This is a genomic window from Kitasatospora sp. NPDC052896, assembly GCF_044547075.1.
In the GTDB taxonomy this organism is placed as follows: Bacteria; Actinomycetota; Actinomycetes; order Streptomycetales; family Streptomycetaceae; genus Kitasatospora.
In genome coordinates this window covers 92809-143618 of the sequence record NZ_JBITZU010000012.1, presented here as the reverse complement: position 1 = coordinate 143618, position 50810 = coordinate 92809, and the positions used below count along the sequence as shown (strand labels likewise).

The 50810-nt window shown below is 72.6% G+C and carries 43 protein-coding genes, 2 tRNA genes and 1 pseudogene; 22 read left to right on the top strand and 24 right to left on the bottom strand.

Annotation, left to right across the window (positions count from 1 at the left end; all coding sequences use genetic code 11):
- Positions 1–344: 344 nt before the first annotated feature.
- The 3 genes from ACIGXM_RS23645 (at position 345) to ACIGXM_RS23635 (ending at position 4483) form a co-directional block, all read left to right on the top strand.
- A tRNA-Lys gene (locus ACIGXM_RS23645) sits at positions 345–418 on the top strand.
- Positions 419–709: 291 nt separating this feature from the next.
- The gene (locus tag ACIGXM_RS23640) at positions 710–2035 is read left to right on the top strand and encodes a sensor histidine kinase (protein ID WP_396563970.1); all 1326 of its coding nucleotides are present in this window, start codon (positions 710–712) and stop codon (positions 2033–2035) included.
- A 267-nt stretch (positions 2036–2302) separates the two neighbouring features.
- Entirely contained in the window at positions 2303–4483 is a 2181-nt protein-coding gene (locus ACIGXM_RS23635; RefSeq protein WP_396563968.1) for a transglycosylase domain-containing protein, read from the top strand.
- 73 nt (positions 4484–4556) lie between these two features.
- Here the strand turns inward: ACIGXM_RS23635 and ACIGXM_RS23630 are convergent, their stop codons facing one another.
- Positions 4557–5072, bottom strand: a complete 516-nt coding sequence (locus ACIGXM_RS23630; protein ID WP_396563966.1) for a hypothetical protein — start codon at positions 5070–5072, stop codon at positions 4557–4559.
- A 9-nt stretch (positions 5073–5081) separates the two neighbouring features.
- Here ACIGXM_RS23630 and ACIGXM_RS23625 point away from each other — a divergent pair, with 9 nt between their 5' ends.
- On the top strand, positions 5082–6095 hold the full coding sequence (locus ACIGXM_RS23625; protein WP_396563964.1) for an EamA family transporter: 1014 nt from the start codon (positions 5082–5084) through the stop codon (positions 6093–6095).
- A 73-nt stretch (positions 6096–6168) separates the two neighbouring features.
- Here the strand turns inward: ACIGXM_RS23625 and ACIGXM_RS23620 are convergent, their stop codons facing one another.
- Positions 6169–6507 carry a chorismate mutase gene (locus ACIGXM_RS23620; RefSeq protein WP_396563962.1) on the bottom strand — a complete coding sequence of 113 codons (339 nt, stop codon included), beginning with the start codon at positions 6505–6507 and terminating at the stop codon, positions 6169–6171.
- Between the two features lie 294 nt (positions 6508–6801).
- Here ACIGXM_RS23620 and ACIGXM_RS23615 point away from each other — a divergent pair, with 294 nt between their 5' ends.
- From ACIGXM_RS23615 to ACIGXM_RS23605, 3 genes are all read left to right on the top strand, one after another.
- A complete protein-coding gene (locus ACIGXM_RS23615) occupies positions 6802–7584 on the top strand; it encodes a VOC family protein (protein WP_396563960.1) in 783 nt (260 codons plus the stop codon).
- A 191-nt stretch (positions 7585–7775) separates the two neighbouring features.
- A complete protein-coding gene (locus ACIGXM_RS23610; protein ID WP_396563959.1) occupies positions 7776–8201 on the top strand; it encodes an OsmC family protein in 426 nt (141 codons plus the stop codon).
- Positions 8202–8675: 474 nt separating this feature from the next.
- On the top strand, positions 8676–10787 hold the full coding sequence (locus ACIGXM_RS23605; RefSeq protein ID WP_396563957.1) for a putative bifunctional diguanylate cyclase/phosphodiesterase: 2112 nt from the start codon (positions 8676–8678) through the stop codon (positions 10785–10787).
- A 54-nt stretch (positions 10788–10841) separates the two neighbouring features.
- On the opposite strand, the gene ACIGXM_RS23600 is transcribed toward ACIGXM_RS23605, so the two are convergent.
- Complete coding sequence (locus tag ACIGXM_RS23600) at positions 10842–11918, bottom strand: LLM class flavin-dependent oxidoreductase (protein WP_396563955.1); 1077 nt, start codon at positions 11916–11918, stop codon at positions 10842–10844.
- 178 nt (positions 11919–12096) lie between these two features.
- On the opposite strand from ACIGXM_RS23600, the gene ACIGXM_RS23595 reads away from it, so the two are divergent.
- The 4 genes from ACIGXM_RS23595 to ACIGXM_RS23580 all read left to right on the top strand — a co-directional run bounded on the left by ACIGXM_RS23595 (position 12097) and on the right by ACIGXM_RS23580 (position 16650).
- Complete coding sequence (locus ACIGXM_RS23595) at positions 12097–13413, top strand: multidrug effflux MFS transporter (protein WP_396563953.1); 1317 nt, start codon at positions 12097–12099, stop codon at positions 13411–13413.
- A 341-nt stretch (positions 13414–13754) separates the two neighbouring features.
- Complete coding sequence (locus ACIGXM_RS23590) at positions 13755–14354, top strand: DedA family protein (RefSeq protein ID WP_396563951.1); 600 nt, start codon at positions 13755–13757, stop codon at positions 14352–14354.
- A gap of 274 nt (positions 14355–14628) precedes the next feature.
- Complete coding sequence (locus ACIGXM_RS23585) at positions 14629–15924, top strand: hypothetical protein (RefSeq protein ID WP_396563950.1); 1296 nt, start codon at positions 14629–14631, stop codon at positions 15922–15924.
- 216 nt (positions 15925–16140) lie between these two features.
- Positions 16141–16650: a copper chaperone PCu(A)C gene (locus tag ACIGXM_RS23580; protein ID WP_396563948.1), complete on the top strand. Its 510-nt coding sequence runs from the start codon at positions 16141–16143 to the stop codon at positions 16648–16650.
- Positions 16651–16722: 72 nt separating this feature from the next.
- On the opposite strand, the gene ACIGXM_RS23575 is transcribed toward ACIGXM_RS23580, so the two are convergent.
- From ACIGXM_RS23575 to ACIGXM_RS23560, 4 genes are all read right to left on the bottom strand, one after another.
- A complete protein-coding gene (locus tag ACIGXM_RS23575; protein WP_396564044.1) occupies positions 16723–17430 on the bottom strand; it encodes a uracil-DNA glycosylase in 708 nt (235 codons plus the stop codon).
- 131 nt (positions 17431–17561) lie between these two features.
- Positions 17562–18341: an HAD-IIA family hydrolase gene (locus tag ACIGXM_RS23570; RefSeq protein ID WP_396563946.1), complete on the bottom strand. Its 780-nt coding sequence runs from the start codon at positions 18339–18341 to the stop codon at positions 17562–17564.
- A 627-nt stretch (positions 18342–18968) separates the two neighbouring features.
- A complete protein-coding gene (locus tag ACIGXM_RS23565) occupies positions 18969–19409 on the bottom strand; it encodes a hypothetical protein (RefSeq protein WP_396563944.1) in 441 nt (146 codons plus the stop codon).
- A gap of 9 nt (positions 19410–19418) precedes the next feature.
- Positions 19419–20162, bottom strand: coding sequence for a hypothetical protein (locus ACIGXM_RS23560; RefSeq protein WP_396563942.1), 744 nt, complete (start codon positions 20160–20162; stop codon positions 19419–19421).
- A gap of 137 nt (positions 20163–20299) precedes the next feature.
- On the opposite strand from ACIGXM_RS23560, the gene ACIGXM_RS23555 reads away from it, so the two are divergent.
- Genes ACIGXM_RS23555 through ACIGXM_RS23545 form a run of 3 tightly spaced genes read left to right on the top strand, consistent with a single transcriptional unit; the run spans position 20300 to position 23886 of the window.
- The gene (locus tag ACIGXM_RS23555) at positions 20300–21202 is read left to right on the top strand and encodes a Crp/Fnr family transcriptional regulator (protein WP_396563940.1); all 903 of its coding nucleotides are present in this window, start codon (positions 20300–20302) and stop codon (positions 21200–21202) included.
- A gap of 26 nt (positions 21203–21228) precedes the next feature.
- Positions 21229–23598 (top strand): AAA family ATPase, encoded by a 2370-nt coding sequence (locus tag ACIGXM_RS23550; protein ID WP_396563939.1) that lies wholly within the window; start codon positions 21229–21231, stop codon positions 23596–23598.
- Between the two features lie 21 nt (positions 23599–23619).
- A complete protein-coding gene (locus tag ACIGXM_RS23545) occupies positions 23620–23886 on the top strand; it encodes a hypothetical protein (protein WP_396563937.1) in 267 nt (88 codons plus the stop codon).
- Positions 23887–24393: 507 nt separating this feature from the next.
- Here the strand turns inward: ACIGXM_RS23545 and ACIGXM_RS23540 are convergent.
- A pseudogene (locus ACIGXM_RS23540) lies at positions 24394–24771 on the bottom strand (TIGR01457 family HAD-type hydrolase); the annotation flags it as partial.
- Between the two features lie 188 nt (positions 24772–24959).
- On the opposite strand from ACIGXM_RS23540, the gene ACIGXM_RS23535 reads away from it, so the two are divergent.
- From ACIGXM_RS23535 to ACIGXM_RS23525, 3 genes are all read left to right on the top strand, one after another.
- Positions 24960–26027, top strand: coding sequence for a Gfo/Idh/MocA family oxidoreductase (locus tag ACIGXM_RS23535; protein WP_396563935.1), 1068 nt, complete (start codon positions 24960–24962; stop codon positions 26025–26027).
- Positions 26028–26098: 71 nt separating this feature from the next.
- On the top strand, positions 26099–26395 hold the full coding sequence (locus ACIGXM_RS23530) for a DUF6412 domain-containing protein (RefSeq protein ID WP_396563933.1): 297 nt from the start codon (positions 26099–26101) through the stop codon (positions 26393–26395).
- 85 nt (positions 26396–26480) lie between these two features.
- The gene (locus tag ACIGXM_RS23525) at positions 26481–27173 is read left to right on the top strand and encodes a YidC/Oxa1 family membrane protein insertase (protein WP_396563931.1); all 693 of its coding nucleotides are present in this window, start codon (positions 26481–26483) and stop codon (positions 27171–27173) included.
- Here ACIGXM_RS23525 and ACIGXM_RS23520 read toward each other — a convergent pair.
- From ACIGXM_RS23520 to ACIGXM_RS23500, 5 genes are all read right to left on the bottom strand, one after another.
- Entirely contained in the window at positions 27146–28177 is a 1032-nt protein-coding gene (locus ACIGXM_RS23520) for an adenosine deaminase (RefSeq protein ID WP_396563929.1), read from the bottom strand. The two genes, ACIGXM_RS23525 and ACIGXM_RS23520, sit on opposite strands and share 28 nt — an antisense overlap.
- A 51-nt stretch (positions 28178–28228) precedes the next feature.
- The gene (locus ACIGXM_RS23515) at positions 28229–29596 is read right to left on the bottom strand and encodes a DUF445 domain-containing protein (RefSeq protein WP_396563927.1); all 1368 of its coding nucleotides are present in this window, start codon (positions 29594–29596) and stop codon (positions 28229–28231) included.
- 62 nt (positions 29597–29658) lie between these two features.
- Entirely contained in the window at positions 29659–30615 is a 957-nt protein-coding gene (locus ACIGXM_RS23510) for an ATP-binding cassette domain-containing protein (protein WP_396563925.1), read from the bottom strand.
- Positions 30616–30644: 29 nt separating this feature from the next.
- Complete coding sequence (locus ACIGXM_RS23505) at positions 30645–31472, bottom strand: ABC transporter permease (protein ID WP_396563923.1); 828 nt, start codon at positions 31470–31472, stop codon at positions 30645–30647.
- Complete coding sequence (locus ACIGXM_RS23500) at positions 31465–32277, bottom strand: ABC transporter permease (protein ID WP_396563921.1); 813 nt, start codon at positions 32275–32277, stop codon at positions 31465–31467. Before ACIGXM_RS23500 ends, ACIGXM_RS23505 begins: the two co-directional genes overlap by 8 nt.
- Before the next feature lie 296 nt (positions 32278–32573).
- Between ACIGXM_RS23500 and ACIGXM_RS23495 the strand changes: the two genes are divergently transcribed.
- On the top strand, positions 32574–34835 hold the full coding sequence (locus ACIGXM_RS23495) for a transglycosylase domain-containing protein (RefSeq protein ID WP_396563919.1): 2262 nt from the start codon (positions 32574–32576) through the stop codon (positions 34833–34835).
- 111 nt (positions 34836–34946) lie between these two features.
- On the opposite strand, the gene ACIGXM_RS23490 is transcribed toward ACIGXM_RS23495, so the two are convergent.
- Complete coding sequence (locus ACIGXM_RS23490) at positions 34947–35498, bottom strand: hypothetical protein (protein ID WP_396563918.1); 552 nt, start codon at positions 35496–35498, stop codon at positions 34947–34949.
- A gap of 511 nt (positions 35499–36009) precedes the next feature.
- Between ACIGXM_RS23490 and ACIGXM_RS23485 the strand changes: the two genes are divergently transcribed.
- Positions 36010–37623: a sialate O-acetylesterase gene (locus ACIGXM_RS23485; RefSeq protein WP_396563916.1), complete on the top strand. Its 1614-nt coding sequence runs from the start codon at positions 36010–36012 to the stop codon at positions 37621–37623.
- A 102-nt stretch (positions 37624–37725) separates the two neighbouring features.
- Positions 37726–38268: a DUF3515 domain-containing protein gene (locus tag ACIGXM_RS23480; protein WP_396563914.1), complete on the top strand. Its 543-nt coding sequence runs from the start codon at positions 37726–37728 to the stop codon at positions 38266–38268.
- A 109-nt stretch (positions 38269–38377) separates the two neighbouring features.
- Here ACIGXM_RS23480 and ACIGXM_RS23475 read toward each other — a convergent pair whose 3' ends face one another.
- The 4 genes from ACIGXM_RS23475 to ACIGXM_RS23460 all read right to left on the bottom strand — a co-directional run bounded on the left by ACIGXM_RS23475 (position 38378) and on the right by ACIGXM_RS23460 (position 43943).
- The gene (locus ACIGXM_RS23475; protein ID WP_396563913.1) at positions 38378–40786 is read right to left on the bottom strand and encodes an ATP-binding cassette domain-containing protein; all 2409 of its coding nucleotides are present in this window, start codon (positions 40784–40786) and stop codon (positions 38378–38380) included.
- A gap of 1153 nt (positions 40787–41939) precedes the next feature.
- Positions 41940–42803, bottom strand: coding sequence for a hypothetical protein (locus ACIGXM_RS23470; RefSeq protein ID WP_396563911.1), 864 nt, complete (start codon positions 42801–42803; stop codon positions 41940–41942).
- Between the two features lie 339 nt (positions 42804–43142).
- Positions 43143–43445, bottom strand: coding sequence for a GroES family chaperonin (locus ACIGXM_RS23465; RefSeq protein WP_396564042.1), 303 nt, complete (start codon positions 43443–43445; stop codon positions 43143–43145).
- Between the two features lie 159 nt (positions 43446–43604).
- On the bottom strand, positions 43605–43943 hold the full coding sequence (locus ACIGXM_RS23460; RefSeq protein WP_396563909.1) for a DUF3618 domain-containing protein: 339 nt from the start codon (positions 43941–43943) through the stop codon (positions 43605–43607).
- A 144-nt stretch (positions 43944–44087) separates the two neighbouring features.
- Between ACIGXM_RS23460 and bcp the strand changes: the two genes are divergently transcribed.
- The gene (bcp, locus tag ACIGXM_RS23455; protein WP_396563907.1) at positions 44088–44564 is read left to right on the top strand and encodes a thioredoxin-dependent thiol peroxidase; all 477 of its coding nucleotides are present in this window, start codon (positions 44088–44090) and stop codon (positions 44562–44564) included.
- A 46-nt stretch (positions 44565–44610) separates the two neighbouring features.
- Here the strand turns inward: bcp and ACIGXM_RS23450 are convergent, their stop codons facing one another.
- Genes ACIGXM_RS23450 through ACIGXM_RS23440 form a run of 3 tightly spaced genes read right to left on the bottom strand, consistent with a single transcriptional unit; the run spans position 44611 to position 48249 of the window.
- Positions 44611–45636, bottom strand: coding sequence for an ABC transporter permease (locus ACIGXM_RS23450; RefSeq protein ID WP_396563905.1), 1026 nt, complete (start codon positions 45634–45636; stop codon positions 44611–44613).
- Positions 45633–47186 carry a sugar ABC transporter ATP-binding protein gene (locus tag ACIGXM_RS23445; protein WP_396563903.1) on the bottom strand — a complete coding sequence of 518 codons (1554 nt, stop codon included), beginning with the start codon at positions 47184–47186 and terminating at the stop codon, positions 45633–45635. Before ACIGXM_RS23445 ends, ACIGXM_RS23450 begins: the two co-directional genes overlap by 4 nt.
- Before the next feature lie 7 nt (positions 47187–47193).
- Positions 47194–48249 carry a substrate-binding domain-containing protein gene (locus ACIGXM_RS23440; protein ID WP_396563901.1) on the bottom strand — a complete coding sequence of 352 codons (1056 nt, stop codon included), beginning with the start codon at positions 48247–48249 and terminating at the stop codon, positions 47194–47196.
- A gap of 261 nt (positions 48250–48510) precedes the next feature.
- Here ACIGXM_RS23440 and ACIGXM_RS23435 point away from each other — a divergent pair.
- Positions 48511–48597, top strand: a tRNA-Leu gene (locus tag ACIGXM_RS23435).
- A 70-nt stretch (positions 48598–48667) separates the two neighbouring features.
- On the opposite strand, the gene rdgB is transcribed toward ACIGXM_RS23435, so the two are convergent.
- From rdgB to rph, 3 genes are all read right to left on the bottom strand, one after another.
- Complete coding sequence (rdgB, locus tag ACIGXM_RS23430) at positions 48668–49279, bottom strand: RdgB/HAM1 family non-canonical purine NTP pyrophosphatase (RefSeq protein WP_396563899.1); 612 nt, start codon at positions 49277–49279, stop codon at positions 48668–48670.
- A 35-nt stretch (positions 49280–49314) separates the two neighbouring features.
- Positions 49315–49704, bottom strand: coding sequence for a hypothetical protein (locus tag ACIGXM_RS23425; RefSeq protein WP_396563897.1), 390 nt, complete (start codon positions 49702–49704; stop codon positions 49315–49317).
- A gap of 195 nt (positions 49705–49899) precedes the next feature.
- Positions 49900–50625: a ribonuclease PH gene (gene rph, locus ACIGXM_RS23420; RefSeq protein WP_396563895.1), complete on the bottom strand. Its 726-nt coding sequence runs from the start codon at positions 50623–50625 to the stop codon at positions 49900–49902.
- Positions 50626–50810: the final 185 nt, after the last annotated feature.

Sequence of the window (50810 nt, the reverse complement as noted above, 5' to 3'; positions counted from 1 at the left end):
GGGCGGGTTTGGTGGGGGGCGGGGGGTTAGGTGGGCGGCGTACCGGGGGGCGGGGGGTCGTGGGGGCCTTTTTGTGAGCGGTGCTCTTCTTCGCGGGCAGTCGTCGCGAAGAAGAGCACCGCTCGAGAAGAAGAGCACCGCTCACACTCCGGATCGCCGATCAGAGCAGCGAGCGCGCCGCTCTCGACAGAGATGGCCGATCACCATGCGGAGCACTGCTCCCGCCAGAGATCGCCGATCACTGCACAGAGCACTGCTCTCGAAAGAGGTCGGCGCTCACCCCGCCCGCGCGGTCCGATTCGGCGTATCGCCACTGATCAGGTAGTGTTCTCCGCGTTGAACAAGCGCCGCTAGCTCAGTTGGTTAGAGCAGCTGACTCTTAATCAGCGGGTCCGGGGTTCGAGTCCCTGGCGGCGCACAACAGCGAAGGGCGCCCCTCCTCCGGGAGGGGCGCCCTTCGTCGTACCCCCACTCCGCCGGCCGCGGCCGCCGCCTGCTCCACCTGTGGCCAAGCTCACCCCAGCCCGCCCCCGCGAGCCCAGCAGGACGCGCCCACGCCGCCACACGCCCTACCGGCCAGTACCTCCGCGCTCCCATGCCCCGGCGGCTTCCATCGTCCACGACCCGAGCCCTTCGCCCCTCCGGTCACCCCCTCCCCTTGGGGTACCGTCGCCGCGGGGATGCGCGAGGAATCGGACGGAGTGGCAGCGTGGCCGTGGAGACTGGCTCGCCGCTGGGCGCGGCGAGCAGACCGGGACCGTTCGGCCGGGCCTGGCGGCTGGTCCGCCGTGCGTGGCAGCCGCGCAGGCGGTGGCACGCCTGGGTGGTGGACCTGTTCCTGGTGCTCATCGCCGCCGCCGACGCACTGCTCAACTTCCCACCACCGCGCGACTGGCACTTCGTGGTGTCACTGGTCGCGGCGGTGGTCCTGGTGGTCCGCCGCCGGTTCCCGCTGACCGTGCTCCTCCTCACGCTGCCCGGCCTCTACGCCGGCCACGCGATGATCGCGGCCGTGATCGGCGCGTTCACGGTCGCCCGGAGCGTGCGGGCGACCTGGCCCAAGGCGCTCGCCGCCGTCACCGTGACCCTCGGCAGCTTCCTGCCCTGGCCGATCAGCGCCCTCTCCCACTTCTCGCTCAGCGACCTGCTCCAGCAGCTGATCTACGCGATCATGCTCGGCGCCGGCCCGGTGATGCTCGGCCTGCTCGCCCAGACCCGCAGGGACCTCTCCGACCGGGTCGCCGAACTCGCCGTGTTGCGCGACCACGAGCGGGCGCTCTACGCCAAGACCGTGATAGCCGAGGAACGTGCCCGGATCGCCCGGGAGATGCACGACGTGGTCTCGCACCAGGCCGGGCTGATCGCCGTCCAGGCCGGGGCGCTCCAGGTCACCACCAAGGACCCGGCGGTCAAGGAGGTCGCGACCACCCTGCGCCGGCTCGCGGTGGCCACCCTGGAGGAGCTGCGCAGCATGATCCTGGTGCTGCGGGCCGCCGGGGCCGGCCCGACCGAACTCGTCCCACAACCCCGACTGGCCGACCTGCCGCGCCTGGTGGCCGCCTCCGAGGTGGACGCCGAGCTGGTGGTCGAGGGGCCGACCGGCCGTGCCCTGCCCGAACCCGTCGAGCGGGCGGCGTACCGGACGGTCCAGGAGGCGCTCACCAACGTCCGCAAGCACGCGCCCGGCGCGGCGACCGCCGTGACCGTGCAGATCGGCACCGACTTCCTCCGCGTCTGCGTACGCAACGCCGCGCCGTCCGCTACCTCGGCGACGCCGGAGCTCCCCGGTGGACGGCACGGGCTGGTGGGCCTGCGCGAACGGGCGTCCCTGCTCGGCGGGACGATCAGCGCCGAGGCCGTCACGGACGGCGGCTTCGCGGTGCGCCTCTGGCTCCCGCTCCCCCGAGTGTCACAGGCGGAGCCGGGGTCCGAGCCGATGCCGGAGCCGGGGTCACAGCCGGGGCCGGGGCCGGAGTACGACCGGGCCACCGGCACGCTCCCTGCCACCCAGCCTCAACCGGGTCGATTCAGCTGATTACCCACCAGGAGTAGAAAAGGGGACAAAAGTCCCTACCCTGCGGCAATGCGCCCCGGCAGGCTGGCACGGTCCCGTCCGTTCGACCGCGTGAGTGACCGTCACCGGGCTCGCAGGAAAGGCTCCCCCGTGCCGCGTGCCACGCTCCGTCCGTCCGCCCCGCGCCGCCCCGGAACCGGTCGGCGCCCCCGGTCGCGGCGGCCACGGCGGACCGGTTGGCGCAGGCTGCTGCCGACCTGGCGGTCGGCCCTGGGTTCGGCGGTCGTCGTGCTGCTGCTCGGAGTGGGCCTCTTCGCGCTCGGCCTCGCCCTCGTCAAGGTCCCCGACGCGCACGCCGCCGCCACCGCGCAGAGCAACACCTGGCTCTACCAGGACGGCACGCCGATCGCCCGGACCGGCGACACCAACCGGCAGAGCGTCGGCCTGGACCGGGTGTCCCCCGACGCCCAGCACGCCGTGCTGGCCGCCGAGGACCGCGGCTTCTACCAGGAGGGCGCGGTCAATCCGACGGCGCTGACCCGGGCCGCCTGGAACACCCTCACCGGCAAGGGCGCCCAGGGCGGTTCCACGATCACCCAGCAGTACGTCAAGAACGCCTACCTCAACCAGCGGCAGACCATCAGCCGCAAGGTGCGCGAACTCTTCATCGCGCTGAAGGTGGACGCCACCCAGTCCAAGGACGAGATCCTGGCGAACTACCTCAACACCACCTACTACGGGCGCGGCGCTTACGGGATCCAGGCGGCGGCGCAGGCGTACTTCGGGATCGACGCCGACCGCCTCGACCCGGCACAGGGGGCCTACCTGGCGACGCTGCTCAACGCGCCCTCCGCGTACGACATTTCGACCGCCACCGAGACCGGCAAGCGGAACGCGCAGGCGCGCTGGACCTACGTGTTGGACGCGATGGCCCAGGAGGGCTGGCTCTCCGCCGCCGACCGGGCCGCCGCCACCTTCCCGGACGTCCGTGCCCCGCGCAGCAGTTCGGGGCTCTCCGGCCAGGCCGGCTACCTGGTGGACGCAGCCCGGTCCGAGCTGCTGGCCCAGGGCGTGCTGGACGAGGCGGCACTGGCGAAGGGCGGCTACCGGATCACGCTGACCGTCGACCCGGCCCGCCAGCAGGACCTGCGCACCGCCGTGGAGCGACGGCTCACCGACCAACTCAACCCGGCCAAACGGTCCAAGGACGCCGACGCCCAGGCCGGCGCGGTGTCGGTGGACCCGAAGACCGGCGCGGTGGTGGCCCTCTACGGCGGCACCGACTACACCGCGCACTACGTCAACAACGCCACCCGCCGGGACTACCAGGCCGGTTCGACCTTCAAGGCGATAGCCCTGGCGGCCGCCCTGGAGAACGGTGCCCGCACCCAGGACGGCCGCCTCATCGACGCCGGTACGGTCTACGACGGCACCAGCGGGCGCCCGGTCCGCGGCGGCACGGCCAACCCCCCTTACTCGCCGCCGAATTCGGGCGGACGCGACTTCGGTCCGGTCACCCTGCGCCAGGCCACCGACTGGTCGGTCAACTCCGTCTTCGCCCAACTCGCCCAGGACACCGGACTGGAGACCGTCCGGAAGACCGGGGTCGCGCTCGGACTGCCCACCGGCACCGGCGCGTTGACGGCCGAACCCGCACTGCCGCTCGGGGTCGCGACGCCGAGCGTCCTGGACCTCACGGGTGTCTACGCGACGCTCGCCAACGACGGGCAGCAGATCACCCCTTGGCTCGTCCGCTCGGCCCAGCTGAACGGCAAGGAGCTGAAGTTGTCTCCGCACGAGGCGAAGCGAGCGATCAGCTCGGACACCGCGCGCAGGGTCACCGGGCTGCTCGAGGGAGTGGTGTCGGATCCGGGCGGGACGGGGTCCCGGGCGAAGGAGCTGGGCCGTCCGGCGGCGGGCAAGACCGGGACCACGGACGCCAACCGGTCGGTCTGGTTCGTCGGCTACACACCGGAGTTGGTCACCTCGGTGGCGCTCTTCGGAGAGGAGGCCGGCACCGGCCGGCAGGTCACGCTGTCCGGCACGGGCGGCAGCGCACAGGTCGGCGGCGGCGGGTATCCGGCGCAGATCTGGACCGACTACATGACGGCGGCCCTCAAGGGGCGGCCGGTCAGCGACTTCGCCCAACCGGGGAGCGGCAGCGCGGGCCAGGCCGGGACGGCGGGCACCCCGGCGGCGAGCAGCCCGGCGGCGGGCCGCACGCCCTCGCGCGGTGCGGGTCCCACGACGCCGTCCGGCCCCGGTTCCACGGCACCCGCCGAGCCGGCGGCACCGGACACCCCGCCCGCCCCGCCGACCGTCACCCCCGCCCCGGGAGCCGAGTCCCCCAGCACGCCCCGGCCCCCGAGGCCGACGCCGACCACCCCCGACCCGTCGGCGTCGGGCACCCCGACGGGAGGCACCGCGACCACGTCCGGGCCGCCGCGCGAGCCGGCGCTGACCGGATGAGCCGCCGGCCCCTGAGCCACTGGCCAGTCCTCACGTGACGCTGTCCGTCCGCAGCGGGCCGGCGGCGACGCCGTCAGCGCCGCCCGGCGGACGGGTGCCCGTGGCCCGGGTCCGCGAACAGGACGGCCCGGCGCAGCGGCGGCGGCTCGCCGGGGGCGCCCGCGCGGTTCCAGGAGACCCGCAGGGTGATCCGCACCATCCGCACCGCCCGGACCAGCAGGTACGCCGCGAGCGGGAGCTCCACCAGGAGCGCGGAGGCCAGGCTGCTCCAGAGGTCGGACGTCCCCCAGGGGAGCATCACGTCGAACCAGGCGTCGCAGGTCAGCGGCACGGCGCTGACCAGGCAGCAGAACACCACCAGCTGGCGCCGCCGGAACCCGAACCACGCGGTGGCCGCGAGCGCGCCGAGCAGCGCCACGTCGAAACCGACCCAGGCGTACCGCCACTGCCGCGACTCGTAGTCGACCGGGAGGGTGGGCGCCAGGTCGCCGGAGGTGCCAGGAGTGCGGCCGTGGGCACGGGCGGCCGACGACGACGGTCGGAGTCCGAACCGTGGGCACGCCGGGCCGGGCCGCGCCCCGACTGACACAATGCGGCAATGCGCAGCAATACCGCGGCTCCCCAGCCCTCGCACCGCGGAGTCGGACTCACCCTGGCCCTGATTTCCGCGTTCTCCTTCGGCGGCTCGGGCACCGCGGCGAAGCCACTGATCGAGGCCGGGCTCTCGCCGTCGCACGTGGTCTGGCTGCGCGCGACCGGGGCTGCCGTGGCGCTGCTGCCACTCGCCTGGCGGCACCGGGCGATCGTGCGGGAGCGGCCTGGGCTGCTGCTCGGTTTCGGGCTGCTCGGCGTGGCCGGCGTGCAGGCGTGCTACTTCGCCGCGATCTCCCGGATCCCGGTCGGAGTGGCGCTGCTGATCGAGTACCTCGGGCCGCTGCTGCTGCTCGGGTACGTCCGGTTCGTGCAGCGCAAGCCGGTCAGCCGCGGGTCGGCCATCGGCGCGGCGGTCGCGGTGACCGGGCTGGTCTGCGTGGTCGAGGCCTGGGACGGGCTGCGCTTCGACGCCCTGGGGGTGCTCTTCGCGCTGGCAGCGGCCTGCTGTCAGGTCGGCTACTTCGTGCTCGCCGACGCGGGCAGCCGCGGCGACCGGCCGGCCGATCCGCTGGGGGTCAGCGCGTACGGGCTGCTGATCGGCGCGCTCGCGCTGACCGTGCTGACCCGCCCCTGGGAGGCCGACTGGCACCCGTTGGCCGGCCAGGTACGACTGGACGGGACGACGGTGCCCGCGGTGCTGCCGGCCGCCTGGATGATCCTCGTCGCCACGGTGCTGGCGTACCTGACCGGGGTGGTCTCGGTGCGACACCTGTCACCGCCGGTGGCCGGGGTGGTGGCGAACATCGAGGCGATCGTCGCCACCGTGCTGGCCTGGGTGCTGCTCGGCGAGCACCTCGGGGCGCCGCAGGTGCTGGGCGGGGTCCTGGTGCTGGCGGGGGCCTTCGCCGCCCAGACCGGCCGCCCCGCGGAACCGGCGGAGCGGGTGGAGAGGGCGGGGGAGGCCGAGCGGGCGGGGCTCGGGGAGCCGGCGGAACGTACCCCGATCACCCCCGGCTAGCCAGGGCGGGGCGCGCGACTCGGCCCGGCCGGGCGCACCCGGTTCGGGTGCGGGCGGTCCTCAGGCGGGCGGTTCAGGCGCGGGCGATCGCCTCGTGGTGGCGGATGACTTCAGCGATGATGAAGTTCAGGAACTTCTCCGCGAAGACCGGGTCCAGGTGCGCGCCCGCCGCGAGTTCGCGCAGCCGCCTGATCTGGTCGCGCTCGCGGGCCGGGTCGGCCGGCGGGAGCTTGTGCTCGGCCTTGAGACGGCCGACCCGCTGGGTGGCCTTGAACCGCTCCGCGAGCATGTGCACCACGGCGGCGTCGATGTTGTCGATGCTCTGCCGCAGGCCCTCCAGCTCGGCCCGAACGGCGTCGTCGACCCCCTCCAGCGAGGCGGTGGTGTCGTTGGCGGGCTGCTGCTCGGTCATCGCGTCTGCTCCGGATCGGGCGTCCCGGCACGGTAGGTACGACCAGGGACTGACGGGGGCCGCCCGGACCTGGCCGGGCCTCCCCGGAACGGGGCAGCACCGGGGGTCAGGGGCTCGGGTCGGGCAAATCTAACAGGGAGGCAGCCACGTCTTCGCCCCAATTGCCGCGATCGTCCGCCATGTGGACAGCGCCTGTGGACATCGGTGGGCGGGTCTCCCACCAGCCGCCATCACCGTCCGCTCTACTGTGCTCGCGGAAAGTGAACACCCGCGCACCGAGAGAGGACCCCCGCCGTGCCCGTCCGTCACTCCTACCCCGACGGCGCCCCTTGCTGGGCCGACCTGACCACCGCCGACCTGCCCGCCGCCCAGGCCTTCTACGGACCGATCCTGGGCTGGGAGTTCCAGGACACCGGCCTGAACGGCTACACCATGTGCCTCAGCGGCGGCCGCCCCGCCGCCGGGCTGATGCCACCGCCGCCCGACGGCGAGCAGCTGTCACCGGTGTGGAACGTCTACCTCTCGACCAGCGACCTCGACGCGGTCTACGGCAAGGTCGCCGAGGCCGGCGGCAAGCCGGTGTTCGGACCGCACGACATCCCGGGCGCGGGCCGGCTGGCCTTCGCGTACGACCCCACGGGCGGCTCGTTCGGGCTCTGGCAGCCGGCCGGTCACCCCGGCGCCGCCGTGCACGGCGAGCCCGGCGCGCTCTGCTGGCACGAGCTCAACACGCCCGACGGCGCGCGGGCCGACGCCTTCTTCGCCGCGCTCTTCCCCTACCGGCAGCAGCAGATCGGGGACGGCGGATCCTTCGACTACACGGTCTGGCGGTTGCCGGGGTCCGGCGAGGACGAGGTCTGCGGACGCTACCGGACCAGCGAGCTGCCGCCGTCCTGGACCACCTACTTCGGGGTGACCGACGCCGACCACGCCGCCGAGCAGGCCGCCAAGCTGGGTGGACGGCCGCTGCGCGAGCCGTTCGACTCGCCGTACGGACGGATGGCGCCGTGCGTCGACGCCGTCGGCGCGCACGTCACCTTCTGCCGACTGCCGGAGGGCGCGCCGGCCGGCACGTAGGCTGGGCCCGCGTGACCGGGCCCAGCACCCGGAACTGACCTGACGACAGTTCCCCCGGGTGCGGCCGGGACCAGACCGGGTGAGTACCGCCCAGCACGGCGAAGTCCGAGTACGGCGAAGTCCCGGTACGGCGAAGCCCCAGCACGGCGAAGTACAGCGACAATCCCCCTCAGCACAGGAGGTATCCGATCGTGGCAACCATCCGCACCGCTCGCACCGCGTGGGACGGCAACCTGCTCGAAGGCAAGGGCGAGGTGACCTTCGCGACCTCCGGGATCGGCCAGTTCCCGGTCTCCTGGGCGTCCCGGGCGGAGCAGGCGAACGGGAAGACCAGCCCCGAGGAGCTCATCGCGGCCGCGCACTCGGCCTGCTTCTCGATGGCGCTCTCGCACGGCCTGACCGGCGCCGGGACCCCGCCCACCAAGCTGGACACCCAGGCCGACGTGACCTTCCAGCCCGGCACCGGGATCACCGGCATCCACCTGACCGTCACCGGCCAGGTACCCGGGCTGGACGAGGCGGGCTTCGTGAAGGCCGCCGAGGACGCCAAGGCCAACTGCCCGGTGAGCCAGGCGCTGTCCGGCACCACCATCACGCTCACCGCCAAGCTCGGCTGACCCACCGCGCCGGTGCGTCGCCCGGGCCCAGCGCTCGGCCGGCGCACCGGGCGACCCCCGCGTACGCCCCTGGAGTGCAACGATGCGTGCGCACCGGGGGCGTGGCCGTCACTCCGACAGCCTCCTCCGAAACCCGGCGAATCACCCTGACGGCTGTGGCCGCGACTTCTCCCGGCCCCCTATGATCGGCCACAGTGTCTGCTCGCACGGTGCCGAACGGTGCTGAGCAGGAAGACTCCCGGGTCCACGCGACAGCTGCGGGGCCGGGCGGTTCCGGTGCCGGGCACCGGCCGGAGGAGTGTCAGCAGCGGACGGGAGCGTGCCGTGCGAGGCCGGAACGAGGGGGCCGACGCACACCGCGACGGCGTGCGACGCGAGGAGCTGTCCGATCCGGCTGTCCGGCCGACGTCCGTGACTCCTCCGACGTCCGCAGCGCACCCGAACCACCCGGAACCCGGGCCGCTCCCGGAGTCCGTGCCACTCTCGGGGCGCTTCGCCGCCGCCCGCCGTGCCCGGTCGGACGCCGCGGCGCCCCCCGCCGACCCCGTCTGTCCCACCTGCGCGACGCCCCTGACGGCCCCGCCGGCCGCCACCGTCTCCGCCGCCACCGTCCCCGCCGACAGCGCCGAGCCGGCCCGCACCGAGGAGTTGCTGGCCGCCCTGCGCGCCAGCGAGTCGCGGTTCCGGGCCGCCTTCGCGGACGCTGGGATCGGGATGGCCCTGATCGACTCCGACGACCTGGTGATCGAGGCCAACCCGGCCTTCGCCGCGATGATCGGACGGGAGGTCAGCGAGCTGGTCCGGATGCACATCCACGAGATCATCGAGCCCGAGGACACCCCCCGCCGGCTCTACCGCGAACTGGTCGCCGGCGAGCGCGACCGGCTGCGGGTGGAGAAGCAGCTCAAACACCGTGACGGGCGGGTGGTCTGGAGCAACGTCACCATCTCGCTGATCCGGGACGGCGCCGGTCGGCCGCTCTACACCCTCGCGATGGTCGAGGACGTCACCGAGCAGCGCCGGCTCGGCGCCCGGCTGGAGTACCAGGCGCTGCACGACCCGCTGACCCGGCTGCCCAACCGCACCTTCTTCTTCGACCGCCTGAACGCCGCCTGCCTGCCCGGGGCCAGCCGCTCCCCGCAGACCACGGCCGTTCAGCGCGCCACGATGCCCCGCCCCGCCGGCCTCGGCCCGACGGGGCCGGGCAGCCCCAGCAGCACGGGCAGCACGGGCAGCACGGGCAACACGATCGGCGCGGCCCGGCCGGGGAACTCGGCCGCCGCGCCCGAGCCGCCCCCCGAACGCCGGGTCGGGGTCTGCTACCTCGACCTGGACGGCTTCGCGGCGATCAACGACACCCTCGGCCACCACATCGGCGACCAGCTGCTGGTCGCCGTCGCGGCCCGGTTGGAGCGCCGGTTCGCGCGCGGTGAGGGGCGCCTGGTTGCCCGGCTGGGCGGTGACGAGTTCGCCATCCTGGTCAGCGACAGCGAGGGCACCGAGCAGCTGACCTCGCTGGCCGCCCAGGTCCTGACGGTGTTGGAGCACCCGTTCGACGTGGCCGGGCACCGACTGGTGGTGACGGCCAGCATCGGCGTGGTCGAGCGGCCGGTCAGCTCGACCAGCCCGACCGACCTGGTGAAGGACGCCGATGCCACGCTCTACTGGTCCAAGGCGGACGGCCGGGCCCGCTGGACGCTCTACGACCGCGACCGCGGCGCCCACCAACTGACCCGCCAGCTGCTGGCCACCGCGCTGCGCCCGGCGCTGGAGCGGCGCGAGTTCACCATCGAGTACCAGCCGCTGGTCGGCCTGGCCGACGGTGCGGTGCACGGCGCCGAGGCGCTGGTCCGCTGGCGCCACCCGCGCTACGGCACGCTCTCCCCCGACCGGTTCATCCCGCTGGCCGAGGAGTCCGGCGCGATCGTGCCGCTCGGCAAGTGGGTGCTGGAGGAGTCCTGCCGGCAGGCCCGCAGCTGGCTGGCGGAGTTCCCGGACACCGGGGCCTTCGTCAGCGTCAACCTGGCGGCCCGGCAGATCTGGGACTCGGACGTGGTCGCCGACGTCGCCCAGGTGCTGGACCGCACCGGCCTGCCCGCCCGGCTGCTCCAACTGGAGCTCACCGAGAGCGCCGTGCTCGGGCCCAGCGGGCGGCCACTGCAGGCCTTGCAGGCGCTCGCCGACATGGGTGTGCGCATCGCCATCGACGACTTCGGCACCGGCTACTCCAACCTCGCCTACCTCTCCCGGCTTCCGGTCCACGCGCTGAAGCTGGACGGCACCTTCATCGAGGGCTTCCGCGACCCGGCGCCGACCGGCCGGCCGGACGCCCGCTCCCGCCGCACCGAGGCGGACGAGCAGATCGTGAGCGCGATGGTGCGCCTCGCCCACGATCTGGGCCTCACCGTCACCGCCGAGGGCATCGAGAGCGCGGCGCAGGCCGAGCGGCTCCGGCTGACCGGCTGCGACACCGCCCAGGGCTGGTACTTCGCCCGCCCGGGTCAGGCCGAGCTGGTCGCCGCCATACTGCGCGAGGGCAAGGTCCGCCGGGACAGCCTGCCCGGCCAGGACACCCCGGTCCGGTAGCGAGCGAACAGGCGCGCACCCGCGTCCGACCGCCACCACCGACCGGCCGCCGGCTCAGACCTCCTCGGTCAGCCCGTAGGCCCGGGCTATCAGCCCGTACGAGCGGAGGCGGTCCTGCGGGCTGTGCAGCTGCGAGGTCACCATCAGCTCGTCGGCCCCGGTGCGCTTGCGCAGCGCCTCCAGCCCGTCGGCCACCTCACCCGGCTCGCCGAGCACCAGGTTGCCCAGCCAGGACTCGACGAACTCCGCCTCGGCGGGGCTGTAGGGGTAGCTCGCGGCCTCCTCGGGCGTGGGCACTGCGGCCGGCGCGCCGCGCCGCAGCCGGAGCATGCCCAGCGCCCCGGACATGGCCAGCCGCCGAGCCTCGGCCACCCCGCCCGCGGGCACCGCGACCGCGCCGACCCCGATCAGCGCGTACGGCTCGGCCAGCACCGCGGACGGCCGGAAGCTCGCCCGGTAGAGGTCGAGCGCGGGCACCGTGTTGGCCGCGCTGAAGTGGTGCGCGAAGGCGAACGGCAGACCGAGCCGCCCGGCCAGCTGCGCGCTGAAGCCGGACGAGCCGAGCAGCCAGAGCGGCGGCCGGGTGGCGTTCCGCGGCACCGCGGTGAGCCGCTGGTAGGGGTGGCCGGGTGGGAAGTCGCCGTCCAGGAAGTGGGTCAGCTCGGCCAGCTGTTCGGGGGAGGCGTCGGCGTCGTCGGTCCGGCCGCGGCGCAGCGCCCGGGCGGTGGCCTGGTCGGTGCCGGGCGCCCGGCCCAGGCCCAGGTCGATCCGGCCCGGGTGCAGCGCCTCCAGCAACCCGAACTGCTCGGCTATCGCGAGCGGGGCGTGGTTGGGCAGCATCACACCGCCGGAGCCCAACCGCAGCGTGCTGGTGTGCGCGCCGAGGTGGGCGAGCAGCACGGCGGGGGTGGAGCTGGCCACGCCGGGCATGCCGTGGTGCTCGGCGACCCAGAACCGGTGGTAGCCCCACCGCTCGGCGTTGCGGGCCAGCTCGGTGCTGCCGGCGAGCGCCTCGGTCGGGCTGGTGCCGACGCCCACCGTGGCCAGGTCGAGGATCGAGAGCGGGGCCGGCGCGCTGCCGCGGGCCACGCCTCGGATGTCGCCGCGGGTCTGCCGGTCCTCGGTGCTCATCGGGTCGTCCTTCCACTGCGCTGTTCGGTACCGAAGCTGTTCGGTCCTGGGCCGTTCGGTCCCGACCGGCCACAACAGGCGGACCGGGCACGCTGTTCCCGCCCCCACCGCGGGCCACTCGAACGAGTGACCGACCCGGGCCGTTCCCCGGTCGGCGGGCAGCACCTAGGGTGGGGCGATGCCCGAGCGACCGACCGCCGCCACGCCCCCGACCCCCACCGCTGCCACCACCGCCACCACGGCCGCCACCGGCCGGGAACCGGCGCGGGTCGGCCTGCCGCTGACCCTGGTCCTCGGCTCCCTGAGCGCGCTGGCGCCGCTCTCGATGGACATGTACCTCCCCTCGTTGCCCCGGATCACCACCGGCCTGCACACCTCCGACGCCCTGGTGCAGCTGACCCTGACGGCCTGTCTGACCGGCCTCGCGCTGGGCCAGCTGCTGGCCGGACCGCTGAGCGACGCGCTCGGCCGGCGCCGCCCGCTGCTGGTCGGGCTCGCCCTCTACGTGCTCTCCACCGCGGCCTGCGCGCTGGTCGGCGACGTCCGGCTGCTGATCGCCTGCCGGGTGGTGCAGGGGCTCTCGGGGGCCGCCGGGATCGTGATCTCCCGGGCCGTGGTCCGGGACCTGTTCGACGGGCTCGCCGCCGCCCGGTTCGCCTCCACCCTGATGCTGGTCTCCGGGTCGGCACCGCTGCTGGCCCCGATCCTGGGCGGTCAGCTGCTCCGGTTCACCTCCTGGCGCGGGGTGTTCGGGGTGCTGGCCGGGCTGGGCGTGGTGATCCTGCTGGCCACCGCCGCGCTGGTGCGCGAGACGCTGCCGCCCGGCCGGCGCCGCCGGGGCGGGCTGCCGGACACCGCGCGGACCATCCGGGCGCTGCTGGCCGACCGGCTGTTCAGCGGCTACCTGCTGGCCGTCGCCTTCGGCTTCGGCGCGCTGTTCGCCTTCATCGCCGGCTCGCCGTACATGGTGCAGCAGGTCTTCCACGGCTCGGCGCAGACCTACAGCCTGCTCTTCGCGCTGGTCGAGACCGGGCTGGTGGGGATGTCCCAGCTGACCGGCCGGCTGCTGCTGGGCCGGTTCCGCTCGCACGGGATCCAGCTGGCGGGGGTGCTGGTGCTGGCCCTGGCCGGGACCGGGCTGGTGCTGATGTGCACGGTCTGGCACGCGGGGCTGGTCGCGCTCACCCTCGGGCTCTTCGCGATGGCCGGCGGGCTGGGCCTGGTCACGCCGGCCAGCTCCGCGCTGGCCTTGCAACGCGCGCCGCACGCGGCCGGCACCGCCTCCGCGCTGCTCGGCACCCTGCAGTTCCTGACCGCGGCCCTCGCTCCGGCGCTGGTCGGGCTCGGCGGGCAGGGCAGCGCGCTGCCGATGGCGGTGGTGATCCTGGGCATGGCGCTGGCGGCGCTGCTCGCCTTCGTGCTGCTCTGCCGGCCGTGGCAGCCGGCCGGCGACCCGCTGCGCACCGGCACCAGCGCCACCGACTCCGGAGCGTGATGGCGGGATCACGCCAGCGCCGGTTCTCGCCACGTGTGGATCTTTCGGACGGCCGTCCGGTTCGGGCAGGCTTGGGGCTCGTACGGATCGCCGATCAGTGCCGTACTCCTGCGCAGGCGCGCGGACTTGGACCAGTGCCGCGTGACCCCGCCGAGCCCCTGCGACTGACCCCGTCGCAGGGGCTCGCGCATGCGCGGGGCGGGCGCGGGCTCTCGGATACACCCCGAGCCGGAGGCAGGACCCGCCGTTCGGGGGGTGCCGTTCGGCGCGAAACTGTGAAGCGCTAGCGTTGGCTCCTACAACCACCTGTCCCCTCCAGGCGGTCTGGAGGGAGTTGGACCATGGGTACCGCGGCACTGCTCGGTTCGTCGTCCTGGTTCTGCATAGCGGCACTGGTCGCCGTGATGGGCGACGCGTTCCTGCCGTTCCTGCCGAGCGGCACCCTGGTCGTGCTGGCCGTGCTCAAGACCGACCGGATCCACAACGCCCCGCTCCTGCTGGGCCTGGGCGTCGCGGTCGCGTCCTTCCTCGGCGATGTGCTGTTGCTCACACTCGCCCGCCGCGGTGCGCCGTTCATCCGGCGCCGCCTGCTCTCCAAGCCACAGGTCTCCTCCGCCGTCCGGCGGGTCCAGCAGGCGCTGGACGGCCGGACCAGCCGGGCCGCCGCCGTCGTGGTGGTGATCGCCCGCTTCGTGCCCGGCGGCCGCACCGCGCTCGACCTGGCGATGGGCCACGCCCCTCAGCTCTCTCGCAGCTTCCTGCGCTGGTCGGCGCTGTCGGCGTCGGTCTGGGCGAGCTACATCGTCAGCCTCGGCTGGCTCAACAGCCACTGGTTCAGCACCACTTGGCTGAGCCTGGCGGTTTCCTGCGCGGCCGCCACCACGATCAGCGCGGCGGTCGCCCGGTTGGTGCACCGCAACCGGCGGGCCGGCCTGAGCTGAGGCCGGTCCGGCCCAGTCCGAACCCGCCCGCCGAAACCCACCCCGCCGACCGGCCCCCGCCGTCCGACGAACTGTCTCAGGACTGCAACAGAACACCAGTTCCGGGATCCACTCCACCCGACCGGGCCGTCATGAGCATCGTGTGAGAACGCCGCTGGATCGCTCCCGGCATCACATGACATGCTGATGAGAAATAACTATCAAACGCCTGATAACGCCCCCTGTCTTCCACCGTTCCTGGGAGACACCTGGGCATGAGCTGGCTGGGGAGACCATGCGAAGCATCTCGCGCCGGAAGATACTGGGCACCACCGCGGCGACCGCCACCCTGGGCGCGCTGACCGCCTGCGGCAGCACCATCGCCGGCCGGTCGTCCGCGGCGGGTTCCGACGCGGGATCGGCCTCCCCCGCCGGTGGTGCGAGCGGCACGCCGGCCGTCAAGGCCACCCCGATCGGCGACGGTTCGACCTCCGACACCGGTCCGCAGCCGAACCAGCCGAAGCCCGAGAAGCTGAAGCCCGGCGAGCGCCCGCCGCAGTTCGTGGTCTTCTCCTGGGACGGCGCCGGTGCCACCGACGACGGCCAGTTCGAGCGCTTCCTCAAGCTCGCCGAGCAGTACAAGGCGACCATGACCTTCTTCCTCTCCGGCCTCTACACCCTGCCGGCCGCGAAGAAGGACCTCTACCACCCGCCGCAGCACTCGGTCGGCGCCTCGGACATCGGCTACCTGTCCGACAACGCGATACGCAACACCATCAAGCTGGTCAGCCAGGCCTGGCTGGCCGGGCACGAGATCGGCACGCACTTCAACGGCCACTTCTGCTCGTCCCGTTACGACCACAAGGGCGTCAACCTGTGGTCCTCGGCGGACTGGGAGAGCGAGATCCAGCAGGCGGTCTCGTTCGTCACCAACTGGAAGACCAACACCGGCTTCAGTGACCTGCCCCCGCTGCCCTTCGACTACACCAAGGAGCTGATCGGCGGCCGCACCCCCTGTCTGGAGGGGCAGAAGGCCCTGCTGCCGACCGCCGCCAAGCTCGGCTGGAAGTACGACGCCAGCTCGCCGGGCGGGCTGCAGATCTGGCCGCAGAAGGTGCAGAACGGCCAGGTCTGGGACTTCCCGCTGCAGTCCATCCCGTTCCCCGGGCACACCTTCCAGGTGCTCTCGATGGACTACAACATCCTGGCCAACCAGTCGAACGCCAGCGTGAACGGCGACCCGGCCAAGCGCGACACCTGGCGCCAGGAGGCCCACGACGCGTACCTGGCGGGCTTCAACCGGGCCTACACCACCAACCGGGCGCCGTTCTTCGTCGGCAACCACTTCGAGCAGTGGAACGGCGGCATCTACATGGACGCCGTCGAGGAGGCGCTGAAGTCCATCGCCGGCCAGCCCGAGGTGCGGCTGGTGTCGTTCCGCCAGCTGGTGGAGTGGCTGGAGGTGCAGGACGAGTCCACGCTGCGCAAGCTCCGCACGCTGAACGTCGGCCAGGCACCGGCCGGCGGCTGGGACGGGTTCCTCGGCACGCCCAGCTCGGCGGGCACCAGCGCCTCGCCGTCCGGCACCTGAGGTCGGCGGCAGCCGCACCGCGCCCCCGCACCGGTCCGCCGGGCGGGGGCGCGGTGCGTCGTCGGCCCCCGGGCAGTGGCCGCAGCCCGGTGTGATATCCCTGACGGAGTTGTGTTCTCCCGGTGCCACCACCCGCGGCGCGCCCTCCCCCGGGCCGGTCGCCGGCCGCCCGGACCGGATCAGGCGGCCCAGCGGGAGACGGACACGGAGGCAGTGGTGAAGCACTTGGACCCGCGTCGCGCGCTGGGCGCGGCCGCGCTGGCGGGCACCGTCGCGCTGCTGGCCGGGGCGTGCGCCTCGACCCCGCAGCCGGCTCCCGACCGGGCCGCCAGCGAGTCCGCCACGCCGGGGTCGCTGAGCGCGCGGATCGACGGCGGTCCGGACCATCCGGGCGTCACCATCACCGGCGCCACCGTCCGCCCGGGCGCCAACGGCGACGGCGAGCTCACCATGACCGTGCGCAACGACGGGAGCACCCCCGAGCACCTGTCGATGGCCTCGGCGGCGGTCGCCGACAGCGTGGAGCTCCAGGGCGGCGGCCCGTACACCGACTCGCCCGCCGGGGTGCTGCTGCCGCCGGGCAGCACCGCCACCTTCGGCGCCGCCGACGGTCCGCACGTCGTGCTGCACGGGCTGCACGGCCTCACCCCGGGGGCCGACGTCCCGGTCACACTGATCTTCGCCCGGCTCGGCCTGGTCCACCTGCAGGCCCTCCCGGCGAGCTGAACCGGAACGGGCCGGGCCCGACGTGGTGTCACGTCGGGCCCGGCCCACCCGCTGGCCCGGCCCACCCGGAGGTCAGCCTGCCTGCAGGTCCGGGATCCGCCAGTCCAGCGGCTCGCCGCCGAAGCCCGCCAGCGCCGTGTCGATCTGCGAGAACGGCCGGCTGCCCAGGAAGAGCTTCGCCGACAGCGGCGAGGGGTGCGCCCCCTGCACCACCACGTGTCGCCCGGTGTCGATCAGCGGCAGCTTCTTCTTGGCGTAGTTGCCCCACAGCACGAAGACGCAGGGCTCCTCGCGCGCGCTGACCGCCTCGATCACCGCGTCGGTGAACTTCTCCCAGCCCTTGCCCTTGTGCGAGTTGGCCTCGTGCGCGCGGACCGTGAGCACCGCGTTGAGCAGCAGCACGCCCTGCTCGGCCCAGGGCATCAGGTAGCCGTTGTCCGGCGCCGGCAGCCCGAGGTCGGCCTGCAGCTCCTTGAAGATGTTCCGCAGCGAGGGCGGGGTCTTCGTGCCCGGCAGCACCGAGAAGCTCATCCCGTGCGCCTGGCCGTTGTCGTGGTACGGGTCCTGGCCCAGCACCAGCACCCGGACGTCCCGGTAACCGGTCGCCGCCAGGGCGGAGAAGACCTGCCCGCGCGGCGGGAAGATCTCCTGGGTCTCCCGCTCGCCCGCCACGAAGCCGGCCAGCTCGGCGAAGTAGGGCTTCGCCGTCTCCCCCGCCAGCACCTCGCGCCAGGGCTCCGGCAGCACGAACTCGCCGTGCTCCCCGTCCGCCGCCGTCATGTGCGCGTCGGCGACCTCGGTCACCACATCAGCCTCCCACCGGTACCGAGCGGCGCGGGCCCGACGGGCCCGCGCCTTCCATCACCCCGCACGCTACACAGCGACACCGACAGGGCGGGAATCCACCGGGATCAGACCAGGTCGACCAGATCGGCGACCGACTTGACCACCCGGGTGGGACGGTAGGGGAACCGCTCGACGTCCGCCGCCGCGGTGAGCCCGGTCAGCACCAGCACGGTCTCCATGCCCGCCTCCATGCCCGCCACGATGTCGGTGTCCATCCGGTCGCCGACCATCACCGCGGTCTCCGAGTGCGCCCCGGCGGTGTTCAGCGCCTCACGCATCATCAGCGGGTTGGGCTTGCCGACGAAGTACGGCTCGACCCCGGTCGCCTTGGTGATCAGTGCCGCGACGGACCCGGTGGCCGGCAGCACGCCCTCGGTGGACGGCCCGGTCTCGTCCGGGTTGGTGCAGATGAAGCGGGCACCGCCGTTGATCAGCCGGATCGCCTTGGTGAGCGCCTCGAAGCTGTAGGTGCGGGTCTCGCCGAGCACCACGTAGTCGGGGCTGTTGTCGGTCAGCACGTACCCGGCCTGGTAGAGCGCGGTGGTCAGGCCGGCCTCGCCGATCACGTACGCGGTGCCGCCCGGGCGCTGGCCGGCCAGGAACTTCGCGGTGGCCAGCGCCGAGGTCCAGATGCACTCCTCGGGCACGTCCAGGCCCATTCCGGAGAGCCGGGCGGCCAGGTCGCGCGGCGTGTAGATGGAGTTGTTGGTGAGCACCAGGAACGGCTTGCCGGAAGCCTTCAGCCGGCGGATGAACTCGTCGGCGCCCGGGATCGGGGTGCCCTCGTGGATCAGGACCCCGTCCATGTCGGTCAGCCAGGACTCGATGGGCTTGCGCTCTGCCACTTAGGTGTCTCCTCGGTCTTGCAACGGTTCTGAACGATCTTGTACATCGCTCCGGACCGGACACCGTCGGCCGGCCGGGCACCACTGGCTGCCCCAACGCGGACCAGCGTAGCCTCCATCAGCACGCCCTGACGTGCCCACCTGCCAGACCGCCCCACACCGCCGTACCGCCCCACACCACCGTGGAGGACGGGCGAGACACCGACCGTGCACTCCACCCGTAGGCTGCCTCCGCCAGCAGTTGCCGCACCCAGAAGGTCTTGCCGCAGTCGTACGCGGGATCGACTCGGTACGGTCTTCGCGGATGAGCCGTTCGCGGAAGCCTTCAGGGTGAGGAGGACTCCTGGATCGGGCTTCCCTACGCCAAGGGAGGCCGGACGATTCTGGAGCTGACGACAGGGCCACGCCGTGGCGGATTCCGGCGGCCCCAACACCGCTACGAATGCAAGGCCGACCACTTCGCGGCCTTCGTCAGCATCGCCGCAGCCATCATTTGCCAGCGCCGACTCACGCCGCCACCTCGTGAAGGCCCGAGGCCAGGTACCCTCAGGTTCCCCCATGACACATCACCGTGCCTCTCAGGAGAGGGTACGGTCGCACGCACGTGACGCGCAGCGCCGAAGCTGGCTACCTGGGTCGTTCCGCGGGGTCGCGACGGAGCTTCGCCGCCGCGACGATGTGCTGGGTACCGTTCTGGACCGCGTAGACCTCTCCCGAATTCGTGGCCGAGTTCAATTGGATCTGTTTGCCGGGCTGCTCCTGGATCGGCAGCGATGCCAGGGCCCTGGCATGTTCCGCGAAATCCGGGTGCTGTTCCAGCAATTGGGCCAGGGCGTCACTCCAGAAGCGCACGAGGCCGGCGGCGTCCCGCCCACAGCCGGTGAGGTGCGCTGGACCGGCCGTGGACAGCCGGTCCAGCGCGGCGGTCAGCTCCCGCCTGCGGCGGCGACCACCGTGGACCAGGATGCCGCTCATCAGCCGCTTCGCTTCCTGCCAGAGATCGGTGCCCATCGCGGAGACCAGGGCGGTCGCCGCGCTCGTGGCCAGCTCGGCCAGTTCCTCGTTCATGCGGCCCCGTCAACCTCGCTCGTGGTGGTGGATGTTCTGCGTGCCGTGCTGGACGGCGTAGGCCGTGCCGTGACCCGAGGCCCGCACGTGCTGCCCGGCGCCGCGCGGTTCGGGATCCGGCGGCCGTCGATCGGACACGGCGCTTGGCCCGGGATCGATACGGGGCCCGACCGGGCTGCCTGGGTACCAGAGCCAGGCCTGCGCGGAATACTCCTTGACTCGCACGTCGGCGGCGGTGAAGGCGTCGGCTTCCAGCCCCTCGTAGCCATGGCCGACCGTCTCCTCGTAGAAGTGCTGCGAAAGGACGGCCGCCACGGGAGTGCCACTCGTCCCGGCCCGCACCGCCTGACGCAGCGGGTCGGAGTCGAGCAGCCGCGCCAGCGCCTCGAACGGGCTACCCGAAAAGGTGCCCGCCGAGTCGAAGCGGATCTCGCCGGCGTGCACCGCGACCCGCACGCGCAGATGCACGTCGGGCGTTGCCTGCCGGTTGTGTGCGCGGATCCGCGCACACAGTTCGGGCAGCAGCGGGTACAGCAGCCTGGCCTTTGGCAAGCCGGCCGGGGCGACGAAGTGGAAGCCGTCGCCGGTATCGATCCGCACGAAGGACTGCTCGTCGAGGTCCGCTACACCGAAGGAAGCGCACAGCGCGGAACGCAGCGCGCTCCGGATCGCCTGAAGCCTCGTCTCGCCGCGTCCCGCCGATCCGGCGATATCGCAGGCCAGCAAGGCGCGGTAGTCATACCACGAATCCACAGTCCCTCCCTGGTTATGGCGGAGGTCGCCCTTACAACAACCGTGTCACGGGATCGTAGAGGAGGGAACCCCGGGGGAAACCAGTACTAGTACGGCTTCGAGAGCGAATGACGCGGACGACGGGGAGGGACGGGCGAATGAAAGCGTCGGTTCACGGTGACGCGGCCTACTGGCCGCCCGCTGGACTGCTCGGCCGGGTCAGCGAGGCTGAACGCGGGATCCTGTTGTCCCTCGGCCACCGCGTCGTCTACCCGGCCGGGCACGTCACCATCCACGAGGCCGACACCTCGGACTACGTCCTACTCTTGCTCGGCGGCACGGTGAAGGTCACCGCGCACGCCCAGGACGGCCGGGACACGCTGCTCGCGGTGCGGATGGCCGGGGACCTGGTGGGCGAGCTCGCCGGGATCGACCAACAGCCGAGGATCGCCTCCGTCACCACGTGCGGAAGAGTCCTCGCCCGCCACATCCTGCGCTCCGAACTGCTCGACTGCACGAACAGGCACCCTGCGATCGGCTTCGCGCTCAGCGCGAGCGTCGTGGCCAAGCTGCGCACGGCGACCGGCCGGATCGTCGACTTCACCGGCCGCGACGTACGCGGCCGGCTGGCCAGCGTCCTGCACCACCTCGCCATGACCTACTCCCGGCCGGGCCAGAGCCGGATCGAACTCCCGCTGTCTCAGCCGGAGATGGCCACGCTCGTCGGCGCGGCCGAGTCCTCGATCCAGAAGGCCCTGCGAGCACTGCGCGCTTCCGGCGCGGTCTCGACCGGCTACCGCAAGATCACGATCCTCGATCCCGGACTGCTCGCCCGGATCGCCACCGAGGCAGCCCCGCCGAGCGGGGCGAACGAGGCCGAGCACGGATCTCGGCAATCCCATACAAACACCCGGTTCGCGGGCCGGGGGCATGTCAGCATGCCCATCACTGCCGGACTCGCAGTCAAAGAAGACCAGGGGGAACCGTGTCAGAAAGCAGCGACACCGAGGACACATCTGCGAGGATCCGGGTCGGCCACGACGCCTCCGGAATCCTGGTAGCCGGCGATCACAACACCGTCACCTCCTTGGAGATCACCGCAGAGCACGGCGCGGAGGTCACCGTGCACACCGGCCCGCTGCCGACGCCGGTCCGCCGTCAGCCGATCTCCCAGCTGCCCCGGTCCTCCTCGACCAGCGATCCGCTGATCGGGCGCGAGGGCGAGATCGAGCGGCTCCGGGAGGCCGTCGAGACGCGGCAGCTCGTCCACATCTGGGGTCCGTCCGGGATCGGCAAGAGCGCGCTACTGCGCCATCTCGCCCTCACCCTGCCGCATGGTCCCGAAGGCGTGGCGTACATCGAGGCCCGCGGACGTACAAGGGAGGACCTCTCGCAGGCGATATTCGACGTCAGCTTCGACGCGCCGAACTACAAGCCGTCCCCGGAGGTGATCAAGGAGCACCTCAAGACGCTGCGGCTGCGGATCTATCTGGACGATGCCGGGCTCCCTGAGAACGAGCTGCGTCGACTGTTCGATCTGGCGCCGACGTCCACGTTCGTCTTCACCTCGGAGCAAGAGTCGGCGATCCGCGGCGCGCAGTCGATCCGACTCAACGGTCTGACCGTGCCCGCGGCCGCGAAGCTGATCGGAACACTGCTGGGCCGGAAGTTGCGGCCAGGAGAGCAGCTGATCATGGCTGCGTGGTGGGACGCGGTCGACGGCAACCCGCTCCGGCTGCGGCGCCTCGCCCCGCCCGACGCCAATCGCCTGCCAAGCATCGACGAACTCCCCGAACTCCTGCCCGCTCTCGTTCGCGCGCTCGATCCGGAGGAGAACGGCGTGCTGCGCCTACTCGCCTCGCTGTCCGACGCGGAGCTGTCCGGCATGCTGCTGACCAACCTGCTCGGACAGCCGGAAGTCGTCAACCTCGCCGACGACCTGGTGCGTCGCGGCCTGCTGCTGGCCTCCGAAATCGGCTATAGCTGTCCGATCGATGTAGCCGAGCACGTACTGACGCAACACGCATCCGAGGAATACCCGACCGACCGCCTTTGCGAGCAGTTGACCGCCTGGATAGTGGCGGACGACACGACGCCGGACGACGTGGCAGCGCACTTCCGGGTCCTCGACATCGCGGTGCTGCATGCCGAGGCGACCGGCCACGCCGCGCTCGGTGTGGCCCTGGCCCGTGCCGCGTCCCCGAAGCTGGCCCGGTCGCTCCAGTTCGACGCCTGGGGGACTCTGCTCGGCGCCGGTTGGGTCGCGGCGACGACGGCGCAGGACCGAGAGGGGCAGAAGTTCTTCCTACACACGGAAGGCATGCGGAACAAGGCGCTCGGCAAGACGGCGCTCGCGACGATCCTGCTGACCGAGGCGCTGGTGCTGGGAAAGGAGATCAGCGCTCTGCAAGCGGGTTCCGCGACCCAGCCAATTGCCAGCGCTGCCGCCTCGCAACCGGTCGGCACCGCCCCGTCGAACCCGGCCAGCACTACGTCGCACACGGCCCCGCCGAACCCGGCCAGCACTGCGTCACACACGGCCCCGCCGAACCCGGCCAGCACTACGTCACACACGGCCGCGTCGAACCACATGACCGCCATGGCGCACACCACGATCACGGGCCACGTGTCGGTCTCGGCTTCCGTGACGGGTTCTGGTGCGGGTGCGGGTTCAGTGGGGAATGCCACGCAGGCGGGTCACGAGACACAGGCCGCACAGGTCACGCATACGACGGTCGCGAATTCGATGAAGCACGCGGCAACTCAGACGGCGACAAATTCGACGATGCGCGCGACAGCGAGTTCGGTGCCACACATGGCGGCAGCTGGCGGCCACGCGGTGGCTGTCGGTGCCACCACTGTGGCCGCAAAGGGAGCGACGGGACTGATCCTCGCGTGCGTCATCGGCTTCGCCGCGGTGGCGGGCGTTGGCGCGGTCGTCTACGCCAGCGATCAGTCGAACACCTCGCAGAACGGCGCGTCGCCCGCGGTTAGTCCGACGTCGCCCTCCTCTGACCCGACGAGCCTGCCGACCTGGTTTCGTACGTCTGTCTACGCCGACGCGGTCTGTGATTCCGCGATCACCGAGGAGGATCCTCTTGACCAGGACAGCAGCAACATCAGCGACGCGCTCAGCACGTACAACGAAGGCATGGATGAATACAACTCGGGCCTGACGTCCACTCAGCCCAGCGCGACGCCGCTCAACACTGCCGTCCAAACGATGATCTCCGATCTGAAGTCCACGGATTCCACCGTGCAGGACGAAGCGTCGCAAGCTCAGAACAGCACGGTGATATCGGCACTCAACAGCGTGTCGAGCGCCCTGGAGCAGCTGGGAAGCGCGTTCCAGACATACCTCGACGATCAGCAGGGCAGCCCTCTCGATATCTCGAGCGAGGATGACCAGCTCACCAAAGCCGAAGACGCCGTCTACAACGCCTGCTTCACGTTCTGATCAACGCGAAAGGAAGGCATCATGCGGGCAGAACCGAATTCCGGCGGAGTCCACGTAGAGGGCGACGTTTCCGGCACGCTCATCTACGGCAACAACAACAGCGTCACCACGCACCGGACCGATACGCCGACACCGACGCCTGCGGAGGGCCAGCGGAACTCGGCCGAGGACCACGCAAGCGTGTACGCCGTAAAGCGCGGCACCATGCACCTCACCGTCCACCACCACGGACACGACAGCCGGCAAGCCGGCGACGAGGACGACGGATCCGAGTCGCCCCAGTGCTGACCCCGATCGTTCATGACGGTCCGTCGGTTCATCCGGCGGGCCGTTTCGGCTCGTCAGGGCGTCGGCGGGCGTGGTGGCGGCCCGGCTGTCGCGCTGGGACGGCGCCGAGTTCCACGGCTTTGGGGGGGTCCTACGTGGCCGGTCACTCGGCGATGGCCATCCTGTACGCCGGGCAGGCCAGTGACGCAGCGAACCCGTTCATCCTGCCCGCCGACCAGTGCCCCCACGCGGCGTTCTACCGCCCGTGGCTGATCCCGTCCGGAGACGCGGCTCAGCCGGTGCCGCCGGCCGGCGCGGTCGCCGGACTGTGGGGCACGGTCGATCGCACGCGCGGCGTGTGGAAGGCCCCGGCCAAAGTCCCCCGCCTTGGGCGATGTGAGTGTGTACCCCGTAGAACGCAGAAGGCCCTCCCGCTATCGTGGGAGGGCCTTCTCGCTGACGACCTACAGGTAGTCGGTCAGCTACAGTTGGCAACAAACCGCAGGTCAGGGCCAAACAGGTTTTGGTCGTGCGGGTCTCGCCGAGCACCACGTAGTCGGGGCTGTTGTCGGTCAGCACGTACCCGGCCTGGTAGAGCGCGGTGGTCAGGCCGGCCTCGCCGATCACGTACGCGGTGCCGCCCGGGCGCTGGCTGGCCAGGAACTTCGCGGTGGCCAGCGCCGAGGTCCAGATGCACTCCTCGGGCACGTCCAGGCCCATTCCGGAGAGCCGGGCGGCCAGGTCGCGCGGCGTGTAGATGGAGTTGTTGGTGAGCACCAGGAACGGCTTGCCGGAAGCCTTCAGCCGGCGGATGAACTCGTCCGCACCGGGGATCGGGGTGCCCTCGTGGATGAGGACCCCGTCCATGTCGGTCAGCCAGGACTCGATGGGCTTGCGCTCTGCCACGTACGTCTCCAAGAGTCTTGCGGTGGTGGTACTGGATCATGCGCCGCAGCCGCCCGCGCGCAGCAGCGCAGCACGAGCGGCGGAGCGCCGTTGGCTGCCCCGACAGGGCCAGCCTAGTTGGCCCGCGGCACCGGGTCGCACCCTCGTCCCGCCCACCGGACACCGACCCGGCGTGATGGAGTGGGGGCATGAGCACCACACCCCGCACCCCCTACCGTGTCGCGCTGATCGGATACGGGTTGGCCGGCTCCGCCTTCCACGCCCCGCTGATCGCCACCACCCCCGGCCTGCGGCTGGACGCGGTGGTCACCGCCAACCCCGAACGCCGCGAGCAGCTGGCCCGTGAGCACCCCGGCGCCCGTGCCCTGGACACCCCCGAGCAGCTGCTCGCCGAGGCGGACGAGTACGACGTCGTGGTCATCGCCTCCCCGAACCGGACCCATGTCCCGCTCGCCCGGGCCGCGCTGACCGCCGGCCTGGCCACCGTGGTGGACAAGCCGCTGGCCGCCACCGCGGCCGAGGCCCGGGCACTCTGCGGGCTGGCCGCGAGCCGGGGCACGCTGCTGACGGTCTTCCAGAACCGGCGCTGGGACGGCGACTTCCTGACCGCCCGCCGGCTGGTCGAGGAGGGCGCGCTGGGGCGGGTGCACCGTTTCGAGTCCCGGTTCGAGCGGTTCCGGCCGAAGCCGAAGGCCGGCTGGCGCGAGCTGGCCGACCCGGCCGAGGTCGGCGGCACCCTCTACGACCTGGGCAGTCACCTGGTCGACCAGGCGCTCACCCTGTTCGGGCCGGTCCGCGGCGTCTACGCCGAGGTGGACGTCCGGCGGGACGGGGCGGCGGTGGACGACGACGTCTTCCTCGCGCTCACCCACACCAGCGGCACCCGCTCCCACCTGTGGGCCTCCGCGCTGGCGCCGCTGAGCGGCCCGCGGCTGCGGGTGCTCGGCGACCGGGCCGGCTACGTCAAGCGGGGCATGGACCCCCAGGAGGCCGCGCTGCGGGCCGGCCACCGCCCGGGCGACGGCCCGTGGGGCGTCGAGGACCCGGCGCTGCACGGCCTGCTCGGCACCGACGAGGAGCGCACCCCGGTCCCCACCGAGCCCGGCGCCTACCCCGCCTTCTACGCGGGCCTGGCCACCGCGCTGGCCGCCGGCACCCCGCCGCCGGTCGACCCGAACGACGCGGTCGCCACACTGACCGTGCTCGAGGCGGCCCGCCACTCCGCCGCCACCGGCCGCACCGTCCAGCTGAACTGACCCCCTGTCGGATCCCCGCCCCGGGGTCGTACGATCAGCTGAACAGTCCGTGCCCCGGGGAGGTGACAGCCGTGCATCCGCTCGCGCTGCTCCTCGGCCTGCTGCGGCTGCTGCTCGCCGGCCCGGCCCCCGACGGCACGGTCGGGCTCACCGCGCTCGCCGCGGCCGCCACCTTGGTGCTGCTGGCCGGTGCGCTGTACGGCACGGCCGTGCTGGCCCGGTGGTTCGGCGCGCGGGCTCCGCACGCCGTCCGGGACGGCACCATCCGTCGGCGCGCCCGGCGCACCGCGTTCCTCCCGCAGCGCGATCCGGACGCCCGGGGCCGTCGTCGGCCCCGGGCACCGGGCGCGGCCCCGACGGCCGCGTAGCCCCTGCCCGTTCCACCGCTCCGCGGCCGTCCTCCGCCGCATCTCGTCCGCTCGTCAGACGCAGACCCCGGAGGGCTGTTCCCGCATGTCCGTCTTCTCGTTCCTCGACCCCGCCGTCGGCCCGGCACACGCCGTGCTCACCGCGCTCGCCCGGGTCGTCCCGGCCGCCGCCGCGATCGTGCTCCTCACCGCCGCCGTCCGGCTCGCACTCCACCCCCTGGCGCGCGCCGCCGCCCGCGGCGAGCGGGTCCGCGCCCGGCTCGCGCCGCGGGTCGCCGAGCTCAACCGCAGGCACCAGGGGCGTCCCGAGCAGCTCCAGCGGGCGCTGGCCGAGCTGTACCGCGAGGAGCGGGCGTCACCGTTCGCGGGCTGCCTTCCGATGCTGGTGCAGATGCCGTTCTCCTCAGTGATGTACCGGCTGTTCACCCGGCCCGGGTCGGATGACCTGCTCAGGCACACCCTGCTCGGCGTCCCGCTCGACAGTCACCTGGCGGACGCGCACTCGCCCGCCCGGCTCGCGGTCTTCCTCACGCTGTACGCCGCGCTGGCGGCGGTCGGCTGGGTGTCGTTCCGGCGCGCCCGGCGGGCCGCCCAGGCCGCGCCGGCGGCGCCCGGGGCCGCGATCGCGCCGTACCTGTCGTTCGGCACGGTGCTCTTCGCGGCCCTGGTGCCGCTGGCGGCCGGGCTCTACCTGCTCACCACCACGGCCTGGACGGCCGCCGAGCGGGCCTGGCTACCGGACGGTGGCGGTCAGCCGCGCGGCCAGGCCGCCAGGTAGGCGTCGATCTCGGCGGTCAGTCGCGCCTTGCCGGCCGGGTCCAGGAACGAGGCCTCCACCGCGTTCCGGGCCAGGCCGGCCACGCCCGCCTCGTCCAGGTCGAGCAGCCGGGCCGCCACCGCGTACTCGGTGTTCAGGTCGGTGCCGAACATCGGCGGGTCGTCGCTGTTGACGGTGACCAGCAGGCCGGCGTCGACCATCTGCCTGATCGGGTGCTCCTCGATCCGCTCGACCACCCGGGTGGCCAGGTTGGAGGTCGGGCAGACCTCCAGCGGGATCCGGTGCTCGCCGAGGTGGTCGAGCAGCGCCGGGTCCTGGACGGACTGGGTGCCGTGCCCGATCCGCTCGGCGCCGAGCAGCCGCAGCGCGTCCCAGACCGTCTCCGGCCCGGTCGACTCGCCGGCGTGCGGCACGCTGCGCAGGCCGGCCGCCCGGGCCCGGTCGAAGTACGGCTTGAACTGCGCCCGCGGCACGCCGATCTCCGGCCCGCCCAGGCCGAAGCTGACCAGGCCCTCGGCGCCGACCTCCAGCGCGAGCCGGGCGGTCTCCTCGGCCGCCGCCAGCCCGGCCTCGCCGGGGATGTCGAAGCACCAGCGCAGCACCACGCCGAAGTCCCGCTCGGCGCTCTTGCGGGCGTCCTCGATCGCCTCCATGAAGGCGACGTCCGGGATGCCCCGGCGGACCGAGCTGTAGGGGGTGACGGTCAGCTCGGCGTAGCGGATCTGCTGGCGGGCCATGTCCTCGGCCACGCCGTAGGTCAGCGAGCGGACGTCCTCGGCGTCCCGGACCAGGTCGACCACCGAGAGGTAGACCTCGATGAAGTGCGCGAAGTCGGTGAAGCTGAAGTAGTCGGCCAGCGCCTCCGGGTCGGCCGGAACCGCGGTGCGGCCCTCGTAGCGGGCGGCCAGCTCGGCGACCACCCGCGGTGAGGCGGAGCCGACGTGGTGCACGTGCAGCTCGGCCTTCGGCAGCCCGGCGATGAACGCCTCTATCCCTCGGGACAACGTCTTCTCCTCAACCCTCGCCAACCCGGCCCTGCATCATCGCACGGGGCGCTACCCCAGGGCGCTGGACAGGGTGTGGATCAGCAGTCCGGCCAGGGCGCCGACCACCGTGCCGTTGATCCGGATGAACTGCAGGTCGCGGCCGACGTTCGCCTCGATCTTGCGGGAGGCCTCGTCGGCGTCCCAGCCCGCCACGGTTTCGGAGATCAGCGAGGTGATCTCGGCCCGGTAGGTCTCCACCACGTACTGCGCGGCGTCCTGCAGCCAGCCGTCCGTCTTGGCCTGCAGCCGCCGGTCGGTGGCCAGCCGCCGGCCGAACGAGCGCAGCCCGTCGCGCAGCCGGCGGCGCAGCTCGCTCTCCTCGTCCTCGGCCGCGTCCAGCACCAGGGTCCGGACGGCTCCCCAGGAGGAGGCGATCAGGTCCTGCACCTCGGTCCGGGCCAGCAGGTCGGCCTTGGCCCGTTCGACCCGCTCCTGGGTCGCCGGGTCGGTCTGCAGCTCCACCGCGAAGTCGGCCAGGAAGGTGTCGATCGCCCCGCGTGCCGGGTGCCGCGGGTCGTCCCGGATCGCCGTGACGAACCGCATCAGCTCCTTGTAGACCCGCTCGCCGACCTGGTGGTCGATGAACCTCGGGGTCCAGCCCGGCGACTTGAGGGCGACCTTGTCCACCACCTCGAGGTGGTGCCCGGCCAGCCAGTCGTGCGCGCGGACGGCGACCAGGTCGACCACTCCGTGGTGGCCGCCGTCGGCGACCACCTTGCCGAGCATCCGGCCGAGCGGCTCGGCGACCTGGGTGGCGGCGGCCCGCCGGGTCACCGCCTCGCTCACCACCGCCTGGACGTCCTCGTCGCGCAGCACCGCGAGCACGCCGCGCAGCGCGGCCGACGCCTCCCGGGTGACCCGCTCGGCGCTGCCGGGCGCGGCCAGCCACTCGCCGAACCGGCGGGCGATGCCGATCGCGGCCAGCCGGCCGCGGACCACCTGGGCGGAGAGGAAGTTCTCCCCGACGAAGTCGCCGAGCGTCTTGCCGAAGGCGTCCTTCTTGGTCGGGATGATCGCGGTGTGCGGGATCGGCAGGCCGAACGGGCGCCGGAACAGCGCGGTGACGGCGAACCAGTCGGCCAGCGCACCGACCATGCCGGCCTCGGCCGCCGCCGCGACGTACCCCGTCCAGCTGCCCCAGCCCGCCGCGCCGGCCCAGGTGGCCAGGGCGTAGACCAGCGTGGCGAAGGCCAGCAGGCCGGTCGCGATGGTCTTCATCCGCCGGACGCCGCGTCGTTTCTCCTGGTCCTTGGCGGTGAACCGGACGCCCGGCGCGGTGACCGCCACCTCGTTCTCACTCTCCACCCGACCAGTCTTACCGACCGGTCGCCCTTCCACCCCCTCCGGTCCGGCGGCTCCGGGGGAGATCAGGGTCACCCCGCCCGGGGCGGGGCGACCTCGTCGGTCGGCCCGGTCAGCCGGCCGGGCCGGCCGATCCGTCAGCCAGTCGGCACCTGGCCGTACATCCGGGCGATCACCTCCTCGATGGCCGGCTCGCGCACCGAGAGGTCCAGCAGCGGGTAGCGCTCGGCCACCGCGGCGACCAGCGGGGCCGCGCTCTGCCGGGCCGGGAAGGCCAGCCACTGCCGGGCGCCCTCGACCTTGACCACCCGGGCACCGGGCAGCTCGATCGGCGGCGCCGGCCGGACCAGGTCGACCACCAGGGTCCGCTCGCTGCCGCCGACCGCGTGCAGGCCGGCGAGGTCGCCGTCGTGCACCAGCCGGCCGTGGTCGATCACCATCACCCGGCCGCAGAGCTGCTCGATGTCGGTCAGGTCGTGCGTGGTGAGCAGCACGGTGGTGCCCTGCGCGTTGACCTCGCGGAGGAACTCCCGCACCCGGGTCTTGCTCACCACGTCCAGCCCGATGGTCGGCTCGTCCAGGTAGAGCACCCGCGGGTCGTGCAGCAGCGCGACGGCCAGGTCACCGCGCATCCGCTGGCCGAGCGAGAGCTGCCGGACCGGGGTGTCGAGCAGCGGCCCGAGCTCCAGCAGCTCGACGCAGCGGTCGAGGTTGGCCCGGTAGCGCTGGTCCGGGATCCGGTAGATCCGGCGGGCCAGTTCGTAGGAGTCGCGCAGCGGCAGGTCCCACCAGAGCGTGGTGCGCTGCCCGAAGACCACCCCGATCCGGCGGGCCAGCCGGACCCGGTCGCGCGCCGGGTCCACCCCGGCCACCCGCAGCCGGCCGCCGCTGGGCACCAGGATGCCGGTGAGCATCTTGATCGTGGTGGACTTGCCGGCGCCGTTCGGCCCGATGTAGCCGACGCACTCGCCGGCCGTCACGGTGAAGCTCAGCCCGTCCACCGCGCGGACCTCGCGGCGGGTCCGGCGGAACCGGCCGGCCTTCGAGCGGATGGTGAACGTCCTTGCCACGTCGTCGAGTTCGATCAATGCCATGGTCTGCTCCTCACGATGGGTGGGACCGGTCAGTTGCCGGCGCCGCGGTAGGCCCGCAGCCCGGCCCGCCAGGCGAGCCCGGCGACCAGCACGCAGCAGGCCGCGGCCACCGGCGAGGCGAAGCGGAACGCGGACGGCAGCCCGAGCGGGTCCGGGCGGCCGAGGATGTGCAGCAGCGGGAGCCAGTTGACGAAGGCCAGCGGGATCCCGAAGGTCACCCCGGCGACCAGCTCCTTGGCGAAGACTGTCGGCGGGTAGTGCAGCAGCACCCCGCCGCCGTAGGTGAAGGAGTTCTGCAACTCCGCGGCCTCGCCCCACCAGAACTGCAGGGTGGCGCCGACGACGAAGAGCGCTCCGAAGATCACCGTGCCGCTGGCCAGCAGCACGGCCAGCAACAGCACCTTGTCCCAACTCCAGTGGACCGGAAGCACGTTCACCGACCAGCCGAGCACCACCAGTGCCTGGAGCGGGCGGCCGAGCCGGCGCAGCGTGAACCGCTCGGCACAGATCTGGGAGAGCGCCGGGGCGGGCCGGATCAGCATCACGTCCAGGGTGCCGGCCCGGATCCGCGCACCGAGCGCGTCCACCGAGCCGACCAGCAGGTCGGCCGTGCCGAGCGCGAAGCCCGACGTTCCGTAGAGCAGGGCGAGTTCGGGCAGGGTCCAGCCGCCGAGCGTGTCGGTGTGCCGGAACATCAGCAGCACCACCACGAACTCCAGGGAGTTGGTGCAGAAGTTGGCGGCCAGCATCAGCGCGAAGGAGGCCCGGTAGGCCAGCGCGGCCCGCATCCACATCGCGGCGGTCAGCCGCCACGAGCGCACCGCCCAACCGGCCCGGACCGCGAGGGAGTCAGCCACCCTGGACCACCACCTTCCGGGTGGCCAGCCGTTGCCCGGCCCGTCCGACGGCCAACAGCAGGACGGCCCAGAGGAGTTGGAAGCCGAGACCGTCGAACGCGGCCCAACCGGTCCTGCGCTCGAGGAAGATGTCGCTGGGCACCTGGATCAACGCCGCGAACGGCAGCAGCCCGGCGAGGGTGCGCAGCGCGTGCGGGAAGAGCGCGATCGGCAGCAGCATGCCGGAGAAGAACATCCCGGCCACCAGCATCAACGCCCTGACCCCGTCGGAGTCGTGCAGCCAGAAGCCGGTGATCGAGACCAGGAAGCGCAGCCCGAAGCTGGCCACCACGGCGAGCAGTACGGAGAGCAGGAAGAGCGGCCAGGTGGTCGCCGAGCGCGGCAGCCGGGCGTGGAAGGCCAGCAGCCCGAAGGCCATCGGGACCAGGCCGCGGGCCAGCAGCTGGAATCCGGCCCGGCCGAGGTCGGTGGCCAGCCACCAGCCCTGGAAGTCCACCGGCCGGTAGAGGTCGACGGCGATGTCGCCGGTGCGGAACCGCTCCTGGAGTTCGTCCTGGAAGCCGCCGCCCCAGACCGCGACCACCACCAGCAGCGACTGGCTGACCCAGATGTAGGTGACGGCCTGGGCGGTGTCGTAGCCGCCGAGGCCGGGTCTGGCCCGCCACAGGGCCAGGAAGGTCGAGGCGAGGATGACGCCGAAGACCGTGTTGGTGAAAGCTCCGGCCACCGTCGCCGCGCGGTATGTCGAGTAGCGGCGGAACGCGCCGTGGGCGATGGCCAGGTAGAGCCTGGCCGACGTTGCCATCATTATCTCCTTATCGACATTTCTGCGGGGCGACCGCCGCCCCGGACGACAGCACCAGCACGGCCCGCCGCAGCCGGATGCAGCCCGACGCGAGTACGCGCGGGCGCGCCCGACAGCCCCGACCGGTGGGCACCGGGGGGCCGGGCGCCGGGCGAGGCTGGGCGGGTATGCGGTTGTGTCGAACCACCGTAGCGGCGGCGACGGCGGCGTGCAGGCGATTTCCGGGCGGGGGGCACGGCGGCGGAGCCGGTCCGATATTCACGGAATTCTGCGACAAATCACCCATAATCCCCCTCATGACCCTGGAGCCGCACCCGCAGCCGCACCCGGACGCCCCGGATGCGCCGCAACGGTCCGGCGTGCCGCCCCGGCACCGCGGCCCGCACCGCCGCGACCGGCGCCGCGCCAGACGCCACGCGCGCCGGGCCGCGCGCCGGGCGCTCCCCCTCCGCCGCCGGCTGATCCCCACCTGGCGGCTGCTGCTCGGCACCACCGTCGGGCTGCTCCTGCTGGGCGCGGCGGCCTTCATGACGCTCTACCGGATGGTTCCGATCCCCGACCCGAAGGCCCACGCGCTCGCCCAGGGCAACATCTACTACTGGTCCGACGGCCGCAGCGAACTGGCCCGCACCGGTGCGGTGAACCGCGAGAACGTCCCGATCGACCGGATCAGTGCCGACACCCGGCACGCCGTGGTCGCCGCCGAGGACCGCAGCTTCTACCAGAACAACGGCATCGACCTGAAGGGCATGCTGCGCGCCGCCTGGAACACCCTCACCGGCCGTGGGCTGCAGGGCGGTTCGACGATCACCCAGCAGTACGTCAAGAACTACTACCTGACCCAGGACCAGACCCTCACCCGCAAGCTCAAGGAGGTCTTCATCGCGCTCAAGGTGGACCGCGAGGAGAGCAAGGACACCCTGCTGGCCGGCTACCTCAACACCAGCTACTTCGGCCGCAACGCCTACGGCGTCCAGGCCGCCGCGCGCGCCTACTACGGCGTCGACGCCAGCGCGTTGAACTGCGCCCAGGGCGCCTACCTGGCCGCCGTGCTGCAGGCGCCGAGCAGCTACGACGTCCGCACCGCCACCCCCGGCAACCGTGACAAGGCGATCGCCCGCTGGAACTACGTGCTGGACGCCATGGTCGACCGGCACTGGCTGGACCCGGCCGCCCGAGCACCCCTCACCTTCCCCGAGCCGCTCGACCCGCAGCCCGCCGCCGGGCTCGGCGGCCAGGCCGGCTACCTGGTGCAGATCGCCGACGACTACCTGGCCGCCACCGGCACCCTGGACGCCGCCACCCTCCGGGCCGGCGGCTGGCGGATCACCACCACCTTCGACAAGGCCCGCCAGGACGCCTTCGCGGACGCCGTCCACCGGCAGCTCCACACCGTGCTCAACCCGGCCGCGCGCCCCGGCAGCGACACCGACGTCCGGGTCGCCGGCGCCTCGGTGGAGACCACCAGCGGGCAGATCGTCGCGGTCTACGGCGGCCCGGACTACACGACCCAGCCGTACGACGACGCCCTGCGTCAGGACAATCCGATCGGCTCCACCTTCAAGCCGATCGAACTCGCGGCCGGCCTGAAGGGCGGTCACCACACCCAGGACGGCAGGGCCATCACGACCGAGACGGTCTACGACGGCGACAGCGAACGCGACGTGGTCGGCGGCCCGACACCCTACGCCCCGGCCAACGAGGGCGACGTGGACTACGGCCCGATCACGCTGCGCCAGGCGATGGTGAAGTCGGTCAACGCGGTCTACGCGCAGGAGGGCGTGGACGCCGACCTGGCCGACGTCCGGCGCACCGCGATCGCGCTCGGCATCCCGGAGAACGTCCAGGCGATGCGCGCCGACGACACCTCGATGACGCTGGGCACCGCCACCCCGAGCGCGCTCGACCTGGCCGCGGTGTACGCGGCGCTGGGCAACCACGGGCAGGCGATCACCCCGTGGGCGGTCAGCGCGATCGACCGGGTCGGCCGGCGTGACGGGCTGCCCCGGCTGCCCGGCCACCCGGCCCGCGCCGCGCTCGACCGGGGCACCGCGGACGCCGTCACCGGCGTGCTGCAGGACGTGCTCGGCCCGGCCGGCACCGGCGCGACGGCCGCCGCGCTGGGCCGACCGGCGGCGGGCAAGACCGGCACCACGGACCAGAACCTGTCCGCCTGGTTCGCCGGCTACACACCCCAACTCGCCACCGCGGTGGGCCTGTTCCGCGAGAATCCGGTGACCCACGGCAAGCTGTCGCTGAACGGCACCGGCGGGCTCGCCCGGGTCAACGGCGGGGCGTTCCCGACCGCGATCTGGACCGCGTACATGAGCGCGGCGCTGGCGAGGACACCCGTGGCGGCCTTCGACCTCCGGCCGAGCGCGGGCAACCAACGGCCCGCCTCGTCCCCCACACCGCACCCCGCCGCGCCCCCGCGGCCGAGCGCCAAGCAGCCGGCCGTCCCCGGCAAGCCGGCGCACCCCGGGACCGGCGGGCCGGCCCGGCCGCCGCGCCCGGCCGCCCCGGCGTCGCCGACGCGGCCCGCGCCCGCGCAGCCCTGAGCCCGGGACGGGCGTACCGTCCCGGGCTCGCGGCCCGCCGGGGCTCGGCTCTCCTGCCTCAGTCGCCGCTTCCCCCACCGGATCCCGGCTCGCCGACCACTTCCTCGCCGACTACTTCTTCGCGTTCAGCGCGTTCAGCGCCTCCTTGAGCTCGTCGGCCGCGTGCTGCAGGTTCGCCCTGGTCTTGTCGTCGAGCATCATGCGGTGCTCCGAGCCCTTCGCCGGCCCGTTCTGCAGGGCGGGCAGGGACGGGGTCGTGACCGGCAGGCCGAGGCCGCTCAGCAGGTTGGTGATGGTCGACAGCAGGGCGGAGATCAGCGCGGTCAGCGCGCCCGTGTTGGGGAGCGTCGGCAGCGCCGTGGGGAGCGCGGTGGGGAGCCCCGTCGGCAGCCCCGTCGGCAGCCCCGTGGGCAGCGAGGGCAGCGTCGGGAGGGTGATGCCGGGGATGGTCGGGAGGGTCAGCCCGGGCGCGAGCACCCGTCCGCCCGGCTGAACGGGGTGCGCGCCGGGCACCGAGGCCGGGGCGACCGCGGCGGTGGCCGCCGTCGCCGACCGGACCAGCCCGGGGGTGTCGGAACTCGCGGCCTGGGCGGCGACCGCCACCGTGACCGCGCTCAGACTGAGTGCCGCGGTCAGCGCCGCGGCCTTCCATATGGCACGCATGGGAATTGGGTCTCCTCGCGGGTGGGGAGTGGGGGAACAGGCGTACGCCTTGCTCCACACGTTGGGCCAGCCCACCCGGCCCGGCCACCTCGCTTACGCCGAACGTGCGGCACCCGAGTGCCCCGCGCGGCGGCTCGTCCCGGCTCCGAACCGCCGTCCGACCCGCCCCGGTCACCTCGACCGACCTCGCGGGCGTCGACGCCGACCACGACATCCGCCCCGGTACCGGCGACGGGCGGGGCCACCTCGCCGGCGGTAGCCTGGGATGGCACGCCGGCGGCGACTGGAAGGGCTTCCACGCCATGGCGGCGGGCGACTTCCTCGGCACCGGCAAGGCCGACCTCGCGGGCATCGACGCCGAGCACGACATGCGCCTCCACGCCGGCCACGGCACCGGCCACCTCTCCGGCGGCTCGCCGACGTGGCCCACCGGCGGCGACCGGGCCGGTTCCCGAACCGACCGGCGCGTACCGTCCGTCCGTCCCCGTTCCCCGCTCATCAGGAGAGCCCCGTGCCCCGCCGCTCCGCGCGCCGCCGTGCCCTGTTCCGCGGTTCGGCGGGGCTGCTCGCCTCGCTGGCCGTCCCCTTCTGCACGGCCGGTCCGGCCCTCGCGGCCCAGCCGGCCACCGGCGCCGCCACCGTGCGACTCACCCAGGCCCCCGCCGCGCACCAGCTGTACCCGCGCGACCCGGCCACCAACAGCGCGACCGTGCGGATATCCGGTCAGGTGGAACAGGGTGACGCCACCGCGGTGCGGCTGGACGTCGCCCGGGACGGGCAGCAGCTCTCCAGCACCACCGTCCCGGTCGACGGCAGCGGCAGGACCTTCTCGTTCTCACCCGAGATCCAGGCCGGTCCGCACGGTTACTCGTTCTCGCTGTACTCGGTCGGATCGGCCACCACGCTCCAGGACTCGTGGCCGGACGTCGTCGCCGGCGACGTCTACCTGGTCAACGGCCAGTCCAACTCGACCGCCCGGCAGCGCTACGACATGACTGTGGCCAACAGCAGTGCCGGCGACCAGTCGCCCTGGGTGCGGACCTTCGGCTCGTCCACCGGCGACCCGACCGCCTCGACCCGGGACGACACCTGGCAGGAGGCCCAGGGCGACGGCTACCAGGCCTCCGGCGTGGTGGGCCAGTACGCGGTCCGGCTGGGCGAGCGGATCGTCACCACCTACGGCGTCCCGGTCGCCATCCTGACCGGCGGCCAGGAGGCCATGCCGATCTCGTTCTTCCAGCCCACCTCGGGCGACCACGCTGACGCGAACTCCAACTACGGCCGTCTGCTGGACCGGACCGCCCGGGCCGGCGTACGGAACCAGGTCCGCGGCATCCTCTGGTACCAGGGCGAATCCGACAACGACAACGTCGCCGCGCAGACCTCGGGCTTCGACTCCCTGGTGAGCGCGTGGAAGTCCGACTACCCCGGCCTCCAGCACATCTACCCGCACCAGATCCGCAACGGCTGCCAGCTGCCCTCCGGCGCCGAGCAGCCCTCCTACCAGGAGCGGGACGCCCAGCGCGAGTTCGGCGACATCCCCGGCGTAACCGTGCTCTCCACCACCGGTGTTGGCAACCAGGGGCCGGACAACTGTCACTACTACTACCACGGTGGTTACCAGACCCTGGCCGACCACGACTTCGCGACGGTCGCGCACGACTTCTACGGCGGCAGCTCGGTCGCCAGCACCCCGCCGAACCCGCTGAAGGCCTGGTTCTCCAACGCGGACCACAGCCAGATCACCATCGCGCTGCGCAACACCACCGACCACCTGAACATGCCGTGCGGCCCGACCGCTGACTTCATCGTCAACGGCAGCTCCGCCACGGTCACTTCGGTCGCGGCCGCACCCGGCGAGATCGCCCTGCGGCTCAGCGGGCCGGCCACCGGCGCCACCGGCATCAGCTACGTCGGACACGACGGCGCGGGCCCGTGGATCACCAACGACAACGGCACCGGCCTGCTGGCCTTCTACGACCTGCCGTTCGCGGCGGACCACCTCGACGCCTTCCCGGCCGCCGCCCCGAACTGCCTGCCGGAGCCCGGGAGCACCGCACGCACGGTGGCCGGCGACCTCGACGGCGACGGCATCCTCGACACCGGCACCAGCCCCCCGAGGTGACCCGCCGGCGGCGACCGGATCACCCACTGATCCGCTGCCCCCGGACCGACCGTCGGTACCCCCGGCGGCCGGCCCGCGGTCGCGGCCCACCAGGATGGCGGCATGCCCTCACGCCTCACCCGGCTCCTCCACGTCTTACCGGCCACGGTCCGGTGGTCGCTCCTGCCGGCCGCGCTGCTCGCCTGCCTCGCGCTCGTCACCTGGTCCGGGGCGACCTGGGAGCCGCCGGTCACCCCGCCCGAGCCGCGGGGTCAGGTCGCGGACCACTGCCGGGCGCTGGCCGCGGCACTGCCCGCGACCGTCCAGGGCCACCGCCGCACCAGCCCCACCGCCTCGCCGTACGTGGCGGTCTGGAGCAGCTCCCCCCGTACGGTCCTGCGCTGCGGAGTCCCCCGCCCGAAGTCCCTCGGGGTCTGGGCGAACCGGATCGCCCCCGGACCGTACGTCTCCGGCGTCCAGTGGTACATCGAGAAGGACGGCCACGGCGGCTACCGCCTCACCGTCACCCAGCGCAGTGCCTACGTCGAACTGAGCGTCCCGGCCGGTGCCTACCCCAACTACTCCGACCCCCTCGTCGACCTCTCCCCGCCCATCGCGGCGACTCTCGAGACTTACGGTCACCTCGGCCCCACCGACGACTCCTGACGCCCGTCCGGAACGCGGGCACCTGGAGCACCGCCGGCCGACGTGGCCGGAACCGTCCGTGACGCCCACCGGCCACCTCGGCCGTCGGGCGTCACGGCGCCCGGCCGCCTCACCCCGATGTGCCCACGTAGGCCGCGAGGTGCTCGCCGGTGACGGTGGAGCGGGCGGCGACGAGGTCGGCGGGCGCGCCCTCGAAGACGATCCGGCCACCGTCGTGGCCGGCGCCGGGGCCGAGGTCGACGATCCAGTCGGCGTGTGCCATGACCGCCTGGTGGTGCTCGATGACGACGACCGACTTGCCGGAGTCGACGAGCCGGTCGAGCAGGCCGAGCAGTTGCTCGACGTCGGCGAGGTGGAGGCCGGTGGTCGGCTCGTCCAGGACGTAGACGCCGCCCTCCTCGGCCATGTGGGTGGCCAGCTTGAGCCGCTGCCGCTCGCCGCCGGACAGCGTGGTGAGCGGCTGGCCCAGGGTGAGGTAGCCGAGCCCGACGTCGGCGAGCCGGCCGAGGATGCGGTGCGCGGCCGGCGTGCGCGCCTCGCCGGCGCCGAAGAACTCCTCGGCCTCGGTCACCGACATCGCGAGCACCTCGCTGATGTCGCGGCCGCCGAGGTGGTGGTGCAGGACCGACGCCTCGAACCGCTTGCCCTCGCACTCCTCGCAGGGGGTCGCGACGCCGGCCATCATCGCCAGGTCGGTGTAGATGACGCCGGCGCCGTTGCAGGTGGGGCAGGCGCCCTCGGAGTTGGCGCTGAACAGCGCCGGCTTCACGCCGTTGGCCTTCGCGAACGCCTTGCGGATCGGGTCGAGCAGTCCGGTGTACGTCGCCGGGTTGCTCCGTCGCGAGCCGCGGATCGCGCCCTGGTCGATCGACACCACGCCCGTACCGGCCGCCGCCGAACCGTTGACCAGCGAGCCGTGCACGAGCGAGCTCTTGCCGGAGCCGGCGACACCGGTGACGACGACCAGCACCCCGAGCGGGATGTCGACGTCGACGTCGCGCAGGTTGTGCGTCGTCGCACCGCGGATCGGAAGCGTGCCGGTGGGCTCGCGCACCGTCTCCTTGAGGGCGGCCCGGTCGTCGAAATGGCGACCGGTGGTGGTGCCGCTGGCCCGCAGCCCCTGGACCGTGCCCTCGAAGCAGACCGTCCCGCCTGCGGCACCGGCACCGGGGCCGAGGTCGACGACGTGGTCGGCGATCGCGATCACCTCCGGCTTGTGCTCCACCACGAGCACCGTGTTGCCCTTGTCCCGCAGTCGCAGCAGCAGGTCGTTCATCCGCTGGATGTCATGGGGGTGCAGGCCCGTGGTGGGCTCGTCGAAGACGTAGGTGGTGTCGGTGAGCGAGGAGCCGAGGTGGCGGATCATCTTGACGCGCTGCGCCTCGCCGCCCGACAGCGTGCCCGCCGGCCGGTCGAGCGAGAGGTAGCCGAGGCCGATCTCCACGAACGAGTCGAGGGTCTGCCGCAGTGACGCGAGCAGCGGCGCCACCGAAGGTTCGTCGAGGCCGCGGACCCATGCGGCCAGGTCGCTGATCTGCATCGCGCAGGCGTCGGCGATGCTGATCCCGCCGATCCGCGAGGACCGGGCCGCCTCGCTGAGCCGGGTGCCACCGCATTCGGGGCAGGCGGTGAAGGTGACCGCCCGGTCCACGAACTCCCGGACGTGCGGCTGCATCCCCTCCCGGTCCTTGGCGAGGAACGACTTCTGGATCCGCGGGATCAACCCCTCGTAGGTCATGTTGATGCCCGCGATCTTCATCCTGGTCGGCTCGCGGTGCAAGAAGTCGTGCAGCTCCTTCTTGGTGTACCCGCGGATCGGCTTGTCCGGGTCGTAGAAGCCCGAGGCGCTGTAGAGCCGGTAGTTCCAGCCGCCGGGCTTGTAGCCCGGGATGGTGAGCGCGCCCTCGGCCAGCGACTTGGAGTCGTCGAAGAGCTGGGTGAGGTCGATGTCGGAGACCGCGCCCCGGCCTTCGCAGCGCGGGCACATGCCGCCGGTGCGGGTGAAGGTCACCTTCTCGGTCTTGGCGGCGCCGCGTTCGACCGTGATCGCCCCGCTCGCCCGGATCGACGCGACGTTGAAGGAGAACGCGTTGGGCGAGCCGATGTGCGGCTTGCCCAGTCGGCTGAAGAGGATGCGCAGCATCGCGTTGGCGTCGGTGGCGGTGCCGACGGTGGAGCGGGGATCGCCGCCCATCCGCTGCTGGTCGACGATGATCGCGGTGGTCAGCCCGTCGAGCACGTCGACCTCGGGCCGCGCCAGCGTCGGCATGAAGCCCTGCACGAAGGCGCTGTAGGTCTCGTTGATCAGCCGCTGCGACTCCGCGGCGATCGTGTCGAACACCAGAGAGCTCTTGCCCGAGCCGGAGACGCCGGTGAACACCGTCAGCCGGCGCTTCGGGATCTCGATGCTGACGTCCTTGAGGTTGTTCTCGCGCGCGCCGTGCACGCGGATCAGATCGTGGCTGTCGGCAACGTGCGGCGCGGGCGACCGCGTGTCCGCCTTCTTGGCCTTGCTCATCGTGTCTCCATCTGTTGGGCGGGGACCGCCTCCGCGGTCCCCGCCGGGGTCGCCCGGCGCGGTCCGACCAGCTGCGAGCAGTGCGTCTGGGTCTCCATTGTCGGCACGGTCCACGGCAACGGTCCGCCGTCCACCTGATCGGCGGTGCCGGCCGGGGTGTGGCCCAGCCCCAGCCGGACGGCCCGGACGCCGGCCGGGTCGCACGCACCGCGCTGTCCACCACGGTCACGCCAGCCGCGGCGCGGTGACCGCGCTTCTCCGTGCCTGATCGGTCTGGTCGCCGGTTTCGCCACGTACGACGCATCCCCGCCGTCACGCGCGCCACGTCATCAGGTACCGCCCGGTACGTCGACGCCGACCTCGTTCTGGCGATTGGCCTCCGCAAGATCTTTAGGCGAGGACGGGAACAATCCCGTGTGTGCATGGCACGCCGAACGGCGCAAGCGAAAGGCCGCAGGCAACCCTCTGGACGACTACGACCCCGAGGTGTCCGCGCGGGTCACCGGCCGAGGCGTTCCGAAGGACTGGCCCTTCTGCAAGTGCGGCAGGGCCACGTGCCCCGACGCCGATCACATGACCGCCGAGGCGATCACCCGCCTGTTGGTCAACGCCCGAGCTTTGAGAGGCGAGCAGGATGCCGCGTGACACCCCCACCCGGACGGACGACTGCCCTGTCTGTGTCGAACTGGACGATCAGGCAACACGGGCCCGGGAGCAGTTCGACTACTCGACGCTCACGGACACCCGGGTACTGCGGTACAACCACCGCGTAGCGGAACCCTGTAAGCGGGTCGGAACGTGATCGCCGAGCCGGCCGCGCCGGACCGCGACCAGCACGACCGGGGCGAACGTGAAGCACCCCCGTTGCAGCCTGCCGAGTCGGGAACCACGGCGCGGCTGCGGGAGGCGGTCCGGCAACTCAACCAGGAGAGCCAGCGCTGGCGCCCGTAGCCCCCGCCCCGGTCGTCCCGGCCCTTGGACAGGTCGAGCGGTCGGGGCGGGTCCGGCAAGTGCACGACGGTCCAGGGAACCCTGTGGTCGAGACGACGATCCTCAGGGCCGGCCGGGGTTCGAACGCTTCGGGCTCACGGTCACCCCGGCTGGGCGGACGGTCTGGCTGGACCACCCGGACATCCCGGCTCGTGCGCGGGTTCTACCGGGCCGGTGATCCGCAGACGCCCAGGCCCAGGGAGGCCCTGGTGGCACGCATGGCGGCTCGGGCCCGGGCGGCGCCGCGCGGGGTGGCCGCCGCGCCGCCGCCGACCGCGACCGTGCGGCCGCCGAGACCGGCGCACGGGCGGCAGATGCCCGGTTGGGGCACGGGGTCGTGACACTCGGGGCACTCGGGGGGCCGGGCCGCGGCGGGGGCAGGGGCCGGCACGTGGACGGGTGGCATCTTGCGCTCCAGGCGGTCGCGGAGCATGCCGACCGGGGAGTACACGACCGCCGGCAGGCCGGACAGCAGGGCCTGAGCCAACTCGCCTGTGGTGCGTCCGCGTTCGAGCCACTGCGCGACCAGGGGCGCCAACTCCAGTGCCTCGGCCGCGCCGAGGCGCAGGCGCGGCTCGGGCCTGAGCACCCGGTACAGCGTCAGCGCGGCGGGCGAGTTGGTCAACTGCTCGGCGGGGAGGGTGGGTTCTTTCACCGGTTTCTTTACCGGAGGGAGGACGGCCGGGCGGGCCTTCGCCCCGCCGGGGTCCGGAGGGTCGGCACTCGGCGCTGCCAGCTGCGGGGTGTCGAAGACGTGGGACTCGGAGCGGAAAGTGCCGTCCGGCAGCCGCAGCCTGTCGACCCGGTAGTAACCCGCGTCGGTGAGTTCCTTGAGGGCCCGGCGGATCGCGCCGCGACCCTGCGGGCTGGTGTCGGCCATCGCCTTGCCGTCCTCGCGCCAGCCGTCCGGGCGGGAGAGGAGGTCGGCCAGCAGGCCGCGGGCAGTGTAGCTGAGCCGACGGTCCTGGAGCAGGCCGTTCGGTAGGACGGTGAAATGCTGCGCCTGGGCGCTACGATGGACACGCATTGGGAGTTCGGTCTCCTAGTGCCTGGCCCCGGGGTGTTGCTGCACCGCCGGGGTCATCAGCGTTCTGCTGGATAGACGCACGGAACGTAGCACGCGGACTGCGCGAAGCCCCCGGGATCGGGCGAGCGGTCGCCTCATGTATGACTTCTGATCAAGTTGGCTTGCCCAGCGGCGACTTGTGCGGGAATCACGGTCCGAAAAGGACGGAATCACGATGCGGGGCCTGCTCGACGGCAAGGTCCGGCGGGGCGGTACCCGTCTCTCCGTTCGCGCTGTGGCCCGTGCAAGGCGAGGCCCCCTCCCGGTCATCCAGGAGGGGGCCTCGCGCCGCCGGGGAGGTCAGAGGTAGAGCCCGGTCGAGCCCTCCGAGTCCTTCAGCCGTTCGGCCGCCACCGCGTGCAGGTCGCGCTCGCGCAGCAGGATGTACGTCGCGCCGCGGACCTCGACCTCCAGCTTGTCCTCCGGGTCGTACAGCACCCGGTCGCCGGGCTCCACCGACCGGACGCTCTGCCCGACCGCGACGGCCTCCGCCCAGGTGCACCTCTTCGACAGCTCGGCGGTGGCCGGGATCAGGATGCCGCCGGTCGAGCGGCGCTCGCCCTCGCCGGCCTCGGTCCTGACCAGGACCCGGTCGTGCAGCATCCGGATCGGCAGCTTCTCGCCCAGCCGGTCATGGCGGGTCGGCTCGTGCCGGTCCCGCGGTTCGTTCTGCTCGTCGTTCACACTCACGCCCCGACCGTACCTGGCGCGACCGCCCGGTGGGGCGCCGGCCCGGAAGACGGGCCGGCGCCGTCGGTACCGTCAGCGCTTCCGCTTGCGGGCCGAGGCGACCAGCAGCACCACGCCCACGCCGACCAGCGCGACCGGCACGATCCGCTCCTTGCGCGGCGCGCCCTTCTCGTCGACGAACTCCGCCTTGATCCGCTCCAGCCCCCGGCTGGCGTCGGCGTACGCCCGGCCGAGCTTCTGCTCCACCGAGGCCAGCGTCCGCGCCCGGACCTGCGCGGCCACCGTGGTCGGGTGCACCCGCATGGCCAGCTCGTCCAGGGTCTCCGCCAGCTGGGCGCGGGTGCGGGTGATGTCCGCCTCGATCTCGGCGGTGGTCCGCACCGCACCGTCCTTCGTCCTACCCTCGCCCACCCGGGCCACCTCACTCGCCTCTCGTCACGGTCTGCTTCCGGATCAGTCTGTCAGCTCCGGTGCCGAGCCGCGCAGTCCCACCCACCATCAGAGGTAGGTTTGCGGTGGCACGGCCACCAGATCCAGCACGAGGAGAGAGTCACCGTGAGCGAGCGCCTCCAGCCCGGGGACACCGCCCCCGCCTTCACCCTGCCCGACGCCGACGGCAAGCAGGTGTCCCTCGCCGACCACCTCGGCCGCAAGGTGATCGTCTACTTCTACCCGGCCGCCCTCACCCCCGGCTGCACCACCCAGGCCTGCGACTTCACCGACAACCTGGCGGTCTTCGCCGGCGCCGGCTACGACGTCATCGGCATCTCGCCGGACAAGCCCGCCAAGCTCGGCAAGTTCCGCGAGACCGAGAACCTCGAGGTGACCCTGCTGGCCGACGAGGACAAGCAGGTCCTGGCGGCGTACGGCGCGTACGGCGAGAAGAGCCTGTACGGCAAGACCGTGGTCGGCGTGATCCGCTCGACCGTGATCGTCGACGAGGAGGGCAAGGTCGAGCGCGCCCTCTACAACGTGAAGGCCACCGGGCACGTCGCCAAGCTGCTGCGCGACCTCAAGGTCGAGACGGCCTGACCGAGGACGCCGCGCGGCCCCGGCGCTCGCCGGAGCCGCGCCGCGCTCACCCCGGCAGCCCGACCGCGCGCTCCCCGCTGCGGCGCTGCTGGATCACCACCGCCACCACCAGCAGCGCGCCCTGCGCGACGTTCTGCCAGAACGCGTTGATCCCCTCCACCGTCAGCCCGTTCTCCAGCGCGCCCAGCAGCGCCACCGCGAGCAACGTGCCGCCGACCCCGCCCTTGCCGCCCTTGAGCGCGCAGCCGCCGAGCGCCGCCGCCGTGATCGACTGCAGCTCCAGCCCCTCGCTGCCCGAGGTCGGCTGCCCCGAGCCGGTCCGCGCGGTCAGCAGGATCCCGGCCACCGCCGCGACCACGCCCAGCAGGCTGTACACCGCGATCAGGTACTTGTTGATGGCGATGCCGGCCAGCCGGGCGGCCGTGTCGTTTCCGCCGATCGCGTAGAGGTTGCGGCCGATGTCCGTGTACTTCAGCATCACGTGCACCGCCAGCGCGACCACGATCAGTATCCACACCATCACCGGCAGCGCGGCGATCTTCCCCCGGCTGAGGAAGACGAAGACGCTGTTGTTCAGCACGTATCCCTGAGCCGCGCCGTTCGAGAGCAGCTGGGCCACGCCCTTGTACGCGGCGAGGCCGGCCAGCGTGGCGATCGTCGCGTTCACCCGCCCGTAGACGATGATCACACCGTTCAGCACCCCGACCGCAGCGCCCATCACGAGCGCCACCGCGATGCCCAGCACGGCGCTGGAGCCGGTCGAGGTGAAGACCATCGCGCTGACCACCGAGTACAGGCCGGCCTGCGAGCCCACCGAGATGTCCAGGCCGCCGCAGATGATCACGACGGTCTGCACCACGGCCAGCACCCCGCTGATCGTCACCGCCTCGGCGATCACCTGGATGTTGGTCCAGCTCAGGTAGTTGCCGTTCAGCGAGCCGAAGAGCGCCAGCATCACCGCCAACGCGCCGATCAGACTGAGGTTCTGCCCGCCGACGGCGGCGAGCAGGCCGCCGGCCCGCCCGCCGCGACGCACCGGCACGGCCTTCTCGGACACGGTCGTGGTACTCATGCCGTCCTTCCTTCGTCACGCGACCCGGTCGGCACGCCCGACACCAGGTCGTCGGCCATCGCGAGCGCGAGGATCCGCTCCTCGGTCGCCTCGGCTCGGCTCAACTCGCCGGTGATCCGGCCGTTCTGCATCACCACCACCCGGTCCGACAGCCCCAGCACCTCGGGCAGTTCGGAGGAGATCACCAGCAGGGCGACGCCCTCCTTGGCCAGGTCGGCGATGATCTGGTAGATCTCCGCCTTGGCCCCGACGTCGATCCCACGGGTCGGCTCGTCCAGGATCAGCACCTTCGGCCGGCGGGCCAACCAGCGTGCCAGTACCACCTTCTGCTGGTTCCCGCCGGACAGCTTGCGCACCTCGTGCTCGATCGACGGCGTCCGCACCCGCAGCCGGTCCGCGTACTCCTGCGCCAACTCCCGTTCCGCCGACCGCCGGACGAACCGTCGGCGGCGCAGCCGGTCCAGCACCACCAGTGAGGTGTTCTCGCGGATCGAGCGGTGCAGGAAGAGCGCCTGCGCCTTGCGCTCCTCGGGCGCCAGGCCGAGCCCCGCCCGGATCGCCGCCCCGGGCCCACCATGACCCAACTTCTGTCCATCCAGGAGGACTTCGCCACTGCGGATCGGACGGTCGCCGGCCAGCGCGAGCGCCAGCTCGGACCGGCCCGCCCCGATCAGCCCGGCCAGGCCCACCACCTCGCCGGCCCGGATCCGCAGGCTCACCCCGGTCACGTCGTCCGTGCTCACGTCCCGCACGTCCAACACCACCCGGTCGGTGGCGACCTGTTGGCGGACGAACATCGCCGACAGGTCGCGGCCCACCATCAGCCGGACCAGATCCGCCTCGTCCGCCTCCGCCGCGGCCAGCACCCCGGCCACCGATCCGTCCCGCAACACCGCTATCCGGTCGGCGAGTTGGAAGATCTCCTGCATCCGGTGCGAGACGTAGACCACCGCCACGCCGTCCGCGCGCAGCCGGCGGATCAGCGCGAAGAGCGCCGCCACCTCCTGCTCGGAGAGCGAGGAGGTCGGCTCGTCGAACGCGATCACCCTCGCCTCACCGGTCAACGCCCGCATGATCTCAACCAGTTGGCGTTGGGCCGGGGTCAACTGGGAGCCCAGCAGGTCCGGGTCGAGTACCCGGTCGAAGCCGAGCCGGTCCAGGTCGGCGGCGATCCGGCGGCGCAGCTCGGCCCGGTCCAGCCGGCGGCCCGAACGGTGGGGCAGCGCACCGGCGTAGACGTTCTCGGCGACCGAGACGTGCGGGATGATCTCCGGCTCCTGCGGGATGATCCGGATGCCGGCCGCCCGCGCGTGGGCGGGAGTCGGCAGTGCCAGCTCGACGCCGTCGAGCAACACCGCTCCCTCGCTCGGCTGGTGATCTCCCGTCAGGATCTTCAGCAGCGTGGACTTGCCCGCGCCGTTCTCCCCCATCAACGCCGTGACCTGGCCGGCCGGGAACTCCAGGCTCACCCCGTCCAGCGCCCGGACCGCGCCGAACCGCTTGCCGAGGCCGCGCACGGCGGCACCCGCGTTCACCTCTGTCGCCGTCATCCCGGCCTCAGCTGCACTGCAGGCCGGACGCCTGCCAGTCGGACGGATCCACCATCGCGGTGGGCGCGTCCAACTCCTGCGGGAACGGCTTGCCGTTCCTCAGCCGGTCCACCATGGTCTGCACGGCCAGCGCGCCCACGTCGCTGCCGTTGATGAAGAGCGCCGCCTTCATCCCGGACGGCTTGCCGCTCCCCCAGTCCTTGCAGGCCAGGTAGGCGCCGAGACCGATGCCGATCACGTTGTCGGGGGTCACCCCGGCGTTCTGCAGCGCGGTGATGCCGCCCTGCACGTTCTCGTCGTTGCAGCCCCAGACCACCCAGTGCTTGACGCCCGGGTTCGCGGTGATGGTCGCGGCGACCTTGTCCTGGGCGCCGGTCGGGGTGTTGTCGGTGGCCACGTCGATGTTCTGCACGCCGGCGCCGCCCCCGGCGGCGAACGCGGCCTTGGCGGCGTTCACCCGGTCGCCGCAGACCGTCACGTCCTGCTGCCAGGCGGAGATGGTCCGGGTGTCGGCAGCCGCCCAGCCGGCGTCCTTGTACTCCTCGGCCGCCCGCTGGCCCACCTGGGTGCCCATCTGGGTCCCGCTGAACCCGATCCGCGGCACCAGCGCGGACGCCGGGCACTTCGACGGGTCGGGACCGGTCGCGCAGACCTGGTCGTCCGAGGTGAGCAGCGCGACCTTGGCGTCCTTGGCGGTCTGCACCACCTGCGGCCCGACGGACGGGTCCGGCACCACCACGATCAGCCCGTTGGTCTTCTGCGCGATGGCCGACTGCTCGGCGCTGACCGTCTGGTTGGCGTCCGTCCCGAGGTTGACCACGTTGAGGCTGACCCCCAGCTGGGCCGCCTTCGCCTTCGCCCCGGCCGCCTCGCCGACGAAGTACTCCTGGTCCCCCTGTTTCTGCAGGTAGGTGATCGATATCTTCCCGGTCACCTTGGCCACGTCGTCCGAGGCGGAGGCGCCGGTGCTCTCCTGCCCACTCGAACAGGCGGCCAGCCCCAACACGGCCAGCAGGCCGACAGCAGCGGCCGCCCGACGACGACGGTTGTGCGAGGTGCTCATAAGGCGGACGCTCCTTCAGCTCACAATCAATCAGAACCAAACATGATCGAACGCATCGTGGGATATGACACCCTCAGACTCCCCTCCCGTCAAGGGTTTCCGCACACATCCGCACAGGTCGCGACAGAACTGTTGTCCGATGTACACCGACAAGGCGGTCGCGGGAGTGGATCTGCCGAGCCGACAGGCCCCTGGTGGCCCACCGGAACTGTGGTGACGAAGCAACCGACGGGCCAGTAGCATGACGGGGTCGGTGGATGCGCGGTCTTGGCGGAATTGGCAGACGCCCTGGCTTTAGGTGCCAGTGAGGGAAACCTCGTGAGGGTTCGAGTCCCTCAGGCCGCACCAGCACAGCGAACGAAGGCTGCCCGGAGCGACACGCGCTCCGGGCAGCCTTCCTCGTTCTTCGGTTCGAGTGTCAGCCCAGCAGTTCGCTGACGATCGGGGCGAGCGCGCGGAAGGCCTGGCCGCGGTGGCTGATGGCGTTCTTCTCCGCGGCGGTCAGTTCGGCACAGGTGCGGCTCTCGCCGAGGGGCTGGAGGATCGGGTCGTAGCCGAAGCCGCCGTCGCCGGCCGGGGCGGTGCGGAGCTCGCCGAGCAGGCGGCCCTCGACGACGCGCTCGGTGCCGTCGGGGAGGGCGAGGGCGGCCGCGCAGGCGAAGTGGGCGGCGCGGTGCGGGGGCGCGATGTCGGAGAGCTGGGCGAGCAGCAGCTCCAGGTTGGCGCGGTCGTCACCGTGCTTGCCTGCCCAGCGGGCGGAGAAGACGCCGGGGGCGCCGCCCAGCACGTCGACGCAGAGGCCGGAGTCGTCGGCGACCGCCGGCAGGCCGGTGGCGCGGGCCAGCGCGTGCGCCTTGAGCAGGGCGTTCTCGGCGAAGGTGACACCGGTCTCGGGCACGTCGGGGATCTCGGGATAGGCGTCGGCACCGACGAGTTCGAAGTCGAGGCCGGCCGCGCCGAGGATGGCGTGCAGCTCGGCGACCTTGTGCTGGTTGCGGGTGGCGAGGACGAGGCGTCGGGGGGTGCTCATGGTTCCCCAGTATCCCAAGTCGGCGGCGCCCCGGGTCAGCCGGCGCAGACCTTGGTCAGGTTGCCGGCGGCGGAGCTGAGCGGGCCCAGGTCGGGCGCCTTGTTCTGGTCGATCGCCTGCTGCACCAGGTCGGCCTGCTTCTGCAGGTCGTCGACGGCGTTGGTGACGTCGGAGCTGCTGGCGTTCCTGTTGAGCTTGTCGATGTCGTTCCTGAGGTTCTGCATCGCCTTGCCGGCCGCCGCCGGGTCCTGGTCGGCCTTGTTGTAGGCGCTGCCGAGCTGACCGATGTCGCCGCCGATCCGCACCGCGGTGCTGCCACAGTCGATGGCCTTCTGGGTGGCGGAGCAACTGACGGCGCTGAGCGGGAGAACGACGAGCAGCGCGGCCACGGCGAGGGTGGCGGGACGGGTGACGCTGGCCGGCATCGGGTCCTCCGGGGAAGGCGGCGGAACGGTCCGTCAGGGACGACACCCGCGCGACGGCCGGCGGTTCCCGTACGGGCCTGTTCCCGGCCAACCTACGGGACGGTTCGCGGACCTGTACAGTCCGGACGGCGGCGCGCAACTGACCGCGCGCCGGTTGCGGCGGCACCCGTGCGCCGCCGCGAACCACGTGCGGGATCAGCCCTCCAGGGCCTTGCACTGGATCTCGTCGAGCTCGGCGCAGCCGAGGGTGCCGAGGTCGAGCAGCTGGTCGAGCAGGGCACGGTCGAACGGCGCGCCCTCGGCGGTGCCCTGGACCTCGACGAAGCGGCCGTCGGAGGTGCAGACGATGTTCATGTCGGTCTCGGCCCGGACGTCCTCCTCGTACTGGAGGTCGAGCATCGGGACGCCGTCGATGATGCCGACGCTGACCGCGCTGACGCCGCCGGTGATCGGCTGGCCCTTGGCGCGCAGCAGCTTCTTCTCGCGGGCCCAGGACACCGCGTCGACCAGGGCGACGTAGGCGCCGGTGATCGCGGCGGTCCGGGTGCCGCCGTCGGCCTGCAGGACGTCGCAGTCGAGCACGATGGTGTTCTCGGCCAGCGCGCGGTGGTCGACCACGGCGCGCAGCGAGCGCCCGATCAGGCGGCTGATCTCGTGGGTGCGCCCGCCGATCTTGCCGCGGACCGACTCGCGGTCGCCGCGGGTGTTGGTGGCGCGCGGGAGCATGGCGTACTCGGCGGTGACCCAGCCCTCACCACTGCCCTTGCGCCAACGAGGGACGCCCTCGGTGACGCTGGCGGTGCAGAGGACCTTGGTGTCGCCGTAGGAGACGAGGACGGAGCCCTCGGCGTGCTTGCTCCAGCCGCGCTCGATGCTGATCGGGCGGAGCTGGTCGGGGGTGCGGCCGTCGATGCGTGACATAGCGCCTGAGCGTAGCCGTTCCGGCCGTACCGGACGTACCGCCCACCGGGATCGCCGGAGCCGGCGACGGGGGGGGGGGGGGCCCCCCCCCCCCCGGGGGGGGGGGGGGCGGGGGGGGGGGGGGCGGGGGGGGGGGGGGGGGGGGCCCCCCCCCCCCCAAAAGCGAAAAAGAGCGCCCCGCGGGG

Excerpts from the sequence above, each read along its gene's own strand:
- ACIGXM_RS23625 (WP_396563964.1), top strand. The coding sequence starts at position 5,082 with ATGCGCAGCAATACCGCGGCTCCCCAGCCCTCGCACCGCGGAGTCGGA.
- ACIGXM_RS23620 (WP_396563962.1), bottom strand. The coding sequence starts at position 6,507 with ATGACCGAGCAGCAGCCCGCCAACGACACCACCGCCTCGCTGGAGGGG.
- ACIGXM_RS23600 (WP_396563955.1), bottom strand. The coding sequence starts at position 11,918 with ATGAGCACCGAGGACCGGCAGACCCGCGGCGACATCCGAGGCGTGGCC.
- ACIGXM_RS23595 (WP_396563953.1), top strand. The coding sequence starts at position 12,097 with ATGCCCGAGCGACCGACCGCCGCCACGCCCCCGACCCCCACCGCTGCC.
- ACIGXM_RS23590 (WP_396563951.1), top strand. The coding sequence starts at position 13,755 with ATGGGTACCGCGGCACTGCTCGGTTCGTCGTCCTGGTTCTGCATAGCG.
- ACIGXM_RS23585 (WP_396563950.1), top strand. The coding sequence starts at position 14,629 with ATGCGAAGCATCTCGCGCCGGAAGATACTGGGCACCACCGCGGCGACC.
- ACIGXM_RS23575 (WP_396564044.1), bottom strand. The coding sequence starts at position 17,430 with ATGACGGCGGCGGACGGGGAGCACGGCGAGTTCGTGCTGCCGGAGCCC.
- ACIGXM_RS23565 (WP_396563944.1), bottom strand. The coding sequence starts at position 19,409 with ATGAACGAGGAACTGGCCGAGCTGGCCACGAGCGCGGCGACCGCCCTG.
- ACIGXM_RS23555 (WP_396563940.1), top strand. The coding sequence starts at position 20,300 with ATGAAAGCGTCGGTTCACGGTGACGCGGCCTACTGGCCGCCCGCTGGA.
- ACIGXM_RS23545 (WP_396563937.1), top strand. The coding sequence starts at position 23,620 with ATGCGGGCAGAACCGAATTCCGGCGGAGTCCACGTAGAGGGCGACGTT.
- ACIGXM_RS23535 (WP_396563935.1), top strand. The coding sequence starts at position 24,960 with ATGAGCACCACACCCCGCACCCCCTACCGTGTCGCGCTGATCGGATAC.
- ACIGXM_RS23525 (WP_396563931.1), top strand. The coding sequence starts at position 26,481 with ATGTCCGTCTTCTCGTTCCTCGACCCCGCCGTCGGCCCGGCACACGCC.
- ACIGXM_RS23510 (WP_396563925.1), bottom strand. The coding sequence starts at position 30,615 with ATGGCATTGATCGAACTCGACGACGTGGCAAGGACGTTCACCATCCGC.
- ACIGXM_RS23500 (WP_396563921.1), bottom strand. The coding sequence starts at position 32,277 with ATGGCAACGTCGGCCAGGCTCTACCTGGCCATCGCCCACGGCGCGTTC.
- ACIGXM_RS23495 (WP_396563919.1), top strand. The coding sequence starts at position 32,574 with ATGACCCTGGAGCCGCACCCGCAGCCGCACCCGGACGCCCCGGATGCG.
- ACIGXM_RS23490 (WP_396563918.1), bottom strand. The coding sequence starts at position 35,498 with ATGCGTGCCATATGGAAGGCCGCGGCGCTGACCGCGGCACTCAGTCTG.
- ACIGXM_RS23480 (WP_396563914.1), top strand. The coding sequence starts at position 37,726 with ATGCCCTCACGCCTCACCCGGCTCCTCCACGTCTTACCGGCCACGGTC.
- ACIGXM_RS23475 (WP_396563913.1), bottom strand. The coding sequence starts at position 40,786 with ATGAGCAAGGCCAAGAAGGCGGACACGCGGTCGCCCGCGCCGCACGTT.
- ACIGXM_RS23470 (WP_396563911.1), bottom strand. The coding sequence starts at position 42,803 with ATGCGTGTCCATCGTAGCGCCCAGGCGCAGCATTTCACCGTCCTACCG.
- ACIGXM_RS23465 (WP_396564042.1), bottom strand. The coding sequence starts at position 43,445 with ATGCTGCACGACCGGGTCCTGGTCAGGACCGAGGCCGGCGAGGGCGAG.
- ACIGXM_RS23450 (WP_396563905.1), bottom strand. The coding sequence starts at position 45,636 with ATGAGTACCACGACCGTGTCCGAGAAGGCCGTGCCGGTGCGTCGCGGC.
- ACIGXM_RS23445 (WP_396563903.1), bottom strand. The coding sequence starts at position 47,186 with ATGACGGCGACAGAGGTGAACGCGGGTGCCGCCGTGCGCGGCCTCGGC.
- ACIGXM_RS23440 (WP_396563901.1), bottom strand. The coding sequence starts at position 48,249 with ATGAGCACCTCGCACAACCGTCGTCGTCGGGCGGCCGCTGCTGTCGGC.
- rdgB (WP_396563899.1), bottom strand. The coding sequence starts at position 49,279 with ATGAGCACCCCCCGACGCCTCGTCCTCGCCACCCGCAACCAGCACAAG.
- ACIGXM_RS23425 (WP_396563897.1), bottom strand. The coding sequence starts at position 49,704 with ATGCCGGCCAGCGTCACCCGTCCCGCCACCCTCGCCGTGGCCGCGCTG.
- rph (WP_396563895.1), bottom strand. The coding sequence starts at position 50,625 with ATGTCACGCATCGACGGCCGCACCCCCGACCAGCTCCGCCCGATCAGC.